General features: G+C 68.9%; 60 protein-coding genes (1 of these 60 cut by a window edge). 33 read left to right on the top strand and 27 right to left on the bottom strand.

The window, feature by feature from the left end:
• The 4 genes in view from pgl to tkt are tightly spaced (at most 3 nt apart) and all read right to left on the bottom strand, a layout consistent with a single transcriptional unit that may run on beyond the window.
• Positions 1 to 19, bottom strand: the 5' portion of a protein-coding gene (pgl, locus tag OG801_RS03050; RefSeq protein ID WP_378821273.1) for a 6-phosphogluconolactonase. 722 nt of this gene lie to the left of the window's left edge; only the first 19 of its 741 coding nucleotides appear in the window; it begins with the start codon at positions 17 to 19; the stop codon falls past the left edge of the window.
• Positions 16 to 1,695, bottom strand: coding sequence for a glucose-6-phosphate isomerase (pgi, locus tag OG801_RS03045; protein ID WP_406033556.1), 1,680 nt, complete (start codon positions 1,693 to 1,695; stop codon positions 16 to 18). Before pgi ends, pgl begins: the two co-directional genes overlap by 4 nt.
• Complete coding sequence (tal, locus tag OG801_RS03040) at positions 1,692 to 2,798, bottom strand: transaldolase (RefSeq protein WP_355020798.1); 1,107 nt, start codon at positions 2,796 to 2,798, stop codon at positions 1,692 to 1,694. Before tal ends, pgi begins: the two co-directional genes overlap by 4 nt.
• A 3-nt stretch (positions 2,799 to 2,801) precedes the next feature.
• Entirely contained in the window at positions 2,802 to 4,841 is a 2,040-nt protein-coding gene (gene tkt, locus OG801_RS03035; protein ID WP_406036331.1) for a transketolase, read from the bottom strand.
• A gap of 298 nt (positions 4,842 to 5,139) precedes the next feature.
• On the opposite strand from tkt, the gene OG801_RS03030 reads away from it, so the two are divergent.
• Complete coding sequence (locus OG801_RS03030) at positions 5,140 to 6,021, top strand: heme o synthase (RefSeq protein ID WP_406036330.1); 882 nt, start codon at positions 5,140 to 5,142, stop codon at positions 6,019 to 6,021.
• Positions 6,022 to 6,174: 153 nt separating this feature from the next.
• Here OG801_RS03030 and OG801_RS03025 read toward each other — a convergent pair whose 3' ends face one another.
• Genes OG801_RS03025 through OG801_RS03015 form a run of 3 tightly spaced genes read right to left on the bottom strand, consistent with a single transcriptional unit; the run spans position 6,175 to position 8,820 of the window.
• Positions 6,175 to 7,077 (bottom strand): COX15/CtaA family protein, encoded by a 903-nt coding sequence (locus tag OG801_RS03025; protein ID WP_406033553.1) that lies wholly within the window; start codon positions 7,075 to 7,077, stop codon positions 6,175 to 6,177.
• Positions 7,074 to 7,865, bottom strand: a complete 792-nt coding sequence (locus tag OG801_RS03020; protein ID WP_406033552.1) for an ABC transporter permease — start codon at positions 7,863 to 7,865, stop codon at positions 7,074 to 7,076. The genes OG801_RS03025 and OG801_RS03020 overlap by 4 nt, the downstream gene beginning before the upstream one ends.
• Positions 7,858 to 8,820, bottom strand: coding sequence for an ABC transporter ATP-binding protein (locus OG801_RS03015; RefSeq protein ID WP_406033550.1), 963 nt, complete (start codon positions 8,818 to 8,820; stop codon positions 7,858 to 7,860). Before OG801_RS03015 ends, OG801_RS03020 begins: the two co-directional genes overlap by 8 nt.
• Positions 8,821 to 9,067: 247 nt before the next feature.
• Here OG801_RS03015 and OG801_RS03010 point away from each other — a divergent pair, with 247 nt between their 5' ends.
• From OG801_RS03010 to OG801_RS02995, 4 genes are all read left to right on the top strand, one after another.
• Positions 9,068 to 9,709 carry a glyoxalase gene (locus OG801_RS03010; RefSeq protein WP_406033548.1) on the top strand — a complete coding sequence of 214 codons (642 nt, stop codon included), beginning with the start codon at positions 9,068 to 9,070 and terminating at the stop codon, positions 9,707 to 9,709.
• Positions 9,675 to 10,145, top strand: coding sequence for a PPOX class F420-dependent oxidoreductase (locus OG801_RS03005; protein ID WP_406033546.1), 471 nt, complete (start codon positions 9,675 to 9,677; stop codon positions 10,143 to 10,145). Before OG801_RS03010 ends, OG801_RS03005 begins: the two co-directional genes overlap by 35 nt.
• 281 nt (positions 10,146 to 10,426) lie before the next feature.
• Positions 10,427 to 11,626: an RtcB family protein gene (locus OG801_RS03000; RefSeq protein WP_406033544.1), complete on the top strand. Its 1,200-nt coding sequence runs from the start codon at positions 10,427 to 10,429 to the stop codon at positions 11,624 to 11,626.
• Positions 11,627 to 11,769: 143 nt separating this feature from the next.
• Positions 11,770 to 12,966: a PQQ-binding-like beta-propeller repeat protein gene (locus OG801_RS02995; RefSeq protein WP_406033542.1), complete on the top strand. Its 1,197-nt coding sequence runs from the start codon at positions 11,770 to 11,772 to the stop codon at positions 12,964 to 12,966.
• A gap of 98 nt (positions 12,967 to 13,064) precedes the next feature.
• Here the strand turns inward: OG801_RS02995 and OG801_RS02990 are convergent, their stop codons facing one another.
• Positions 13,065 to 13,709: a methyltransferase domain-containing protein gene (locus OG801_RS02990; protein WP_406033540.1), complete on the bottom strand. Its 645-nt coding sequence runs from the start codon at positions 13,707 to 13,709 to the stop codon at positions 13,065 to 13,067.
• An 81-nt stretch (positions 13,710 to 13,790) separates the two neighbouring features.
• Here OG801_RS02990 and OG801_RS02985 point away from each other — a divergent pair, with 81 nt between their 5' ends.
• The 8 genes from OG801_RS02985 to OG801_RS02950 all read left to right on the top strand — a co-directional run bounded on the left by OG801_RS02985 (position 13,791) and on the right by OG801_RS02950 (position 20,544).
• Positions 13,791 to 14,174, top strand: coding sequence for a hypothetical protein (locus tag OG801_RS02985; protein WP_406033538.1), 384 nt, complete (start codon positions 13,791 to 13,793; stop codon positions 14,172 to 14,174).
• Positions 14,175 to 14,293: 119 nt separating this feature from the next.
• Complete coding sequence (locus tag OG801_RS02980; protein ID WP_406033536.1) at positions 14,294 to 15,025, top strand: helix-turn-helix transcriptional regulator; 732 nt, start codon at positions 14,294 to 14,296, stop codon at positions 15,023 to 15,025.
• Positions 15,022 to 16,440: a Fe-S cluster assembly protein SufB gene (sufB, locus tag OG801_RS02975; protein WP_091041037.1), complete on the top strand. Its 1,419-nt coding sequence runs from the start codon at positions 15,022 to 15,024 to the stop codon at positions 16,438 to 16,440. Before OG801_RS02980 ends, sufB begins: the two co-directional genes overlap by 4 nt.
• The gene (gene sufD / locus OG801_RS02970) at positions 16,440 to 17,621 is read left to right on the top strand and encodes a Fe-S cluster assembly protein SufD (RefSeq protein ID WP_406033534.1); all 1,182 of its coding nucleotides are present in this window, start codon (positions 16,440 to 16,442) and stop codon (positions 17,619 to 17,621) included. Before sufB ends, sufD begins: the two co-directional genes overlap by 1 nt.
• Positions 17,618 to 18,376 (top strand): Fe-S cluster assembly ATPase SufC, encoded by a 759-nt coding sequence (gene sufC, locus OG801_RS02965; protein WP_355020787.1) that lies wholly within the window; start codon positions 17,618 to 17,620, stop codon positions 18,374 to 18,376. The genes sufD and sufC overlap by 4 nt, the downstream gene beginning before the upstream one ends.
• A 1-nt stretch (position 18,377) precedes the next feature.
• Positions 18,378 to 19,631: a cysteine desulfurase gene (locus tag OG801_RS02960; protein ID WP_406033532.1), complete on the top strand. Its 1,254-nt coding sequence runs from the start codon at positions 18,378 to 18,380 to the stop codon at positions 19,629 to 19,631.
• Positions 19,631 to 20,083, top strand: a complete 453-nt coding sequence (sufU, locus tag OG801_RS02955) for a Fe-S cluster assembly sulfur transfer protein SufU (RefSeq protein ID WP_160022635.1) — start codon at positions 19,631 to 19,633, stop codon at positions 20,081 to 20,083. Before OG801_RS02960 ends, sufU begins: the two co-directional genes overlap by 1 nt.
• Before the next feature lie 125 nt (positions 20,084 to 20,208).
• Positions 20,209 to 20,544, top strand: a complete 336-nt coding sequence (locus tag OG801_RS02950; RefSeq protein ID WP_160028798.1) for a metal-sulfur cluster assembly factor — start codon at positions 20,209 to 20,211, stop codon at positions 20,542 to 20,544.
• A 108-nt stretch (positions 20,545 to 20,652) separates the two neighbouring features.
• On the opposite strand, the gene OG801_RS02945 is transcribed toward OG801_RS02950, so the two are convergent.
• Positions 20,653 to 22,191, bottom strand: coding sequence for a hypothetical protein (locus tag OG801_RS02945; RefSeq protein WP_406033529.1), 1,539 nt, complete (start codon positions 22,189 to 22,191; stop codon positions 20,653 to 20,655).
• Between the two features lie 43 nt (positions 22,192 to 22,234).
• On the opposite strand from OG801_RS02945, the gene OG801_RS02940 reads away from it, so the two are divergent.
• Positions 22,235 to 22,795, top strand: a complete 561-nt coding sequence (locus tag OG801_RS02940) for a TetR/AcrR family transcriptional regulator (RefSeq protein WP_355022099.1) — start codon at positions 22,235 to 22,237, stop codon at positions 22,793 to 22,795.
• A gap of 55 nt (positions 22,796 to 22,850) precedes the next feature.
• Here the strand turns inward: OG801_RS02940 and OG801_RS02935 are convergent, their stop codons facing one another.
• Positions 22,851 to 23,192 carry a WhiB family transcriptional regulator gene (locus tag OG801_RS02935; protein ID WP_355022100.1) on the bottom strand — a complete coding sequence of 114 codons (342 nt, stop codon included), beginning with the start codon at positions 23,190 to 23,192 and terminating at the stop codon, positions 22,851 to 22,853.
• 312 nt (positions 23,193 to 23,504) lie between these two features.
• On the opposite strand from OG801_RS02935, the gene OG801_RS02930 reads away from it, so the two are divergent.
• Genes OG801_RS02930 through OG801_RS02900 form a run of 7 tightly spaced genes read left to right on the top strand, consistent with a single transcriptional unit; the run spans position 23,505 to position 28,125 of the window.
• Positions 23,505 to 24,770, top strand: a complete 1,266-nt coding sequence (locus tag OG801_RS02930; RefSeq protein WP_406033527.1) for a dicarboxylate/amino acid:cation symporter — start codon at positions 23,505 to 23,507, stop codon at positions 24,768 to 24,770.
• Positions 24,771 to 24,782: 12 nt separating this feature from the next.
• Positions 24,783 to 25,424 (top strand): maleylpyruvate isomerase family mycothiol-dependent enzyme, encoded by a 642-nt coding sequence (locus tag OG801_RS02925; protein ID WP_406033525.1) that lies wholly within the window; start codon positions 24,783 to 24,785, stop codon positions 25,422 to 25,424.
• Between the two features lie 20 nt (positions 25,425 to 25,444).
• Positions 25,445 to 26,293 (top strand): GNAT family N-acetyltransferase, encoded by an 849-nt coding sequence (locus OG801_RS02920; RefSeq protein ID WP_406033523.1) that lies wholly within the window; start codon positions 25,445 to 25,447, stop codon positions 26,291 to 26,293.
• 25 nt (positions 26,294 to 26,318) lie between these two features.
• Positions 26,319 to 26,867, top strand: a complete 549-nt coding sequence (locus OG801_RS02915) for an ASCH domain-containing protein (RefSeq protein ID WP_355022104.1) — start codon at positions 26,319 to 26,321, stop codon at positions 26,865 to 26,867.
• 6 nt (positions 26,868 to 26,873) lie between these two features.
• Positions 26,874 to 27,131, top strand: a complete 258-nt coding sequence (locus OG801_RS02910) for a hypothetical protein (protein ID WP_406033521.1) — start codon at positions 26,874 to 26,876, stop codon at positions 27,129 to 27,131.
• Between the two features lie 7 nt (positions 27,132 to 27,138).
• On the top strand, positions 27,139 to 27,501 hold the full coding sequence (locus tag OG801_RS02905; protein ID WP_406033519.1) for an MmcQ/YjbR family DNA-binding protein: 363 nt from the start codon (positions 27,139 to 27,141) through the stop codon (positions 27,499 to 27,501).
• Between the two features lie 9 nt (positions 27,502 to 27,510).
• Positions 27,511 to 28,125 carry an acVLRF1 family peptidyl-tRNA hydrolase gene (locus OG801_RS02900; protein ID WP_406033517.1) on the top strand — a complete coding sequence of 205 codons (615 nt, stop codon included), beginning with the start codon at positions 27,511 to 27,513 and terminating at the stop codon, positions 28,123 to 28,125.
• A 4-nt stretch (positions 28,126 to 28,129) separates the two neighbouring features.
• Here OG801_RS02900 and OG801_RS02895 read toward each other — a convergent pair whose 3' ends face one another.
• The gene (locus tag OG801_RS02895) at positions 28,130 to 28,558 is read right to left on the bottom strand and encodes a hypothetical protein (RefSeq protein WP_406033515.1); all 429 of its coding nucleotides are present in this window, start codon (positions 28,556 to 28,558) and stop codon (positions 28,130 to 28,132) included.
• Between the two features lie 102 nt (positions 28,559 to 28,660).
• On the opposite strand from OG801_RS02895, the gene OG801_RS02890 reads away from it, so the two are divergent.
• The gene (locus tag OG801_RS02890) at positions 28,661 to 29,578 is read left to right on the top strand and encodes a phosphotransferase (RefSeq protein WP_406033513.1); all 918 of its coding nucleotides are present in this window, start codon (positions 28,661 to 28,663) and stop codon (positions 29,576 to 29,578) included.
• Positions 29,579 to 29,698: 120 nt separating this feature from the next.
• On the opposite strand, the gene OG801_RS02885 is transcribed toward OG801_RS02890, so the two are convergent.
• Complete coding sequence (locus OG801_RS02885; RefSeq protein WP_406033512.1) at positions 29,699 to 30,652, bottom strand: neutral zinc metallopeptidase; 954 nt, start codon at positions 30,650 to 30,652, stop codon at positions 29,699 to 29,701.
• A gap of 63 nt (positions 30,653 to 30,715) precedes the next feature.
• Here OG801_RS02885 and OG801_RS02880 point away from each other — a divergent pair, with 63 nt between their 5' ends.
• A complete protein-coding gene (locus OG801_RS02880) occupies positions 30,716 to 32,314 on the top strand; it encodes an ABC-F family ATP-binding cassette domain-containing protein (RefSeq protein WP_355021346.1) in 1,599 nt (532 codons plus the stop codon).
• A gap of 3 nt (positions 32,315 to 32,317) precedes the next feature.
• On the opposite strand, the gene OG801_RS02875 is transcribed toward OG801_RS02880, so the two are convergent.
• Genes OG801_RS02875 through OG801_RS02855 form a run of 5 tightly spaced genes read right to left on the bottom strand, consistent with a single transcriptional unit; the run spans position 32,318 to position 36,443 of the window.
• Entirely contained in the window at positions 32,318 to 33,550 is a 1,233-nt protein-coding gene (locus tag OG801_RS02875; RefSeq protein ID WP_406033510.1) for a hypothetical protein, read from the bottom strand.
• Positions 33,551 to 33,583: 33 nt separating this feature from the next.
• A complete protein-coding gene (locus OG801_RS02870) occupies positions 33,584 to 34,105 on the bottom strand; it encodes a GTP-binding protein (protein ID WP_406036329.1) in 522 nt (173 codons plus the stop codon).
• Between the two features lie 46 nt (positions 34,106 to 34,151).
• Positions 34,152 to 34,511, bottom strand: coding sequence for a DUF742 domain-containing protein (locus OG801_RS02865; RefSeq protein ID WP_160022663.1), 360 nt, complete (start codon positions 34,509 to 34,511; stop codon positions 34,152 to 34,154).
• 14 nt (positions 34,512 to 34,525) lie between these two features.
• Positions 34,526 to 34,912, bottom strand: coding sequence for a roadblock/LC7 domain-containing protein (locus OG801_RS02860; RefSeq protein ID WP_160022665.1), 387 nt, complete (start codon positions 34,910 to 34,912; stop codon positions 34,526 to 34,528).
• Positions 34,902 to 36,443, bottom strand: coding sequence for an ATP-binding protein (locus OG801_RS02855; protein WP_406033508.1), 1,542 nt, complete (start codon positions 36,441 to 36,443; stop codon positions 34,902 to 34,904). The genes OG801_RS02860 and OG801_RS02855 overlap by 11 nt, the downstream gene beginning before the upstream one ends.
• 230 nt (positions 36,444 to 36,673) lie before the next feature.
• Between OG801_RS02855 and OG801_RS02850 the strand changes: the two genes are divergently transcribed.
• Positions 36,674 to 38,557 carry an ABC transporter ATP-binding protein gene (locus tag OG801_RS02850; protein WP_406033506.1) on the top strand — a complete coding sequence of 628 codons (1,884 nt, stop codon included), beginning with the start codon at positions 36,674 to 36,676 and terminating at the stop codon, positions 38,555 to 38,557.
• A 170-nt stretch (positions 38,558 to 38,727) separates the two neighbouring features.
• On the opposite strand, the gene OG801_RS02845 is transcribed toward OG801_RS02850, so the two are convergent.
• On the bottom strand, positions 38,728 to 39,615 hold the full coding sequence (locus OG801_RS02845; RefSeq protein ID WP_406033504.1) for an SURF1 family protein: 888 nt from the start codon (positions 39,613 to 39,615) through the stop codon (positions 38,728 to 38,730).
• A gap of 66 nt (positions 39,616 to 39,681) precedes the next feature.
• On the opposite strand from OG801_RS02845, the gene moaA reads away from it, so the two are divergent.
• Positions 39,682 to 40,701 carry a GTP 3',8-cyclase MoaA gene (gene moaA, locus OG801_RS02840; protein ID WP_406033502.1) on the top strand — a complete coding sequence of 340 codons (1,020 nt, stop codon included), beginning with the start codon at positions 39,682 to 39,684 and terminating at the stop codon, positions 40,699 to 40,701.
• A 102-nt stretch (positions 40,702 to 40,803) separates the two neighbouring features.
• On the opposite strand, the gene OG801_RS02835 is transcribed toward moaA, so the two are convergent.
• From OG801_RS02835 to OG801_RS02825, 3 genes are read right to left on the bottom strand one after another with little or no spacing between them, the layout of a single operon-like run.
• Positions 40,804 to 41,742, bottom strand: coding sequence for a nucleoside hydrolase (locus OG801_RS02835; protein WP_406033500.1), 939 nt, complete (start codon positions 41,740 to 41,742; stop codon positions 40,804 to 40,806).
• A 24-nt stretch (positions 41,743 to 41,766) separates the two neighbouring features.
• Positions 41,767 to 41,961 carry an acetone carboxylase gene (locus tag OG801_RS02830; RefSeq protein WP_355021354.1) on the bottom strand — a complete coding sequence of 65 codons (195 nt, stop codon included), beginning with the start codon at positions 41,959 to 41,961 and terminating at the stop codon, positions 41,767 to 41,769.
• A complete protein-coding gene (locus tag OG801_RS02825) occupies positions 41,961 to 42,284 on the bottom strand; it encodes a DUF3099 domain-containing protein (protein WP_355021355.1) in 324 nt (107 codons plus the stop codon). The genes OG801_RS02830 and OG801_RS02825 overlap by 1 nt, the downstream gene beginning before the upstream one ends.
• A gap of 140 nt (positions 42,285 to 42,424) precedes the next feature.
• On the opposite strand from OG801_RS02825, the gene fabG reads away from it, so the two are divergent.
• From fabG to OG801_RS02810, 3 genes are read left to right on the top strand one after another with little or no spacing between them, the layout of a single operon-like run.
• The gene (fabG, locus tag OG801_RS02820; RefSeq protein ID WP_355021356.1) at positions 42,425 to 43,153 is read left to right on the top strand and encodes a 3-oxoacyl-ACP reductase FabG; all 729 of its coding nucleotides are present in this window, start codon (positions 42,425 to 42,427) and stop codon (positions 43,151 to 43,153) included.
• Positions 43,154 to 43,155: 2 nt separating this feature from the next.
• A complete protein-coding gene (gene fabI / locus OG801_RS02815; protein WP_355021357.1) occupies positions 43,156 to 43,929 on the top strand; it encodes an enoyl-ACP reductase FabI in 774 nt (257 codons plus the stop codon).
• A gap of 17 nt (positions 43,930 to 43,946) precedes the next feature.
• Complete coding sequence (locus OG801_RS02810) at positions 43,947 to 44,453, top strand: histidine phosphatase family protein (RefSeq protein ID WP_355021358.1); 507 nt, start codon at positions 43,947 to 43,949, stop codon at positions 44,451 to 44,453.
• Positions 44,454 to 44,472: 19 nt separating this feature from the next.
• On the opposite strand, the gene serB is transcribed toward OG801_RS02810, so the two are convergent.
• Positions 44,473 to 45,717 (bottom strand): phosphoserine phosphatase SerB, encoded by a 1,245-nt coding sequence (serB, locus tag OG801_RS02805; RefSeq protein ID WP_406033499.1) that lies wholly within the window; start codon positions 45,715 to 45,717, stop codon positions 44,473 to 44,475.
• A gap of 34 nt (positions 45,718 to 45,751) precedes the next feature.
• Entirely contained in the window at positions 45,752 to 46,522 is a 771-nt protein-coding gene (locus tag OG801_RS02800) for a hypothetical protein (protein WP_406033497.1), read from the bottom strand.
• A gap of 53 nt (positions 46,523 to 46,575) precedes the next feature.
• On the opposite strand from OG801_RS02800, the gene OG801_RS02795 reads away from it, so the two are divergent.
• Entirely contained in the window at positions 46,576 to 47,373 is a 798-nt protein-coding gene (locus tag OG801_RS02795; RefSeq protein ID WP_406033495.1) for an ABC transporter ATP-binding protein, read from the top strand.
• Positions 47,374 to 47,406: 33 nt separating this feature from the next.
• Here OG801_RS02795 and OG801_RS02790 read toward each other — a convergent pair whose 3' ends face one another.
• From OG801_RS02790 to OG801_RS02780, 3 genes are read right to left on the bottom strand one after another with little or no spacing between them, the layout of a single operon-like run.
• On the bottom strand, positions 47,407 to 47,847 hold the full coding sequence (locus tag OG801_RS02790) for an SMI1/KNR4 family protein (RefSeq protein ID WP_355021362.1): 441 nt from the start codon (positions 47,845 to 47,847) through the stop codon (positions 47,407 to 47,409).
• Positions 47,847 to 48,431, bottom strand: coding sequence for an HNH endonuclease (locus tag OG801_RS02785; RefSeq protein ID WP_355021363.1), 585 nt, complete (start codon positions 48,429 to 48,431; stop codon positions 47,847 to 47,849). The genes OG801_RS02790 and OG801_RS02785 overlap by 1 nt, the downstream gene beginning before the upstream one ends.
• A 9-nt stretch (positions 48,432 to 48,440) precedes the next feature.
• Positions 48,441 to 49,154, bottom strand: coding sequence for a hypothetical protein (locus OG801_RS02780; RefSeq protein WP_355021364.1), 714 nt, complete (start codon positions 49,152 to 49,154; stop codon positions 48,441 to 48,443).
• Positions 49,155 to 49,321: 167 nt separating this feature from the next.
• On the opposite strand from OG801_RS02780, the gene OG801_RS02775 reads away from it, so the two are divergent.
• Genes OG801_RS02775 through OG801_RS02760 form a run of 4 tightly spaced genes read left to right on the top strand, consistent with a single transcriptional unit; the run spans position 49,322 to position 52,370 of the window.
• On the top strand, positions 49,322 to 49,783 hold the full coding sequence (locus OG801_RS02775) for an NfeD family protein (RefSeq protein ID WP_350658947.1): 462 nt from the start codon (positions 49,322 to 49,324) through the stop codon (positions 49,781 to 49,783).
• A gap of 47 nt (positions 49,784 to 49,830) precedes the next feature.
• Positions 49,831 to 50,910, top strand: a complete 1,080-nt coding sequence (locus OG801_RS02770; protein ID WP_355021366.1) for an SPFH domain-containing protein — start codon at positions 49,831 to 49,833, stop codon at positions 50,908 to 50,910.
• On the top strand, positions 50,911 to 51,672 hold the full coding sequence (locus OG801_RS02765) for a sulfite exporter TauE/SafE family protein (RefSeq protein ID WP_406033492.1): 762 nt from the start codon (positions 50,911 to 50,913) through the stop codon (positions 51,670 to 51,672).
• 29 nt (positions 51,673 to 51,701) lie between these two features.
• On the top strand, positions 51,702 to 52,370 hold the full coding sequence (locus tag OG801_RS02760; protein ID WP_406033490.1) for a nitroreductase family protein: 669 nt from the start codon (positions 51,702 to 51,704) through the stop codon (positions 52,368 to 52,370).
• Between the two features lie 43 nt (positions 52,371 to 52,413).
• On the opposite strand, the gene OG801_RS02755 is transcribed toward OG801_RS02760, so the two are convergent.
• The gene (locus OG801_RS02755) at positions 52,414 to 54,228 is read right to left on the bottom strand and encodes a BCCT family transporter (protein ID WP_355021369.1); all 1,815 of its coding nucleotides are present in this window, start codon (positions 54,226 to 54,228) and stop codon (positions 52,414 to 52,416) included.
• Positions 54,229 to 54,367 lie beyond the last annotated feature (139 nt).

Here is a 54,367-nt window from a genome sequence, read left to right as displayed (position 1 = left end):
GATGACCGTCGCTGGTCACTTGCGCTTCTCTCTGTAGTAGGCGATGAGGGATTGGGTGGAGGTGTCCTGCTGCTTGGCGGTGTCCGCGTCACCGGAGACCGCCGGGCTGATCTGGACGGCGAGCTGCTTGCCGAGCTCGACGCCCCATTGGTCGAAGGAGTCGATGCCCCACACCACGCCCTGGGTGAAGGTGATGTGCTCGTAGAGGGCGATCAGCTGGCCCAGTACGCCGGGGGTCAGCGACGGCGCCATGATCGAGGTGGTCGGCCGGTTGCCGGAGAAGACCCGGGCGTTGACGATGTTCTCCGCGGTGCCCTCGGCGCGCACCTGCTCGGCGGTCTTGCCGAAGGCGAGCGCCTGGGTCTGGGCGAAGAAGTTGGCCAGGAACAGCTCGTGCACGTCGATGCTCTGCCCATCGCTGGCGTCCACGAGCGGGTAGGCGGGGTTGGCGAACGCGATGAAGTCGGCCGGGATCACCCGGGTGCCCTGGTGGATCAGCTGGTAGAACGCGTGCTGTCCGTTGGTGCCGGGCTCGCCCCAGAACACCTCGCCGGTGTCGGTGGTGACCGCGGTGCCGTCCCAGCGCACCGACTTGCCGTTGGACTCCATCGTCAGCTGCTGGAGGTACGCAGGGAACCGGTGCAGCAGCTGGGAGTAGGGCAGCACGGCGTGGGTCTGAGCGTCGAGGAAGTTGACGTACCAGACGTTCAGGAGACCCATCAGCGCCGGCACGTTCTGCGCGAGCGGCGTCTTCGCGAAGTGCTCGTCGATCGCGTGGAACCCGCCGAGGAACTCGGCGAACCCCTCCGGCCCGATGGCGATCGCCAGGGAGGTGCCGATCGCGGAGTCGACGGAGTAGCGGCCGCCGACCCAGTCCCAGAAGCCGAAGGCGTTCTCCGGGTCGATCCCGAAGTCGGCGACCTTGTCCAGAGCGGTGGATACCGCGACGAAGTGCTTCTTCACGGCATCGGCGGAGTCGACCTCGCTGTGCCCGTTCTCGGCAAGCGCGTCGAGCAGCCAGGTGCGCGCGAGGCGGGCGTTGGTCAGCGTCTCCAGCGTCGAGAAGGTCTTCGAGGAGACGACGAACAGCGTGGTGGCGGGGTCGAGCCCCTTCAGCTTCTGGCCGGCGTCGGTGGGATCGATGTTGGAGATGAACCGGCACTCGATCTCCGGGTGACGGAACGGCTCGAGCGCTTCGTACGCCATCACCGGGCCCAGGTCGGAGCCGCCGATGCCGATGTTGACGACTGTGCGGATCCGTTCGCCGGTGACGCCCTTCCACTCACCGGAGCGGACTCGGTCGGCGAAGGCGTACATCTTCGCCAGGGTCTCGTGGACGGCGGGCACGACGTCGGTGCCGTCGACCTCGAGGGAGGCGTCGGCGGGAAGCCGCAGGGCGGTGTGGAGTACCGCGCGGTCCTCGGTGACGTTGATGTGCTCGCCGGCGAGCATCGCGTCCCGCCGCGCCTCCAGGCCGACCTGCTCGGCGAGAGCGAGCAGGCTGGCCAGGAGGTCGTCGGTGATGAGGTCCTTGGAGAGGTCGACGTGGAGGTCGGCCGCCTCGAAGGTGAAGCGTGAGGCCCGGCCGGGATCATCGGCGAACCACGAGCGCAGGTCGGGCTCGAAGCCGGCCCGCAGCTCGGTGAGTGCCTTCCAAGCGTCCGTCGTCGTTGCGTCGACCGGGCCTTGGCTCACTTCTTGACCGCCTCGATCTGGGCGACGACGGTGTCGACGAGCTCGGTCCAGGAGACCTTGAACTTGTCGACGCCCTCGGTCTCGAGCACCAGGAAGACGTCATCGAGGTCGACCCCGACCGAGCGGAGCGACTCGAAGACCGTTGCGGCCTCGGCGCCCTTGCCGGTGACGACGTCGCCCTTGACCTCACCGTGGTCGGCGAAGGCCTCCATCGTCTTCTCCGGCATGGTGTTGACCGTGTCGGCCACGACCAGGTCGGTGACGTAGAGGGTGTCGGGGTAGGCCGGGTTCTTGACCCCGGTCGAGGCCCACAGCGGCCGCTGGGCGTTGGCGCCGGCACCGGCCAGGGCGGTCCAGCGCTCGCCGGCGTGGACCTCCTCGAAGGCGGCGTAGGCGGCGATCGCGTTGGCCACCGCGGCCTTGCCGAGCAGCGCGCTGGCCTCGGGGGTGCCGATCGCCTCGAGCCGCTTGTCGATCTCGGAGTCGACGCGGGAGACGAAGAACGACGCCACGCTGCGGATCGTGGACAGGTCCTTGCCGGCCGCCTTGGCCTGCTCCAGACCGGTCAGGTAGGCGTCCATCACGGCCCGGTAGCGCTCGACCGAGAAGATCAGGGTCACGTTGACCGAGATGCCCTCGGCGATCGCGGCGGTGATGGCCGGGAGCCCCTCGAGGGTCGCCGGGATCTTGATCAGCGCGTTGGGGCGGTCGACCGCGGCCCACAGCGCCTTCGCGGAGGCGATGGTCGCCTCGGTGTCGTTGGCCAGGGTGGGCTCGACCTCGATCGAGACCCGGCCGTCGTCCTTGGTGGACTCGGCGACCGGCGCGAGGATATCGCAGGCGTTGCGTACGTCCTCGGTGGTGAGGCCGAAGATGACCTCGTCGACGGACTTGCCGTCGGCCACCAGCGAGCGCAGCTGCTCGTCGTAGCGCTCGCCGTTGGCGATCGCGGCGGCGAAGATGGTCGGGTTGGTGGTCACCCCGACGACGGACTTCTCCTTGACGAGATCGGCGAGGTTGCCGGTCTCGATCCGCTCGCGGGAGAGGTCATCGAGCCAGATGGATACGCCGGCCTCGGCCAGCGCCTTGAGACGGTCAGACATATTTCATGCTCCCTTGTTGATGGCGGCGAGGCTCTCCTTGGCGGCCGTGACGACCGCCTCGGGGGTGAAGCCGTACTCCTTGAACAGCAGCGCACCGGACGCCGAGGCGCCGAAGTGCTCGAGCGAGACGATCCGGCCGGCGTCGCCGACGTACTCCCGCCAGCCCTGCTTCACGCCGGCCTCGACGCTGACGCGCGCCTTGACGTTGGGCGGGATCACCGAGTCTCGGTAGTCCTGGCCCTGGGTCTCGAACCACTCCAGGCAGGGCAGCGAGACGACGCGGGCGCCGATGCCCTCCTTCGCCAGCTCCTCGCGGGCGGCGACTGCGTACTGCACCTCGGAGCCGGTGCCGAGCAGCACGACGTCGACGGTGCCGGTGGGGGAGTCGAGGAGTACGTAGCCACCCTTCGCCACGCCGCTGGTGTCGGCATAGCCATCCTTCCCGCGGGGGAAGGTCGGCAGCGCCTGACGGGTCAGGATGAGCGCCGAGGGGCGGTCGTGGTGCTTGAGCACCTCGAGCCACGCGGCGGCGGTCTCGTTGGCGTCGGCAGGACGAACCACGTCGAGGCCCGGGATGGCCCGGACCGCGGCGAGGTGCTCGACCGGCTGGTGGGTCGGGCCGTCCTCGCCCAGACCGACGGAGTCGTGGGTCCAGACGTGGATCACCGGCAGCTTGGACAGTGCCCCGACGCGTACGGCGCCGCGCATGTAGTCGGAGAACTGGAAGAACGTGCCGCCGAAGGCCTTGGTGGGCGAGTGGGCCACGATGCCGTTGAGGATCGCGCCCATGGCGTGCTCGCGGATGCCGAAGTGGAGCACGCGGCCGGCGTAGGGGTCGCCCTTCCACTCATCTGTGGAGCGGTCCTCCGGGACGAAGCTGGGCGCACCGGCGATCGTGGTGTTGTTGGAGCCGGCGAGGTCGGCCGAACCGCCCCACAGCTCGGGCAGCACCGGCGCCAGCGCGTTGATCACCTTGCCGGAGGCGGCACGCGTGGCGATGCCCTTGGCGTCGGCCTCGAAGAACGGCAGCGCGTCGGCGATGTCGGCGGGGAGTTCCCCGGCCTGCAGCCGCTCGAGCAGCTTGGCGCCCTCCGGGTTGGCCTTGGCCCAGGCGGCCTCCTCGGCGCGCCAGGCCTCCTCGGCCTTCTCGCCGCGCTCGATGAGCTGGCGGGTGTGGGCGAGCACCTCGGGGTCGACGTCGAAGGACTTCGCCGGGTCGAAGCCCAGGATCTCCTTCGTCGCGGCGACCTCCTCGGCGCCGAGCGCCGAACCGTGGGCGGCCTCGGTGTTCTGCGCGTTGGGTGCGGGCCAGGCGATGACGGTGCGCAGCACGATCAGCGACGGCTGGTCGGTGACCTCGCCGGCGGCGTTGATCGCGTCGAACAGCGCCGGGACGTCCTCGGAGTAGCCGGTGCCGTCGTGGGTCCAGTCGACCTCCTGGACGTGCCAGCCGTAGGCCCGGTAGCGAGCCGCGACGTCCTCGGTGAACGCGACGTTGGTGTCACCCTCGATCGAGATCCGGTTGGCGTCGTAGATCATCGTGAGGTTGCCGAGCTTCTGGGTGCCGGCGATCGAGCTCGCCTCGCTGCTGACGCCCTCCTGCAGGTCGCCGTCGCCAGCCAGGACGTACGTCTTGTGGTCGAACGGGCTCGGCTGGTCGACCGGGGTGTCCGGGTCGAGCAGGCCGCGCAACCGGCGCTGGGCCATCGCGATGCCGACGGCGTTGGCGACACCCTGGCCGAGCGGGCCGGTGGTCACCTCCACGCCGCGGGTGTGGCCGCGCTCGGGGTGACCCGGGGTCAGTGAGCCCCAGGTGCGCAGGCTCTCCAGGTCGCCGAGCTCGAGACCGAAGCCGCCGAGGTAGAGCTGGATGTAGAGGGTGACGCTCGAGTGGCCGACGGAGAGCACGAACCGGTCGCGACCGAGCCAGTCGGTGTCGGCCGGGTTGTGCTTCATCACCTTCTGGAAGAGCAGATAGGCGGCCGGGGCCAGGCTCATCGCGGTGCCAGGGTGGCCGTTGCCGACCTTCTGCACGGAGTCCATGGCGAGTACGCGGACGGTGTCCACGGCCTTGCTGTCCAGATCGGTCCACTCGAGTACAGGTTTGGTGCTCACGAGGTGCCTTTTCAAATCGTAGAGTCCACTTGGGAAGTTCTTGGGCTGGCCGTGGGGGCTGCCGAATCCGAGCCTACTCACGCCCCGGGTTAGACTGCGAGCCGCATGCTGTGAACTGCCTGTATGAGCCGCATGTGAAGCCTCAACCCGATCGAGAAGGATCTTCTCAGTGACGCACGTCGAACAGCCGGTCCCCGACCTCGACCAGCGTAGCGACCGCGCGTCAATGCGCGATGTCATCTCGGCGTACGTCTCTTTGACGAAGCCCCGCGTGATCGAGCTGCTGCTGCTCACGACCGTGCCGGTGATGTTCTTCGCCGCCCAGGGTGTCCCGGGCGTCGGCCTGGTCGCGGCCACGGTCGTCGGCGGGATCTTCTCGGCCGGTTCGGCCTCGGTCTTCAACTGCGTCTACGACCGCGACATCGACGAGCAGATGAGGCGTACGCGGCGCCGGGCGCTGCCGCGGCACGTGGTCACCCCGCGCGCGGCCCTGATCTTCGGGTCGGTGCTCGCCGTGCTGTCGGTGCTGGTGCTCGGGTTCTTCGTGAACTGGCTCTCCGCGGGCCTGTCGCTGGCCGCCAACGCCTTCTACGTCTTCGTCTACACGATGCTGCTCAAGCGGCGCACCACGCAGAACATCGTCTGGGGCGGCATCGCAGGCTGCTTCCCGACCCTGATCGGCTGGACCGCGGTCACCAACTCGGTGAACTGGGAGCCGCTGATCCTGTTCATGGTCGTCTTCTTCTGGACCCCGCCGCACACCTGGGCCCTGGCGCTGCGCTACCGCGAGGACTACGCGCAGGTCGACGTGCCGATGCTGCCGGTGGTCAAGTCCGCCCGTCACGTGGGCGCTCAGATCGTGGCGTACTCCTGGGTCATGGTCGCCACCTCGCTGCTGATGTGGCCCCTCGCCTCCACCGGCTGGCTCTACCCGGTCGCAGCCATCGGCCTCGGCGCCGTCTTCCTCGTCCAGGCCCACCAGCTGCACGCTCGTGCCAAGGGCACCGAGGACCTCACCAAGATCCGCCCGATGCAGCTCTTCCACTCGAGCAACCTCTACCTGAGCCTGCTCTTCGTCGCCCTCGCGGTCGACCCGCTCATCGGCTGACCCCCTCCCGCCGAGGCGTCAGCTACGTCGGCCCAAGCGTCAGTGGGGTCGGTCGAGTCGGCAGCACATTGCCCGCTCGACCGACGCACGTGACGCCTCGGCCAGCGGGAGCGACTTCTCGGCCGACCGGGGTGACGCCTCGGCGAGGGTGAGTCAGGCGGTGTGGGCGCGGGTGGAGACGAGGACGCGGGCGAGGCCGGCGGAGATCAGGGCGGCGCCGAGCATGTGGAAGCCGACGAGAAGGACGGGGAGGTCGGTGAGGTACTGGACCCAGCCGATCAGGCCCTGGGCGAGCTCGATGACCAGCAGGACGATGGTGACCCGGCGGACGTACGCGTTCTTGCGGCCGAGCCACAGCGTGACCAGGGTCGCGGCGATGAGCGCGTAGACGGCGTAGGCGTGGATGTGGGACATCAGGGCCGGATCGAGGCCGGTGCGGCGGGACTCGAGGTCGCCGGAGTGGGGGCCGGAGCCGGTCACGACCGTGCCGAGCCAGAGCGAGAGCCAGCCGACGACGAAGGTGACCACGGCGGCGACGCGTACGTTGCGCGGCGCGGCTTCGCGCGCGGGGGACCGGATCTCGTCGAGCAGCCAGACGCACAGACCGACCATCGCCATCGAGGCGAGCAGGTGGAGCGCGACGACGTAGGGGTTGAGCTGGCTGAGGACGGTGAATCCGCCGAGGACCGCCTGGAGCGGGACGCCGAAGGCGATGATGATCGCCAGGTTGCGGATGACACCTCGACGGTTCCAGGCAGCGACGACGACCGTGATGGCGATCGCGGCCACGACGTAGGTCAGCAGCCGGTTGCCGAACTCGATGACGCCATTGATCCCGAGCGCCTCGTGAGCCACGTAGGACTCCTCGGTGCACTTGGGCCAGGTCGGGCAGCCGAGTCCGGAGCCCGTCAACCGGACCACTCCGCCGGTGACCACGATCCCGATATTGGCGATCAGGTTGGCCACCGCCAGCCCGAACAGGTGCGCGTGGAGCCAGCCGAGAACCTTGTCCTTGGCCGAGGGAGTCGGGCCGGTTGCGGGTTCGGTGGACGTCATTCCCACTTGAAGGTCCTAGCTGTGAGGGTGGAGCCGAGAACGGCCCAGATCAGGAGTACGCCGAGGTCTCGCCAGGCCGGGACGCCGTCGAGGAACGCGGTGCGTACGGCCTCTCCGAGCGCTCCCGAGGGGAGCCAGCGGGCGACGTCGCCGTAGGCGCCGTAGGCCGTCAGCGGCAGCACCACGGCACCGCCGGCCAGGAGGAGCAGGTAGATGAGGTTGGCCGCGGCCAGGGTCGCCTCGGCGCGCAGCACGCCGGCGACGAAGAGCCCGAGGGAGGCGAAGGCCAGCGTGCCCGTCGCGATCGCGAGGAAGAAGGCGAGCACGGTGCCGAACCCTGCGGCGGGGGTCCAGCCGAGGATCTGGCCGACGGCGCCGATGACGAAGAGCTGTACGAGCTGTACGCAGCCGAGCGCGAGCACCTTGCCGGCGAGCAGGCCGATCCGGGGGAGCGGTGAGGCACCCAGGCGCTTGATCACGCCGTAGCGCCGCTCGAACCCAGTCGCGATCGCGAGGCTCGTGAATGAGGTCGACATGATCGCCAGGGCGAGGACGCCCGGGGTGAGGAGGTCGACCAGGGCCCGGTCGGTGCCGAGGTCGAGGTCGATCGCGTTGCCGGCGGTGACGCCGCCGACCAGCACCATCACCGGGATCACGACGGCGAGGAGGAGCTGCTCGCCGTTGCGGAGCATCAGCTTGGCCTCCATCAGCGCCTGGGCGACCACCTGCCGGGTGATCGGGGCGCCGCCGGGCTTGGGGGTGAAGGTCCCCGTGGCCACCTCAGACATGCTCGACCCCCTCGCTGAGATGGACCCCTCCGGTGAGATCGAGGAAGACGTCCTCGAGGCTCCTGCGACCCAGGGTCAGCGACTCCGGGAGGACGTCGTTCTCCTCGCACCAGCGGCTCACCTTGGAGAGCGTGGTCGGATCGGCCTTCCCGGTGACCCGCATCGAGCGCTCGTCGAGCAGGGTGACCTCGGTGTCCTCGCCGAGCGCCTTGCGCAGCGACTCGCGGGCACCGGGCGGGAACGGCTTGGTCACGACAAGTCTCACTGTGGCGGTCGCGCCACCTCTGGTGAGCTCGAGCGGACTGCCCGAGGCGATCATCCGGCCGCGGTCGATGATGTGCACCTGGTCGGCCAGCTCCTCGGCCTCCTCCAGATAGTGAGTCGTCAGCACGACGGTGACGCCGTCGGCGCGCAGCTCGCGCAGCAGCTCCCAGGTCGTACGCCGCCCCTGCGGGTCCATGCCTGCCGTCGGTTCGTCCACGAACACCAGCTCCGGACGGCCCACCAGCGCCATCGCCAGCCCGAGCCGCTGCTGCTGCCCGCCGGAGAGTCGTCGGTAGGGGGTGCGGCCGCACTCGCCCAGGCCGAGCCGCTCGGCCAGGTAGTCGACGTCGAGCGGGTGCGCGTGCAGCCGGGCGATGTGCTTGAGCATCTCCATGGCGCGTACGCCGCTCCAGGCGCCCTGCCCCTGCAGCATCACCCCGATCCGGGGGAGCAGCTGCTTGCGGTCGGCGATGGGGTCGAGCCCGAGGACGCGTACCGTCCCCTGCTGGGGCTTCCGGTAGCCCTCGCAGGTCTCCAGGGTCGTCGTCTTGCCGGCACCGTTGGGCCCGAGAACGGCCGTGATCGAGCCCTCCGCGACGCTCAGCGTGAGTCCGTCGACGGCCGCCTTGTCGCCATAGGTCATGCGGAGGTCGCGTACCTCGACAGCAGGCCTGGCGACGGAAGAGTCCACGGCGGCAGTCTAAGAAGGCGTACGCCACCGACCCAATCGCCTAGGTGCGATCCTGTGGATTCTTAGGTGCCTGTAAGGACGTTGGCCGCCCAACTCCCACCGAAGGACGGCCAACGCGGGGATGAGACGGGATGCCCCTAGGCCTATGACGCGGTGTCTCAGACACAATTTCTGCTCAGAAGATCAACAGGCAAGGCGGTCAGGAATCGAGAAGCCTCACAGGCCTCGGGATTCCTAAGGTCAAGACATGTTCACACTTGAGACCATCACCCTCGACGCAACCGACGCCACGGACGCCCGGGCGTTCTACGAGAAGGCCTTCGGGCTCACCGACCAGATCTCTGTACGCCAGGGCCCGGGCACCGGCACCGGCCGCCCGTTCACGATCTCCCTGGTCGTCAGCCAGCCCTCGACGGTCGACAGCCTCGTTGACTCCGCGCTCACAGCCGGCGCCACCTCGCTCAAGCCGGTCGAGAAGTCGTTCTGGGGCTACGGCGGCATCGTCCAGGCCCCCGACGGCTCGATCTGGAAGATCGCCACCTCGGCGAAGAAGGACAACGGCCCCGCCACCCGCGAGATCGACGACATCGTCCTGCTCCTCGGTGTCGCCGACGTCAAGGCGACCAAGCGGTTCTACGCCGAGCGCGGGCTCGGCGTGAAGCGGAGCTTCGGCGGCAAGTACGCCGAGTTCGAGGCAGCTCCCGGTGCCGTCCAGCTCGCGATCTACCCCCGGCGCGCCCTGGAGAAGGAGACCGGTGTCGCGGTCGACCCGGCCGCTGCGTACGGAATCGTGCTGGGCGGCGGCGGCGAGGCCTTCACCGACCCCGACGGGTTCACCTGGCAGGCTGGGGACCATGGCACGCACGATCGCGACGAACACGACCGTTGATCTCGAGGGGCTCCTGGAGTTCGTACGTCCCCGCCACCAGATGATCCTGGTGACCAGCCGAGCTGACGGGTCACCGCAGCTCTCGCCGGTCACCGGGGGCGTCGACGACGACGGGCGGATCGTGATCGCGACCTACCCCGAACGAGCCAAGACCCGCAACGCCCGCACTCGCCCGCAGGTGAGCGTGATGGTCCTCTCCGAGGAGTGGAACGGCGCCTGGGTGCAGGTCGACGGCGAGGCCGAGGTGCTCGACGCGACCGCGGGGGAGGAGGCCCTGGACGCTTTCGTCACCTACTTCCGCAACATCTCCGGCGAGCACTCCGACTGGGACGAGTACCGCCAGGCCATGGTCGACCAGGGCAAGTCCCTCCTCCGGATCACCCCGAAGCGCTGGGGCCCGGTCGCCACCGGCGGTTTCCCCGCCCGCCTCACGTAAACCAGTGGCACCAGACGTACGCCGCTGACTACCGTTTCCACCACAGCAACACACGACGAGGAGATGAGCATGCGCAGGTCGGTCGAGATCCGCTCCGCCGCCGGGAACCCCGGTCAGGCGAGCGAAGCCTGCCTGCCGTCCGACCTCCGCTCGGACCGCATCGGCCAGGAGCCGCCGACGCGCTGAGCCACAGCGCATCCCGTTGAAGGGCCGCTCCTGCCGAGACAAATCCCGGCCGGAGCGGCCCTTCCGCATGCCCGGCCACGATGTGAGGAAAGAAGATGACGAACGAGTTCCCTATCGCCCTGCCCGGCGTCACGGCAGAGACCCTGATGTGGGCGCGCCCGCATGAGATCGAGCACGCCGCCCAGGACCAGCTGCGCAACATCTCCAAGCTGCCCTGGGTGCACGGCGTACGTGTCATGCCGGACGTGCATCTCGGCAAGGGCGCCACGGTCGGCTCCGTGGTCGCGATGAAGGACGCGGTCTCGCCGAGTGCGGTCGGCGTCGACATCGGCTGCGGGATGATGGCGGTCAAGACCTCGGTCAGGACCAGCGACCTGCCCGACGACCTCGGCCCGTTGCGCTCGGCCATCGAGGAGGCGGTCCCGGTCGGGTTCCAGGCGAACGACGGCCAGGCCGGCGTCGTCCGCAAGGACCTGAAGCTGAAGGTCGCCTTCGACAAGCTCTTCGGCGGCTTCGAGGAGCTGCGGGCGCCGAAGCTCGACGACCGGCACAAGCGGGCGGTCGCGCAGTGCGGCTCGCTCGGCGGCGGCAATCACTTCATCGAGGTGACGTCGGACGACGACGGCATGATCTGGCTGATGCTGCACAGCGGGTCCCGCAACATCGGCAAGGAGATCGCCGAGCGGCACATCTACGCGGCCAAGGGGCTCGAGCACAACCTCGGCCTGCCCGACCGCGACCTGGCGGTCTTCCTGGCCGGCACCGCGGAGATGGACGCCTACCTGCACGATCTCTACTGGGCGCAGGACTACGCCAAGCTCAACCGGCGGATCATGATGGCCACCGTGAAGAGCGTCTTCGCTCGCTTGTTTCCGGAGGTCGTGTGGGGTCGGGAGGTCAACGCCCACCACAACTACGTCGCGCGGGAGACGTACGACGGCGTCGACCTGGTGGTCACCCGCAAGGGCGCGATCTCGGCCAAGTCCGACGAGTTCGGGCTGATCCCCGGGTCGATGGGCACCGGTTCGTACGTCGTGCGCGGGCTCGGCAACGAGGCGTCCTACTGCTCCGCCTCCCACGGCGCGGGGCGGAAGATGTCGCGTACGAAGGCGAAGAAGACCTTCAGCGTCGCCGACCTCGCTGCTCAGACCGAAGGCGTCGAGTGCCGCAAGGACGCCGGCGTTGTCGACGAGATCCCCGGTGCGTACAAGTCGCTGGAGAGCGTCATCGAGGCACAGACGGATCTGGTCTCCGTGGAGGCTCGGCTGCGCACGCTGCTCTGTGTGAAGGGCTGAGGCAGCAATAGGAAGTGGTCAATTTGGGCCCGAAGGCGACCCTGCCGAGGGCCCAAATTGACCACTTCTCCAGTGGAGTTGCGGCGTGGCTGGTTTCTGGAAAGCCGACACCGGGATCGTGAGGGGTCTTAACGTTGAGGCCCATGAAATCTCAGCAGAGATTGCTGGCGACGTTCGTGTTGGCCGGCACCTTGCTCGTCGGTTGCGGCGAGACGGACGGAGCGGGGTCAGCGCTGGTCGAGAAGTGGTCTCGAGCGGGCGGTCCGGAGAGCGAGTTCCTGTCCTCGGGCTCCTGGACGGCGACCGACGAGCTGTGGATCTACGCCAACATCGACTCCTCCCGGATCGAAGCTGTACGCCTTGCCGACGGCGAGGAAGCCTGGCATCTGCCTCTCGACGAGAACGTGTGCGAGATCTCGCCGGTGAACCAGGCCGGGCTCGTCGCGGTGCGTGACCACCCGCCCGGCTCTCATGGCTGCAACCGGGTCACGGTCGTGGACACCTCCGACGGCGACGTCGTGTGGTCAGCGACGTTCGAGTCGATCGGCGGACGCTCCGAGGGCGGTGGCATGGTCGGGTTGACCGAGACGACCGTGTCGGTCACGACCGACTGCGCGGTCGAGCGCTGGGAAGCGGCGTCCGGTGATCGCCTGGAGCCGCTGATGGCTCGCGACGGTGCCGCCGAGCTGGGCTCGTTCGGGTGCCGGGTCGCCACGGCCGGCAACACCGCGCTGGTTCCAGACAAGGACGCCCTCAGCGGCTTCGACGTCGATACCGGCAAGCGCCTGTGGACGGTCGCCGGCGACCGCCCACAGGTGGGCGCCGTCTACGCCACCGAACCGATCGTCGCCGACGTGTGGATCGAGGGGGTGCAGGGCGTTCGCGTGATCGACCCACGCACCGGTCAGCTGGGAAGGATCGTCGGCCGGTCCCTGGATGCCGGCGCTGCGGCGCCGACGCTCGGGCTGGCCGACGTCGTGGGAGACCGGATCGCCGGCGCCTACGACGAGGAGCTGTCCGGGTCCGACGCCGCCGCGGACGGCGCCGTTCGAACGTGGGATCTGACCTCGGGCACTGAGGCTTGGAGTCGGGCGAGCGAAGCCGGCGACATCTTCCTGGGGGCTGACGAGAAGGGCGTCTACATCGGTCGTGACACCCGGTCCGACGCTGGCTACAGCGTGCTCCGTCGCGACCTCGATGACGGCTCCGAGGACGTCGTCGGCTCCGTCGAGAACGCACCCGCCGTGGTGACAAAGGTCGGTGACCTGCTGCTGGTGGGCGGCGTCGACGCGGCGCGCGAGGACAGTGAGACGACGGCCTACCAGCTGCCCTCGAGCTGAGGGGCCGTGGCGTCAACCATGCTCCGCCTCCCATGGGTCGGGGCGGAGGATGTCGCGCACGAAGGCGAAGGAGATCTTCACCGTCGCCGACCTGCCGCTCAGACCGAGGGTGTCGAGTGCCGCAAGGACGCCGCTGCGTGAACGCTGAGGCGGCGCTGCCAGATCCCGAGGCGGTGGCTCCACGGCAGCCGCGGGTTCAGTTGGCGCGGCTCGGAGAGGTGGACCAGGTCGAAGTCGGGGCCGAGCGCGCGGGTCATGTCCTCGGGGACGTACGTCCATGGCGGGCCCGGCTCCTCGCTCGGCCGGTCGATCGGGAAGATCCCCGACGCGACCCGCCCGCCGGGGCGTACGACCGCGCGGGCCAGGTCACCGACGCGGCCGCGCCAGGCGGGCGGCAGCGCGCAGAAGAAGGTGTGGTCCCACATCAGGTCGACCGGTCCGCCGGTCGCGGCCAGGACGACGTCGACGTCGAATGCGTCGCCGACGACGTAGGTGAGGTCCGGGTAATGCTTCGCTGCGTGGGCGGCCGCCGTGGGCGAGACGTCGACAACCGTCGTACGCCATCCGGCAGCCGCCAACCCCGCCGCGTCGTGTCCCCGGCCGGCACCTGGAGCGAAGGCCGTGCCGGGCTCCCCGAACAGCGCCGCGTCCTCCTCGATGTACGCCAGGGGAGCGCCGAGGTCCCAGCCGGTCGTGCCGCGGACGTACGCGGTTTCCCAGTCCGTGGGGTCATTGACGGTCATGGGCCACAGTCTCTCGGACCGGCGCAGGGGTGGAAAGCAGGGCGGTTCCGTGCGCCGTCGTCGACAGGTACGCTTTCGAACATGAGATCGACTGGCGGCGCGTCCCCGCGCGACGTACCGCTGCCGTTCGACATCGCTCCCGACGCGTTGCCCGCGCCCGTCAAGCGATCATCGGCGCCTGCGCCGGAAGAGGGTACGCAGGTCTACCGTCTCGTCGGCGCCCACCTCACCTCTCGCGGCCTCCCGCCGGGCTCCGACCTGATGATCAACCCCCGCCGACCCAAGCGCGGCGAGGTGGCGGTCGTACGCTTCGGCGGCCGCACCAGGGTCGGTGTCTTCGACCTCGAACGCGGTCGCGCGGTCCTACGTTCAGACCGCGGCACCCGCTGGCTGCCGCCCGACGCCGTCTACATCGGCGTCGCCGCCCTTGCCTCCCCGACCCTTGACGGGATGCCGACAGGCTGACCAGTGATCCGCTGCTGAGCGGGATGCGGTGGTGACGTACGACACGTTGTCGCGGCCCAACGAGCAAGTAAGGGTTGCCTTCGTTGAATCGCCTGGGGGAATAACGTCACAATGGTGTTGTGAAATTCGACGAGAGCACTCTGCAGCCCGCAGAGACCAGCGAGGAGAGCACCCGCCAGCGGGTCGCTCGGTCGCTGCTTGTCGACGGTCCGCAGACCGCTGCGTCGCTGGCCAAGCGGCTCGATCTCACCCCGGCCGCGGTCAGGCGCCACCTGGACGCCCTGGCCGAGGAGGAGGCGGTGGAGCAGCGCGAGCCGCGCACCGCGTCCACGCGTGGGCGAGGCCGCCCGGCGAAGCTCTTCGCGCTCACCGACCAGGGTAGGGACGGCTTCGAGAAGAAGTACGACGACCTGGCGGTCGAGGCGCTGCGGTTCCTCTCCGAGGTGGCCGGCGAGGAGGCCGTGCGGGAATTCGCGGAGCGCCGCGCGGCGTTCATCAAACAGGGACTGGACCGGATCGCCGCCAGCGAGACGGACCTCAGCCCCGCTCAGGTGCTCGCAAATGTGTTCACGGCCAACGGCTATGCGGCCTCCGTCAGGGAGCTGCCGCTGATCAACGGCCACGACGCAGGTGAGCAGCTGTGCCAGCAGCACTGCCCGGTCGCCCACGTCGCCCAGGAGTTCCCCGAGCTCTGCGAGGCGGAGACAGAGGCGATCGCGAAGCTGCTCGGCACCCACGTACAACGCTTGGCCACCATCGCCCACGGCGACGGAGTCTGCACGACGCACATCCCTCCTGGATCCTCCGGTCCCGGCGAAGTTTCGAAGAAGAAGGAGCAGGTCACGACATGACCTCCATCGAGGAGCTCAACCCCGAGCTGAAGGGCATCGGCAAGTACGAGTTCGGCTGGTCCGACTCGGACGTCGCCGGTGCCGCGGCACAGCGCGGTCTCAACGACGCCATCGTCCGCGACATCTCCGGCAAGAAGTCTGAGCCGCAGTGGATGCTCGACCTGCGCCTGAAGGGCCTCAAGCTCTTCGGCCGCAAGCCGATGCCCACCTGGGGCTCCGACCTCTCGGACATCGACTTCGACAACATCAAGTACTTCGTGCGCTCGTCGGAGAAGCAGGCCACCTCGTGGGAGGACCTGCCCGAGGACATCAAGAACACCTACGACCGGCTCGGCATCCCGGAGGCGGAGAAGCAGCGCCTGGTCGCCGGTGTCGCCGCGCAGTACGAGTCGGAGGTCGTCTACCACTCGATCCGCGAGGACCTCGAGGCCCAGGGCGTGCTCTTCCTTGACACCGACACCGCGCTCAAGGAGCACCCGGAGATCTTCCAGGAGTACTTCGGCACGGTGATCCCGGTCGGGGACAACAAGTTCGCCGCACTGAACACCGCGGTGTGGTCGGGTGGCTCCTTCATCTACGTGCCCAAGGGTGTCCACGTCGACATCCCGCTGCAGGCCTACTTCCGGATCAACACCGAGAACATGGGCCAGTTCGAGCGCACCCTGATCATCGCCGACGAGGGCTCCTACGTTCACTACGTCGAGGGCTGCACCGCGCCGATCTACCAGTCCGACTCGCTGCACTCCGCGGTCGTCGAGATCATCGTGAAGAAGAACGCCCGCGTTCGCTACACGACCATCCAGAACTGGTCGAACAACGTCTACAACCTGGTCACCAAGCGCGCCGTCTGCGAAGAGGGCGCGACCATGGAGTGGGTCGACGGCAACATCGGCTCCAAGGTGACCATGAAGTACCCGGCCGTCTACCTGATGGGTGAGCACGCCAAGGGCGAGACGCTCTCCATCGCCTTCGCGGGCGAGGGCCAGCACCAGGACGCGGGCGCCAAGATGGTGCACGCCGCCCCGAACACCTCCTCGTCCATCCTGTCGAAGAGCGTTGCGCGTGGCGGTGGCCGCACGTCCTACCGTGGCCTGATCCAGATCAACGAGGGCGCGCACGGCTCGAAGTCCAACGTGCTCTGCGACGCGCTCCTGGTCGACCAGATCTCCCGCTCGGACACCTACCCCTACGTCGACATCCGCGAGGACGACGTCTCGATGGGTCACGAGGCCTCGGTCTCGAAGGTCTCCGACGACCAGCTGTTCTACCTGATGTCTCGCGGCATGGCCGAGGACGAGGCGATGGCGATGATCGTGCGCGGCTTCGTCGAGCCGATCGCCAAGGAGCTCCCGATGGAGTACGCCCTCGAGCTCAACCGCCTGATCGAACTGCAGATGGAAGGAGCGGTCGGCTGATGACCGCAGCTGTTCAGGAGGCCCTGGAGCTCGACAAGGTCGAGTCCCACCTCCACCCGGAAGGCTCTTTCGACGTCGAGGCGCACGAGGTGCCGAAGGGTCGCGAGGAGATCTGGCGGTTCACCCCGCTCAAGCGCCTCAAGGGCATCCACAACGACGCCCCGTTCGCGGACGGTGCGACCAAGGTGGAGGTCGAGGCGGCCGCGGGCGTGACCGTCGAGACCGTGGCGGCCGACGATGACGTACGTGGCAGCTCGGGTCTGGTTCCGACCGACCGCGTCTCGGCGCGGGCCTGGGCGGCCAGCACCGGTGCGACCGTCGTGCGGATCCCGACCGACACCGTCGTCGAGGGCGCGACCGTGATCCGCCACCACGGCACCGGCTCGGAGACCGCCGGCGCCGGTCACGCGGTGATCGTGGCGGAGAAGTTCGCCAAGGCGACCGTCGTGCTGGTCTTCGAAGGCTCTGCCGTCGTCGCCGACAACATCGAGATCGTCGTCGAGGACGGCGCCGACCTCACCGTCGTCTCCGTCCAGGACTGGGCCGACGACGCCGTCCACCTCTCCACCCAGCACGCCAAGGTCGGCCGCGACGCCAACCTCAAGCACGTCTCGGTGAGCTTCGGCGGCGACGTGGTGCGCCACGACTTCTCGGCGGAGTACTCCGGCCCCGGCGGCTCCGTGGAGTCGCTCGGCCTCTACTTCGCCGACGCCGGCCAGCACATCGAGCACCGTCTCTTCGTCGACCACACCGCCCCGAAGACCAAGTCCCACGTGGTCTACAAGGGCGCGCTGCAGGGCGAGAAGGCCCACGCGGTCTGGATCGGCAACGTGCTGATCCGCAAGGAGGCCGAGGGCATCGAGACGTACGAGGAGAACCGCAACCTCATCCTCACCGACGGTGCCTGGGCCGACTCCGTGCCCAACCTGGAGATCGAGACCGGCGAGATCGAGGGCGCGGGTCACGCGTCGGCGATCGGCCGTTTCGACGACGAGCAGCTCTTCTACCTGCAGAGCCGCGGCATCTCCGAGACCGAGGCCAAGCGCCTGGTCGTGCACGGCTTCTTCAACGACCTGATCCGTCAGATCGGTGTCCCCGAGCTCGAGGAGAAGCTGACCAGCACGGTCGAGGCCGAGCTCGCCAAGAACATCAACACTCTGATCACGAAGGACAACGCATGAGCACGCTTGAGATCAAGGACCTCACGGTCTCGGTGGAGACCGAGGACGGCCCGAAGGAGATCCTCAAGGGCGTCACGCTGACCATCAACTCCGGCGAGACCCACGCGATCATGGGCCCCAACGGCTCGGGCAAGTCGACGCTTGCCTACTCGATCGCCGGCCACCCGAAGTACACCATCACCGGCGGCACCGTCACCCTCGACGGTGAGGACGTCCTGGAGATGTCGGTCGACGAGCGCGCCAAGGCCGGACTGTTCCTGGCGATGCAGTACCCCGTCGAGGTTCCCGGCGTGAGCGTGGCCAACTTCCTCCGCACCGCGAAGACGGCGCTGGACGGCGAGGCCCCCAAGCTGCGTACGTGGGTCAAGGACGTCAACGGTGCGATGAACAAGATGCACCTGGACCCGACCTTCTCGCAGCGCTCGGTCAACGAGGGCTTCTCCGGTGGCGAGAAGAAGCGCCACGAGATCGCTCAGCTCGACATCCTCGACCCGGCCTTCGCGCTGCTCGACGAGATCGACTCCGGCCTCGACATCGACGCGCTCAAGGTCGTCTCCGAGGGGATCAACGACTTCCGCGCCCGCGATGGCAAGTCGGTCCTGCTGATCACCCACTACACCCGCATCCTGCGCTACATCAAGCCTGACCACGTGCACGTCTTCGTGGCCGGCCGGATCGCGGAGTCGGGTGGCCCGGACCTGGCCGAGGAGCTGGAGGCCAACGGCTACGAGAAGTACGTCGCGGCAGGGGTCTGACATGAAGGGTCTGCTGCCCGACCTGGATCTGGTCCGCAAGGACTTCCCGATCCTGGAGCGCACCTTCGACGGCGGCGAGACCCCGCTGGTCTACCTCGACAGCGCCAACACCTCGCAGAAGCCGCAGATCGTGATCGACACCATGGTCGACCACCTGGAGCGGCACAACGCCAACATCGCCCGGGCGATGCACCACCTGGGTGCCGAGGCGACCGAGGCGTTCGAGGGAGCGCGCGACACCGTCGCGCGCTTCCTCGGCGCGCCCGAACGCGACGAGGTGATCTTCACCAAGAACGCCTCCGAGGCGCTCAACCTGGTCGCCAACACTGTGCCCCTGGCCGCGGGCGACGTGGTCGTGACCACCGAGATGGAGCACCACTCCAACATCGTTCCGTGGCAGCTCGCCACGCAGCGCGCGGGTGCGACGTTGAAGTGGTTCGGGCTCACCGACTCCGGTGACCTCGACCTGTCGAACATCGACGAGCTGATCACGCCGGCGACCAAGATCGTCGCGCTGACCTGGGTCTCCAACATGCTCGGCACGATCAACCCGATCGCCGAGATCGCCCGCAAGGCTCACGAGGTCGGTGCGCTGGTCGTCGTCGACGCCGCGCAGGCCGCCCCGGTGCTGCCGATCGACCTGGCAGGCATGGCCGAGGAGGAGCGTCCCGACTTCCTCGCCTTCACCGGCCACAAGGTCGTCGGCCCGACCGGCATCGGCGTCCTGTGGGGCCGGCGTGCCGCGCTCGAGGCGCTGCCGCCGTTCCTCGGTGGTGGCGAGATGATCGCCACGGTCACGATGGAGAAGTCGACCTACGCGCCGATCCCTCACAAGTTCGAGGCCGGCACCCCGCCGATCGCCGAGGCAGTGGGTCTCGGTGCGGCGCTGGAATACCTCATGCACGTGGGTATGGAGAACGTCCACGCCCACGAGCAGGCGATCACGGCCTACGCGCTGGAGCGCCTCGCGACCGTCCCGGGCGTGACCGTGCTCGGCCCGGCCGACGCCGCCAAGCGCGGCGGAGCGATCTCCTTCGAGCTCGACGGCGTGCACCCGCACGACGTGGCCCAGGTCCTCGACTCCAAGGGCGTCGCCATCCGTGCCGGGCACCACTGCGCCAAGCCCGCCCACCAGCGGTTCGGCGTACAGGCCTCCAACCGGATGTCGTCCTACCTCTACACCACGCCCGCCGAGATCGACGCGCTGGTCGAGGGGTTGGAATACGTACGTAGCTTCTTCAAGTTGGACAAGTGATGACTGCCGCGAACCTCGAGAGCATGTACCAGGAGATCATCCTGGACCATTACAAGAACCCGCACGGGAAGGGTCTTCGCGACCCCTTCGAGGCGGAGGTTCACCACGTCAACCCGACCTGCGGTGACGAGATCACGCTGCGGCTCCACGTCGACGGCGGCAAGATCGAGGACATCTCCTACGACGCCCTCGGCTGCTCCATCTCGCAGGCCTCGGCCTCCGTGCTCAACGACCTGGTCGTGGGCAAGACGGTGGACGAGGCGATGGTGATCCACGAGGAGTTCCTGCGGCTGATGCAGGGCAAGGGCCAGGTGGAGCCCGACGAGGACATTCTGGAGGACGGCATCGCCTTCGCCGGCGTCGCCAAGTTCCCCGCCCGGATCAAGTGCGCGCTGCTGTCGTGGATGGCCTGGAAAGACGCCGCCGCGAAGACTGTCGCCGAGGAGAACTGATGACTGAGACCGACCACGCTGAGCACAATCACGCGGGACACGACCACACGGGTCACGACCACTCCGGTCATGACCACTCGGGCCACGGCCATGGCCACGGTCACGAGGCGCCTGAGTGGCAGGGGATGCGTACGTCCACGGTCGAGGGCGCGAGCCTGAAGATCGAGGACGTCGAGGAGGCGATGAAGGACGTCGTCGACCCCGAGCTCGGCATCAACGTCGTCGACCTGGGCCTGATCTACGGTCTGCACATCGAGGACCACTCCAACGTGGTCATCGACATGACGCTGACTTCGGCGGCCTGCCCGCTGACCGACGTCATCCAGGACCAGACCTCGCAGGCCTTGGAGGGCATGGTCAACGACGTACACATCAACTGGGTCTGGATGCCGCCGTGGGGCCCGGACAAGATCACCCCCGACGGCCGCGAGATGCTGCGCGCTCTCGGGTTCAACGTCTGACGGGTATCGCCCGAAAGGGGAGTCCGGAGGTCACCCAGTGACCTCCGGACTCCCCTGTCATTTCAGGCGACGCGGCTTGGCGGAACGTCCGGCCTTTGTCTGTTGTGGTCAGTTGTCGAGCGTCAGGACGGCGGTCGCGTGCGGCCTCAGATGCAGCGTTCCTCCGGCGAACCTTTCGTTCGCGCTGCCAGCGGTGGTGGTGTGGATCTGTTCCAGTACTCCGGCGCCGACGCTGGTGAGATCGAGGTGCACTGGCTCGTCCCATTTGCTGATCATGAGTAGCTTGCGGCTGCCGTCGTGAGTGCGCATGGCCTGCACGTGCACGCGCGCGTCCGGGAAGCCGGGGTAGCCGGCGGAAGTCTCCAGTAGGCGGTCGCCTGGACCGAAGTGGTCGAGCAGCAGCTTGGTGACGTCGTAGCGCGCGTTGGGCTCGCCGCTCTCCCAGTCGATGAGGGAGGTGCCTGGGATCATTCCTGGGTAGTCCATGAACTCCGCGACGCCAAGCAGGTCGATCCCGAGGGGCAGGACCCGCGCCCAGAGATAGGCGTGCACGGAGCCGCTGAGCGCCCAGTAGTGTTCTGGGATCTTCGGGGCGGCGTTCATGACGTCGGCGGGGTAGGTGCCGATCTCGTTGAGGAAGGTCTTGGCATCGGGTGCCAGACGGTTCGCGATCGAGCGGATGTACGCGACGTGCTCGACGAAGGCATCCGCCTGCGCGAAGAAGGTGCTCCGCCACGTGCTGTGGTCCGCGTTGCCCTCGGCGCCGAACGGATTGACGATCTCGGGCGAGGCGTAGAAGTGGTACGAGAACGCGTCGACGCTGATGTCGGGTGCGTGGTTCGCCGGGTTCAGGAAGTGCCAGAAGTACTCCGGGTCGTGGTGCACGTGACTGAGGGACAGGCCGACGAACCTCATGTCGGGGTCGAGCGTGCGCAAGCGTTGCACGACGGCGTCATACAGGCGGGTGTAGACCTCGGGGGGCATGCGGCGGTTGAGGTCGGGTTCGCACAGAACCTCCCAGTACGCGAACCGGTAGTGATGCCCAGATTCGTGCCGTACGCCGAGCTCGTCGGTGAAGCCGCCGGCGATGTACCAACTGGCGATTCGGAAGAAGTAGTCGGCGACTTCGGCGAGCGTGTCGTCGCGGAAGTCCGTGCCCTGCTCATAATCCCAGTGGATCGTGTCAACGTCGCGTGAGACCTCGACGTGGTCGGCGTTCGTGAACATCCAGTGCGGGATGGTCGCGAAGTTGGCCACGACCGGCCGGCCTTCGGCAGCAGCCATGAAGTCCTCGACAAAGGGGTCGAGCTGCGCGAAGTCCCATGATGTCGTCGCCTTGGTCGGCGCCTCGAGAGCAGGCACCGACAGCACGGGGTGCGAGAACCAGGGCAGGAAGCGGGCGTAGTCGGCCTTGAGGTCACGCAGCGCCGCGAAGGCCCGGTCGTGGATCGGTGACTCGCGGCGTAGCGGTGGCGCGGCCCACAAGTGGGTGGTCAGCACGGTGTTCGACGTCGCGATGATCTCGTCCCAGGCGATGTCCACCGGGACGGCTGGGGCGTGTGTCGGGGGAGCGAGTAGGGACTGGTCCTGGGCCATGAGTGGCTCCTTCGATCGGCGTTCCTCGATATGTACGCTTGTATAATACATCCGTACAAGACGTGCGTACATATCGACTGTTAGGCTTGGGGGTGTGGGACAACGCGAAGACCTCCTGGCTGGTGCGAAGCAGTGCTTGGCCGAGCGCGGGTACGCGCACACCACCGCCCGCGACATCGTCGCGGTGACCGGAGCGAATCTCGCGTCGATCGGCTACCACTTCGGGTCGAAGGATGCCCTGCTCAATGCGGCGATCCTCGAGACCTTCGAGGAATGGGGTGACACGATCGCCGGCGCGGTGTCGGCTGAGCCCGCAGAGACACCTGGCCGACGCCTCGAGCTGTTCCTCGACCGACTCCTTGCCGCGGCACCGCGGCATCGTGCAGTGCTCGTCGCGAGCGTTCAGGCCTACGCACAGGCGGAGTTCGCGCCCGACATACGCGACCAGCTGCTGCGCATCTACGCCCAGAGCCGCCGCGACCTCGCCGCGCTGGTGCTCGACACGGCGCCGGATGCGGTGTCGGCGCGCGAAGCCGCCTCGGTGGGCTCCCTCGCGCTCGCCCTCATCAACGGCGTGATGCTGCAGTGGATGCTGGAGCCGACGACGGCCCCAACGGCCGCGGAGCTAGCGGAAGCCCTCGACAGACTCCGCTAGCCCCACGGCCGCATCCTGAGGTCACACGGGGTGGCCTCAGGACTCCCACGTCACCTCAGGCGACGCGGCCGACCCGTGCGATCGCCTCCTGGCTTCGCTTGTAGGGCTTTCGTCCGGGAGTTCTGGGCTCGGTGCGGGGCTTTCCGCTCTCCAGGAGCACACCGCCCCAGACTCCCCACTCCCGCCGGGCGGTGCCGAGCTCGAGGCACGTCTGCCGCATCGGGCAGTCGGCGCAGACCTGCTGCGCCTCGGCGAGCTGGGTGAGGTCCTCGGGGTGAAAGAGCTCCGGGTCCTCGCCCACGCAGGCCCACTCGTCGGTCCGGGGAGTCGGGTGCTTCAGCGTCAGCTCGTACGTCTTGGTGCTGAAGCCCTCTCCGAAAAGGGTGATGATCTCCATCTCGTTCACCTCCTGGTGATGCTGCTGGACATGAGAAAGGGCCGCTTCCGATTCGATCGGAGCGGCCCTGGTGGATGCGGTGAGCACCTACGTCGGTTGCGGCTCCGAGCGCGCAAACTCCACGTCCTGGACCGGTCGGCCCAGGTGGTTGCAGATCGTGGTCTCGCGCATGACATCAATGGTATTCACCCCGCCCCAGCCGGGACCACTGGTTTGTCGCGGGAAACGTGCCGGTGACGACGGCTTAACCGGCGGCGTACGCGGCCTCGTTAGCGTCCGGGGATCCACCGTCCCCGACGCTTAGGAGACCCGATGAAGGTCTTGAAGTCCCCAGCCGTCCTGATCCTGGTCGGCGCGGTCGCCGGCATCGTCTTCGGCCTGGTGGTGGGGGAGTGGGCGGCGAACCTCAAGTTCGTCGGTGACATCTTCATCCGGCTGATCCAGATGTCGATCGTCCCGTTGGTCGCCTCGTCGGTGATCGTCGCGACGGGCGCGATGACCGGGGCGGGAGCCGGGAGGCTGGCCGGGGCGACCTTCGGCTGGATGCTGGGGTTCGCGGTGGTCGCAGCCTTCGTCGGCTGGGGGCTCGCCGAGCTGTTCCAGCCGGGCTCGGGGATGCGCTACGACGGCGAGCTAGACGCGACTCTGACCGACTCGGCCGCGGCGACCGCGGTCGGCTGGCAGCAGACCGTGACCGGCTTCGTCTCCACCAACGTGGTCGAGGCGATGGCCACCGGCGCGATGGTGCCGATCATCGTCTTCGCCCTGATCTTCGGGCTCGCGCTCAACCGCTACACCGCGATGAACGGCCCGACCGTCGTGCTCACCTTCTTCGAGCAGATCCAGGCGATCGTCCTGCTGATGATCAGGTACGTCATGTTCCTGGCGCCCATCGGCGTCTTCTGCCTCCTCGCCGACCTCGCCGGCCGCGTCGGCTTCGGGGTGGTCACCACCGCGCTCGCCTACCTGGGCACGACCTTGGCCGGCGTGGTGATCATCTCGGCCCTCTACGTCGTCGTGGTCGTCGCCGTCACCCGGCTCAACCCGCTGCGCCTGCCCGCGAAGCTCGCCGAGCAGACCGTCGTGGCCGTCACCACGACGTCGTCGGCGGTCACCTTCCCGACGGTGCTGAAGAACGCGGTCGAGAAGTTCGGGATCTCGAAGCGGGTCGCTGACTTCACGCTCTGCCTGGGGATGACGATGGGGTCGTGCGGCGCGGTGCTCAACTACACGATCGTGGTGCTCTTCCTCGCCCAGGCCTCCGGCGTCTCGCTCTCCCCGGGTGACATCGCGCTCGGGATGGCGCTCGCGGTGCTGCTCAACATCGGCACGATCACGGTGCCCGGCGGGTTCCCGGTCGTCGCGATCTTCCTGGCCACGTCCCTGGACCTGCCCATCGAGGCCGCCGGGCTGCTCATCGCGGTGGACTGGTTCACCGGCATCCTGCGTACGTTCCTCAACGTGAACGGAGACACCATGGTCGCTCTGCTGGTCGCGCACGGCGCGGATGAGATCGACCGGGACGTGTACGACGGGACGAAGCCGGTGGTGGAGGCCGTCGAGGAGGCGGCGGCCTGACACGATGGAGGCATGGACGTAGCCGCCCGCACCGCAGCCAACCGCCGCCTGCTCGCCGACTTCTTCGACGGCCTCGAGGAGTCCCAGCTGGAGACGCAGAGCCTCTGCTCGGCCTGGACGGTGAGGGAGGTGCTGGGGCACAGTGCGATGCCGTTCTCGGTCGGGATCGGGCGGCTGCTGTGGCGCACGCTGCTGGCCCGAGGCTCCATCGACCGGGCCTCGGCCGCGATCGCCGAGGAGCAGGCGCGTCGGCCGGTCGCCGAGCTGACCGGGATGCTGAGGACGTACGCCACCAAGCGGGTGCCGGCACCCGGTGTCGGTCCGATGGGGCAGTTCACCGACCACTGCGTCCACCTGCGCGACTGCGCCCGGCCGCTCGGTCTCGACACCGACGTCCCGCTCGAGGACTGGCGCGCGGTGCTCGACTGGCTGCCGACCAAGCAGGCCTCGCTCGGGGTGGTCCCGGCGGGACGGCTCGACGGGCTCGCGCTGCGCGCGACCGACCAGGACTGGTCCTGGACTGCGGCCGACGGCTCGGGCGAAGAGGTCGTCGGTCCCAGCGAGGCCCTGGCCATGGCGCTCTCCGGCCGGTCGGTCGCGCTGGCGGATCTCGACGGACCAGGGGTGGCGACGTTGCGAGAGCGTCTCGTCTGACCCGGGTAGGCTCCGCGGACGTGGAGGCTCCTGGTCGGATCTGGTTCGGGTACATCGCCGCGGTGGGACTCGCGGTGATCGGCCTGTTCACCCTGGATCCCCTGGCGTTCGGATTGGCCGTCGCCGTGCTGGTCGCGACGGTGCTGGGGGAGTGGTACCGCGGTCGCCAGGCCGCGCTTTCCGCTGCTGTCCTGGGGGCCGTCGATCTTGCGGACCTGGTCTCCCGGTGGGCCCGCGGCTGGGCGTACGCGCGGGGCTTCCCGCGTCCCGCGGCGATGCCAGGAGGCGTACGCGTCGAGGTGGGGGAGCCCGGGCGCCGGGTCGAGTGGGTGGCGACCGACGACGCGGACACGCTCGCCGGGCTCGTCGACACTGCCCGGGCCACGCCGGAGGCGTGGTTGTCGGTGGTGACCGAGTCGCCCGCGGGCGTACATCCCTGGTTCGTCGAGGCCGGGCTGGTCGCCGACGATGGCGAGGAGGCGCTGATGACGATCGACCTCGCCGACCACGCGTCCCGGGCTGTCCCGGAGGGTTACCGCGCCGAGGTGGAGCGTGACGGCGGCGTCTTCACCGTGACAATCAGCGCGGGCGAGGCTGTCGCGGCGGGCGGGACTATCGCCGTCATCGGCGTCGACGCCGTCGCCGACCGGATCCAGACTGAGCCCGACCACCGACGCCGCGGTCTCGGCGGCGCGGTGATGAGCCTGCTCGTCGCGGCCGCCCGGGAGGCCGGTGCCGTCCATGGCCTTCTGGTCGCCAGCGAGATGGGCGAGCCCCTCTACGCCGGCCTCGGTTGGCGTGCCCAGGCACGCCTGGTGACCGCGCGATCAGCCACGCCGCGTACCTCCGTCGAGTCCCGGCGCGGCTAGCGCCAACTGTGGTTGAGTGTCGCCTATGAGCGACGACGCCACGATCCCTGAGCCTGAGGCCCCCGTGTCCGACTCCCAGCAGGAGGCTGACATCGCCGCGTTCTGGGACGACGTGAAGCACCACGCCCACCTCAGCGCCGCGCCCGGCTACTTCGGGGCATCGCCGCTGGAGGCGCTGCAGCCGCCGGCCTGGGCCTTCGGTGGTACGCCGGAGGAGGCCGACGGTCTGCTCGAGCTCGTTCTCGAAGGGGTGAAGACCGCGACGGCCACTGCGCAGTGGGACTTCGAGAACGGAGACGAGCCGCTCCCAACCGTGGGTGGCATGAGCATCATCCTCGACGGGTCCGGTCACCCGCGGGCCCTGATCGCCACCACCCAGGTCGACATCGCCCCGTTCCGGGACGTCCCTGAGGAGTTCGCGCGGCTGGAGGGCGAGGGCGACCTGTCGCTCGAGTACTGGCGCGAGGTTCACGAGCGCTTCTTCACCGAGTTCGCCGGTCCCGACCACGAGTTCAGCGAGGACATGCCGGTCGTGATGGAGCAGTTCGAGCTCGTCTGGCCGAAGCCCGACTGAGCCTGCGTGGGCGAGCAGCGGGCCCGGCTCGAGGCGGGCGATGACGACGTACGCCACAAGGTGCTGCACGAGCTGCTCGGCGAGGTCGGTTCGAACGCCTGGCTGGGCACGGGCGTCACCGTCGGTGCGGGCGTGAGGATCGGTGCCGACTCCGTGATCGGTGCCGACTCCGTGATCGGTGCCGGAAGTGTCGTACTGAGTGATGTGCCCGATCGGGTCGTCGCGGCGGGAACACCGGCGAGAGTGATCCGAGAAGTCGGATGATGGGCACATGACACCGACCGAGCTGACCGAGCGTGTCCGGGAGATCTGCCTCGGGTTCCCGGAGAGCACCGAGCGGGTCAGTCATGGCGCGCCCGGGTTCTTCGTGAAGAAGCAGTTCGTGATGCTGTGGCCGCAGGGACATCACGGGCGCGACGAGCCGCATCTGTGGGCGGCCGCTGCGGCGGGGGTGCAGGCCGAGGTCGTCGGTGACGATCCCGAGCGGTTCTTCGTACCTCCGTACGTCGGTGGCCGCGGCTGGCTCGGCATGCGGCTCGACGGTGACGTCGACTGGGCCGAGGTCGCCGAGATCTGCGAGGACGCCTATCGCCACATCGCGCCGCCTCGACTGCGGCGTGGCCTGGACCGGTAGCGTACGGACATGCCCAACGTCGCCGTCCCGGTCGCTCGGATCCAGCGCTGGCTCGACAACTTCGCAGGGCGCCACGGCGACACCCGGCTCGCGGTCGACTCCGGTGCGCTGACCGGTGCCGCGGCCGACGGGTCCTCGTTCATCGCGGCGCTGCCGTTCGAGAAGACGTACGCCGGGCCGGCCGATGTCGAGGCGTTCATCGCCGCCTCGGCGGCGCCGCAGGACTGGGGCCTGCTGCTGGTGCGCAAGGGCGGCTTCGCGATCGCCCGGATGAGCGGCGGCGAGATCGCTGACCACAAGATCGGGCGGCGGCACGTCCAGGGGAAGACCAAGGCGGGCGGCTGGAGCCAGCAGCGCTTCGCCCGGCGCCGGGCCAACCAGGCGAGCGCTGCGTACGAGGCGGCGGCCGAGCACGCGGCCCGGATCCTGAACGGGCTCCGGGGCCCGCTGGTCACCGGCGGCGACCACGGCGGCGTCGACGACGTGCTCGGGGACCGGCGGCTGGCTTCGCTTACGGTGACCGGACCGTGGCTGGCGGTTCAGGACCCCAACCGCGCGGTGCTCGATCAGGCCATCGAGGAAGCCCAGAAGGTACGTATCGAGGTCCTCAACGCCGACAGCTGACGCGTCAGGGGAGCTGCCAGACTCCGGGCGAACCCTTGACCATCAGGCCGTCGGTCAGCAGCGTCTGACGGGCGCGTCGCGCCGCGTAGCGCCAGCGGAGCTCGCCTTCCGGGGTGGTCTCGAAGTCGCCCGGGAGGAGGCTGTCGCCCAGCTGGCTCTCGAGCTCGTCGAGGACGTCGTCGGCAGACATCGAGCCGCCCGCGGTCTCGAGGATCTCGAGGATGAGCGGCGCGAAGGCGGCCGGCGGGGTCCACTTGCGGGGAGCGGACTTGGTGACGACCTTCGGCGCGGCGGCCGTCGAGCTCGTCGTGGTCTTGCGCACCCGGGTTGTCGGCTTCTTCACTGGAGCCGGAGCGGGCGGGGCCGGGGGCCGCCCATGGATGCACTGTGACTTCGGCAGGTCGCACAGCTCGCAGTAGTCAGTCTCGGACATCGGCTCAACCATATCGGCCCCGGGATCAAACTCAGCATCCCGTCGTTGCCTCCCGGCGGTGAGTGCCGTTGCGACCTGCGAGGATGCGCTACTTTGGCAAGCATGTGGCAGCCCGACCCAGGGTGGCTCGTCCTTCCCGGCGGCACCGGACCCTCCACGCTGGGGGTCTGGCGCACAGCTGTGGGCGAGGAGCAGGAGCCGGTCGTGGTCAAGCGGCTCGGGCAGCCGGGGGCGTACGATCCGGCCGAGCTGAGCCGCCGGCGCCACTTCGCCTACTGGCGGCGGGCCGCGGACGTCGCCATCTCGGGGCTCGTCGACGACACCCCGGGCATGGTCGGCGCGCGTACGAGCGTCGCCGAGGACGACGAGGGCATCACCCTGACCAGCGACTGGGTCGAGGACGCCGCCAACTCCGGACTCTTCGCCGCGCTCTCGATGGGCCGCTTCGCCGGCGCGGACCTGGGTGAGGCGCGCTGGCTGGCGCGCGACCAGTTCCGCGACCGGATCGCGCGGGTGGAGTACAACGGCGGCTGGCCGACGATGATGCGTACGACCGCCGCGGACATCGCCCACACCCTCTGGGAGCGGCGCGGGCGCTTCACCAACCTCCTCGACGAGCTACCCCAGGTCGCCCAGCACGGCGACCCGGCACCGCAGAACCTCCTCGGCCGAACCGACGACGGCGAGCGGCTGATCGCGATCGACTGGTCGAGCCTCGGCCACGGCCCCGTCGGTGGTGACCTCGGGCTCTATCTGCTGCACGCCCGGGAGTCGTTCGATCCGCTGCTGGAGGCGTACCTCCTGGGGCTGCCCTCCGGCGTCGCGACCCGTGAGGAGGTGACGCTCGGCGCGCAGATCAGCGCCGTCTACACCGCGCTGAGCCGCGCCGAGTGGGCGCTGAGCCGGATCAAGCCGGGGGAGGGGCCGCTGCTCGCGAAGTTCCGCCATCCCGCCGTCGCGCCTCATCTGCGGACGCTGCAGAAGCAGGCGCCGTTGGTGGAGGCGCTGCTCGAGATGTGAGCAGCGCCGGTCCCAGACGTCACATCTGCAACACGGCTCAGGCAATGCCTGCACTTCTCAGGTGTTGCAATGCCCGAGAAGTGCAGGGATACCCGGTTAACCGGGTATCCCTGCACGAGCCTACGGATTGTCGAGATCCCGCGCCCTGAACGTGTCACAGCCGGCGATCGAGTCGGGGGTGGTCAGGCCCTTCCTGAACCACGCGATCCGCTGCTCGGAGGAGCCGTGGGTGAACGACGAGGTGTCGACGCGGCCGGTGGTGCGGGACTGGATGTGGTCGTCGCCGACGGTCTTGGCGGCATCGATGCCCTCGGTGATGTCCTGGTCGGTGATGTCGTCGACGAACCCGTCGTCCTCGGCGGCGGCGGTCCACATGCCGGCGTAGCAGTCGGCCTGCAGTTCGAGGCGTACGGCGTCGGACTCGGGGCCCTGCTGGGTGCGCACCTGACCCATGGTGCCGAGCAGGTTCTGGATGTGGTGGCCGTACTCGTGGGCGAGCACGTAGGCGCGTACGAAGGTGGTGTCCTGCCCGCCGAGCTGCTCGAAGATGGAGTCGAAGAACGTCGGGTCGAGGTAGATCGTCTGGTCGGCCGGGCAGTAGAACGGGCCGACGGAGCTCGACGCCGAGCCGCAGCCGCCGGTCTGGACCTGGTCGGAGAAGATCACGACCGCCTGCTCGGGCTGGAACCGGCCGGCGAGGTCGCGCTGGGAGTCCCAGTAGCCGGTCATCGAGTTCTCGAGGGCGACGAAGGCGCAGTTCTCGTCGTTGTTGGCGTCCTCGCCGGTCTGGCACGACCCGAAGTCGCCGGTCTCGCCGCCGTCGGCCGCCTGCATGCCGCCGAAGGTGCCGGTGCCGACGGATGTGGAGCCTCCGCTGTCGCCGAGGACCTGCGGGCCGACGCCGGTGCACTGGGTGATGAGGAAGAAGAGGAGCAGCACGATGACGGTGCCGATGCCGCCGCTCGCCTTGCCGCCGGGGATCGGGATCCGGCCGCCACCACCACCGAACCCGCCACCGCCACCGCCGCCGGAGGTCCGGCTGGTGTCGAGTCTGGCCTTCGGGTTGAACCGCATCTTGTCCCCCTGGAGGTGGTGATGTGTGGGACCGAGTGCCCCGCCCATACACTAGTGACGGAGATGATCACTGCCCATGACCTAGAAGTCCGCGTCGGCGCCAGACTTTTGATGGAGAACGTCACATTCCGAGTCGGACCCGGCGACAAGGTCGGGCTCGTAGGCCGCAACGGCGCTGGGAAGACGACCCTGACGAAGGTGCTCGCCGGCGACCACTTGCCTGCCTCCGGAACGGTGTCCAACACCGGTGAGATCGGCTATCTGCCCCAGGACCCGCGGGTCGGTGATCCCGAGGTGATCGCCAAGGACCGCATCCTCTCCGCAAGAGGTCTCGACGATGCCGTACGCCGCATGCGGATCGCCGAGGAGGAGATGGGATCCGAGGATCCCAACGTCCGTGAGAAGGCGATGAAGCGCTACCAGCGCGCCCATGACGAGCTCGACGCGGGCGGTGGCTACGCGGCCGAGACCGAGGCCCTGCAGATCGCCCAGTCGCTCGGCATCCCCGACCGGATCATGACCCAGCCGCTGAAGACGCTCTCCGGTGGTCAACGACGCCGGGTCGAGCTGGCGCGCATTCTCTTCTCGTCGGCCGAGGTGCTGATCCTCGACGAGCCGACCAACCACCTCGATGCCGACTCGATCATCTGGCTGCGCGACTGGATGAAGTCCTACAAGGGCGGCTTCATCGTGATCTCCCACGACAACGACCTGCTCGCCCAGACGGTCAACAAGGTCTTCCACCTCGACGGCAACCGCGAGGTGATCGACATCTACAACATGCCGTGGAAGCAGTATCTGACCCAGCGTGAGACCGACGAGGCCCGGCGCAAGCGCGAGCTGATGAACGCGCAGAACAAGGCCAAGACGCTCACCGACCAGGCCAACAAGATGCGCGCCAAGGCCACCAAGGCGACCGCCGCGCAGAGCATGCTCAAGCGCGCCGAGAAGATCATGGCGGGCGTCGAGGGGGAGCGGCAGCAGGAGAAGGTCGCCTCGATCAAGTTCCCCTCACCCGCGCCGTCCGGCAAGACCCCGCTCACTGCCAACGACCTCTCGAAGTCCTACGGCGCGCTCGAGGTCTTCACCGCCGTCGACCTGGCCATCGACCGCGGCACCCGCGTGGTCATCCTCGGGCTCAACGGCGCCGGCAAGACGACGATGCTGCGCATCCTGGCCGGCGTCGACCAGCCCGACACCGGGCAGGTCGTGCCCGGTCACGGGCTCAAGGTCGGCTACTACGCCCAGGAGCACGAGACCCTCGACACCAAGCGGTCGGTGCTGCAGAACATGCAGTCATCGGCACCGCAGCTCACCGATACCGAGGCGCGCACCGTGCTGGGTGCCTTCCTCTTCAGCGGCGACGACGTGCACAAGCCGGCCGGGGTGCTCTCCGGCGGTGAGAAGACCCGGTTGGCGCTTGCATCCCTGGTCGTCTCCGCGGCCAACGTCCTCCTGCTCGACGAGCCCACGAACAACCTCGACCCGGCTTCCCGCGAGGAGGTGCTCAACGCGATCCGCCGCTACGAGGGCGCGATCGTGCTGGTCACCCACGACGAGGGCGCCGTGCACGCGCTGGAGCCCGACAAGGTGCTCATCCTCCCCGACGGCGTCGAGGACCTGTGGAACGAGGAGTACGCCGACCTGGTCTCGCTCGCCTGACCCTCAGGTCAGCGTGCGGACGAACGTCACCGGCATCGAGGTCGGGTAGCGGTAGGAGAGCGAGTCGGTGTTGCGCTCGACCTGGTCGGCCGGCACCGCGAGGGAGACCTCGGGGAGGCGCTCCAGGACGGTGCGTACGGCCGCCTGGACGATGATCGTGCCCGGCCGCTGGGCGGGGCAGGAGTGGGGGCCGGCGCTCCACGACATGTGGGCGCGGTTGCCGATCTCCAGCCACGGGTCACCGCCGGTCATCAGCGGGTCGACGTTGGCGGCCGCGATGCACGGCACCACGGCGTCGCCCCTACGGATCAGCTGACCGCCGAGCTCGACGTCGCGCAGCGCGAACCTCGGGGTGATGTTGTAGCAGGGTGGGTCGCGCCACATGACCTCCTCGATCGCCTGGTCGACGTCGAGGCGGCCGCCGCGCAGCCGACCGGCGAAACGCTCGTCGGAGAGCATCAGCAGCAGGGTCTGGGTGATGGTCGCGATGGTCAGCTCGTTGCCGGCGATGATCATCACGATCATCGCCTCCATGACCTCGTTGTCGTCCCACAGGCCCGGGTCGTCGATCAGGTGTGACGTCACGTCGTCCTGGGGCTCCCTGCGGCGCTTGGCGATGTGGTCGACGATCTCCACGGCCAGCTCGATGACCCCCTCCTGGGCGAGCTGGCCGCCACCGAGGACCTTGTGGGCGGCCTTGCGCATCGAGTCGCCGACCTCGTGGCCCATGCCGAACATCGCGGCGACCGACAGCAGCGGGATCAGGACGGCGTAGTCCTGGACCAGATCGGCCTCGCCGCGCTCGAGCATGTCGTCGACGAGGTCGTTGCAGATGCTGCGTACCTTCGCGGCGTAGCCGTGCTCGTCGACCCGCGAGAGCGCCCGGTCGACCGGCGAGCGCAGCCGCCGGCGGAGCTCGCCGTCGTTGTGGAAGGAGTTCTGCCGAGTGGTCACGAAGGGATAGATCGGCATGTCCGGCAGGATCTTGCCCTCCTGCACCGCGCTCCAGTTGTCGCCGTTGCGGGAGAAGACCTCTTCGTTGCGGATGACCTCGCTGAACTCGGCATAGCCCATCGCGAACCAGAGGCGTACGCCGGGGGAGAGCTCGCCGGGGGCGACCGGGCCCCATTCGGCCCGGAGCCGTTGGTGCACCTCTCTCGCCCGAGGCCCGACGGTCTCGGGCGCCTGGACGAGGTCGGTGAGGTCGGCGAGCCGTACGGTGCGGGTGGGAGTCATCGCGAGGAGTGCCTGTCGGTCGTGGATCGGGGGTCAGTGCGTCTTCAGGGCGTGGCGCACGAGCGCGGCGAGCGCTCGGACGCAGGCGTTGCGGTTCTTGGCGTTGCACACCACGATCGGGGTCTCGTCATCGAGGTCGAGCGCCGTGCGGATCTGGTCGGGCTCGTAGTTCGGCGCGCCTGGGAACTGGTTGATCGCGACCACGAACGGCAGGGACGTACGCGTCTCGAGCTGGTCCAGCACCTCGAAGGAGTCGGCCAGCCGGCGGGTGTCGACCAGGACCAGAGCGCCGGCGGCACCCTCGGCGAGGCCGGACCACAGGTCCCAGAAGCGGCGCTGCCCGGGGGTGCCGAACAGGTAGAGCGCGATCTCGTCGGTCAGGGTGATCCGGCCGAAGTCCATCGCGACCGTGGTCGTCGTCTTCTCCGGGGTCGCCGCGACCTCGTCGATCCCCTCGCTGGCCTGGGTGATCGTCTCCTCGGTGCGCAGCGGCTCGATCTCGCTCACCGAGCCGATCAGCGTGGTCTTGCCGACTCCGAAGGAGCCGACCACCAGGATCTTGACCGACTCGACGACCGTCGGCGCCAGATAGTGGTTGCCGTCAGAGGTGGTTGAGAGCATGCAGGACCTTCTGGAGGGTTTCGCGGGAGGGGCCGGCGGCGGCGTCGCTGTCGGGACGTACGCCGATCAGGCCGGCGTCGATCATGTCCGAGGCGATCACCGCCAAGACGCTGACCGGCTGGCCGAGATGGACGGCCATCTCGGCCATGGAGATCACGCCGAGGCACTGGGAGAGGACCTCGCGCTCCTGACGACCCACCGACGAGTCCGTGGCCGCCGGGCTGGTGTGGCCGATCAGCAGCGTCGCAGGTGTCAGCCGATGGGTCGGACGGGCACGACCACCCGTCCGGACGTAGGACCGGATCGGGTGGTCGACGTAGTCGTCAGAAGCGTCGGGCATCGGCTCGGATCGGCTCAGATCGAACGTCTCGGGGTGCTCATCGCGCGCTCCCCGAGCATCAGGACGGTCGCCTGCATCTGCTGGGCGACCAGCGCCGGATCGATGCTCATCTCGGTGACCACCGCGAGGCGGGAGCCGTCGCCGGCGCCACGGATGAACAGGAAGCCGCCGTTGAACTCGACCATCACCTGACGGGGGTGGGCGTCGGCGCCGAACTGACGGCTGATCCCATGACCGAGCGAGGTCAGTCCGGCACACGCCGCGGCCAGCTTGTCGGCCTCCTCACGCGGGGTGTGGCTCGTGCGGACCCGGACGAGCCCGTCGGCGGAGAGGACCACGACATGACGTACGCCGCGTACTCCCGCGACCAGCTCCAGCATCCAGCTGTTCTCATCGGTCATGGTTCCTCCAGTGGTTCTCGGGTGCGGAATCGGTCTCCGCGGCGGTGCTGTCGTCCTTGGGCTCGACGGCCTGGTGCGGGATGGTCGTGCCGGCCGGGGGCGTGGCCGGGGTGCTGAGGAAACTGCTCATCCAGGCGCCCGCCTGCTCGGCTGTCGGCTCGGGGCGCGCCGGGACGGGTTGGCTCGCCGCGAGCTGCTGTCCGGTCGCGAAGCGCTGGCCGCGCTTCGAGCGGCGCTGCGGTAAGCCGTCGGAGGTGAACAGCGACGGCTCGCGGGGTTCGTGGTCCGGCACGGGATCGGGTGCGTTCGGGGTGCTGTGGACGGGCCAGGCCGGCGGCGGGGCCGTTGACGGGGGTGGTGCCTTGGGAGCCTTCGTCAGGAGCGCTGCGGGGATGGGGGTCGATGTCGGCGTACGCGGCGCGACCGGCTCGAGCGCGGCCGGGCTCAGCGGGGTGGTCATCGCCTCGGGGACCAGCACCGCGACCCGCAGGCCGCCGTGGACGGACTCGGTCAGGTCGACGCGGAACCCGTGACGGCGTACGTAGGTGCCGACCACCGCCAGGCCGGTCTGCGGGATCTCGCCGAGGTCGTGCAGGCGAACCTGCCGGGTGCCGGAGGCGATCTCGCGCATCCAGGCCAGGTTGGTCTCGTCCATGCCGACGCCCGCGTCGTCGATCTCGAGGGCAGCGCCGCGGCGTACGGAACGGATCGTGACCAGCACCGCCGTCGCCGGCGGCGAGGACTGGGTCGCATTGGCGAGGAGCTCGGCGACGAGGTGGATCAGCGGCTCGACGTACGCACCCTGGACCGCGACCGGCGGGTCGCCCTCCACCCGGACCCGGCGATAGGCCGTGATCCGGCCCGCCGCGCCACGTACGACGTCGGCGATCGCGAGCGGGTCACGCCAGTGCTGCCCGGGCTGCTCACCACACAGCGTGGCGATGCTCTGCGCCAGCCGCGCCTGCTGTGCCGCCGCATGGTCGACCCGCATCCCCGCCTCGAGCACGTCCGGCTCCGCCGGGAACTTGGCCACCATCCGCGTCGACTCCTCCTGGATCCGGTGCGCCGACGCCTGCACCTTGCGAGACAGCGACAGCACCGCCACCCGCATCCCGGCATCCCCGCCCCGCGTTGCCGAGACGTCAGGTACGCCGGCCGAGACGTCACCCGCGTCGGTCGAAAGGTCAGGTACGTCGGCCGAGACGTCACTCGCGTCGGCCGAGGTGTCATCCGGTGCCCACTCGGCCGACGCAAGTGACGCTTCGGCCTGCGCGTCCGACTCTTCGGCCGACGGGACTGACGCCTCGGTCGACCGGGCTGACGCCTCGGCAGGGGTGGTGTCGTAGGCCATCGCGGTGAGCCACAGGGTGAGCGCGACGACGGGTACGCCGGCGAGGATCCACGGCCAGAACCACTGGTCACCGGAGGCGGTGACGAAGATGACGGGGGAGAGCGCGACGAAGAGGAGGATCGCGGTACTGCAGAACCATGGACCGGCTCGGTGGAGTCGGGCCGGGAGTGGTCGGGTCATGTCAGGGCACCTGGTGTGGGGGTGAACAGTCAGGGCATGAACCCGCGGGTTCAGGGCGGTCTGGACGAATCCTGATCCAGCCCCCGGAGACCGGCGCACACACGCGCTCCACTTCATACCACCAACAGAGCGCTTGGTCACCTACCCGAGGTGATTTTGACCATATTTCGACGAACCATCCCGAAGCGGCCGAACATCGCCGGGCGAACTAAGGTGACGGGGTGTCACAAATGGGTCCAGGCTTCGGTGCCGGCGGCGGGGCGATGGGCGGCGGCGGAATCATGCGCAACCTGCGTGCCGACCGGACGGTTCTCCAGCGTGGGTTGCCGAAGGGCACGCTGAAGCGCGTCATCTCCTACGCCGGGCCTCACCGCGCCCTGATCAGCGCGTTCCTGGTGTTCACCGTCTTCGACGCCGCGCTCGTGGTGGTGACCCCGCTGCTGACCCAGCGCCTCATCGACGACGGTGTGCTCGAGCAGAACGTCTCGCTCGTGGTCTGGCTCGCCGCGGCGATGGCGTTGGTGGCCGTGGTCGACATGGGCTTCGGGATCGTCTCGGGCTGGCTCTCGACCCGCATCGGCGAGGGACTCATCTTCGATCTGCGCACCCAGGTCTTCGGCCACGTCCAACGCCAGTCGCTGGCCTTCTTCACCCGGGCGCAGACCGGCGCGCTGGTCAGCCGCCTGAACACCGACGTGCTCGGCGCGCAACGGGCCTTCACCTCGACCCTGTCCAACAGCGTCTCCAACCTGATCTCGCTGGTCGTGGTCGGCGCGGCGATGCTGGTGCTGTCGTGGCAGGTGACGCTGATGTGCCTCGCGCTGTTCCCGATCCTGTTCCTGACCTCGCGCTGGGTCGGCCGCCAGCTGGCCGGCCTGACCCGCGAGCAGATGGACGGCAACGCGGCGCTGGCGACGACGATGACCGAGCGGTTCAACGTCGGCGGCGCCCTGCTGCTCAAGCTCTTCGGCCGTCGCGAGGAGGAGGACGCCGCCTTCGCTGAGCGAGCCGATGTCGTACGCCGCCTGGGGATCCGGATCGCGTTGCTGACCCGCCTGTTCGGGGCGACCATGCAGGTGGTGCCGGCGCTGGCGACCGCGCTGGTCTACGGCGTCGGCGGCTGGATGGTGATCCAGGGCGACGTCACGCTCGGCACCCTGACCGCGCTCGGTCTGCTGCTGGTGAGGCTGCTGGGGCCGCTGCAGGCGCTCTCCAACGTACGCATCGACGTGATGACCGCGCTGGTCAGCTTCGACCGCGTCTTCGAGGTCCTCGACCTGCCCTCGCTGATCAAGGAGAAGCCGGACGCGGTCGAGGTGCCGGCGGACGCCGCGTCCGTGCGGTTCCGCCATGTCGCCTTCACCTACCCGCGTGCCGACGAGGTCTCGCTCGCCTCCCTCGAGACGATCGCGCGCCCGGAGAGCCGGGAGGTGCGCGAGGTACTGACCGACATCGACTTCGTGGCCGAACCGGGGCAGATGGTCGCCCTGGTCGGACCCTCCGGTGCCGGGAAGTCGACGATCACCCACCTGATCGCACGGCTCTACGACGTACGCTCCGGGTCGGTCGAGGTCGGCGGCCTCGACGTACGCGAGGTGACCCTCGAGTCGCTCGAGGCCGCGGTCGGCTACGTGACCCAGGACGCCCACATGTTCCACGACACCGTGCGCGGCAACCTGCTCTACGCCCGCCCCGGCGCCCCCGACGGCGACATCTGGGCCGCCCTGGAGGCAGCCCAGGTCGCCAACGTCATCAAGGGCCTCCCGGACGGCCTCGACACCGTCGTCGGCGACCGCGGCTACCGACTCTCCGGCGGCGAGCGCCAGCGGCTCGCGATCGCCCGGCTGCTGCTGAAGGCGCCCCACATCGTCGTGCTCGACGAGGCCACCGCCCACCTCGACTCCGAGTCCGAGGCCGCGGTTCAGACCGCTCTGGACGCCGCGCTGGAGGGACGTACGTCCATCGTCATAGCCCACCGGCTCTCCACCATCCGCGCCGCCGACCGCATCCTGGTCGTCGAGGACGGACGGGTCGTGGAGTCCGGTACCCACGAGTCGCTGCTCGCCGACGGTGGGCTCTACGCGGAGCTCTACGAGACGCAGTTCCGCCGCTAGGGCCTGTTTGAGAACTCGGCGCCGAGCCAGACGTCGTCCAGCGTGCGGCCTGGCAAGGCGCCGCCTCGATGGCATACCGGGCGTCTGTTGAGAGGCGGCAACGCCGCCAGGGCGTGCGCTGGGCGGCGTCTGGCCGGCGCCTTCCGAGTTCTCAAACAGGCCCTGGGCGGTCAGGTCTTTCCGCTGCGTTCCTTCTCGTACGCCGCCTGGTAGGCCGCCTTCACGGCCTGCTTCTGGGCGAGCTTGGCGGCCTTCTTGCGGGCGCGCTCATCGGCCGGCTCGTCGCCGTCGGCGGTGTCATCGTCTTGTGCAGGGTGGTCCTGGCGCTGGGTGCGCCGCTCGTCGTACATCAGGTAGAAGAAGCCGGCGATGGCGAGGACGCCGAAGAACCACCACTGCAGCCCGTAGAAGAAGTGGGGGCCGTTGTCGAGCTCGGGCAGGTCGGCCTGGCGCAGTTGGGTGGCGGGCTCGGGGGACTCGGTGTCGAGGTGGAGCCAGCCGGTCAGGAGCGGCTCGTCGACCACCTGCGCGACCTGGGTCGAGGAGAGCGCGCGGGTGGCGTGGTAACCGTCGACCTGGGCGACGTCGGTGGAGTCGCCGGTGCCGTCGGCGCGGACCCAGCCGGTGATCGTGACCTCACCCGACGGCGGCGCCGGGAGGTCCTCGAACTCGTCCTGCGACTCCGTCTGTAGCCAGCCGCGGTCGACGAGCACCGCGCTCCCGTCGGCGAGCACCAATGGCACGACGATGTCGACACCCTTCGCGTCGTCGGGGGTGCGGTAGCGCCAGATGATCGTGTCGTCGACCGCGTAGGTCCCGGTCGCCGTCACCCGCCGCCACTCGTCCTTCTCGGCGACCTTCTGGCCCGGGGCCAGTACGTCGGAGACGGGCGCGGGCTCGGCGTCCTCGTTGACGCGGACGATCTGGTTGCTGGCCTTGCGGTCCTCGAGACGGTCGAACTGCCACTGGCCCAGCCACCAGGTTCCGTAGGCCAGGATCAGCACGAACACCGTGAAACCGGCCCAGCGTCGGCTGAGCAGGAAACGGAACGAACTCACCGTATGAGACTAACTGGCATGCGGTCCTCACTCACGATCCGGGTCGAGCCTGCCTAGACTGGTGTGATGACGACCTCCCCGACAGATCAGACCCAGCAGAGGCTCGTCGACCGGTTCGGCCGGGTGGCGACGGATCTGCGGGTCTCTCTGACCGACCGCTGCAACCTGCGGTGCACCTACTGCATGCCGGCGGAAGGGCTCGACTGGCTGCCCGGCGACGAGGTGCTCACCGACGACGAGGTGGTGCGGCTGATCGGCGTGGCCACCGGCCAGCTCGGCGTACGCGAGGTGCGGTTCACCGGTGGCGAGCCGCTGGTGCGGCGCGGGCTGGTCTCGATCGTCGCACGCACCCGCGAGGTCGCTCCCGAGGCGGAGCTCTCGATCACCACGAACGCGCTGGGGCTGGCCAAGATGGCCGGGTCCCTCGCCGAGGCCGGGCTCGACCGGGTCAACGTGTCGCTGGACTCGATCCGGCCGGAGATCTTCGCTGAGATCACCCGTCGCGACCGGCTGGCCGACGTGGTCGCCGGGCTGGAGGCCGCGGCCGACGCCGGCCTGGGACCGATCAAGATCAACGCGGTCCTGCTGCGGGGCGTCAACGACGACCATGCGGCCGAGCTGCTGGGCTGGTCGGTCGAGCGTGGCTACGAGCTGCGGTTCATCGAGCAGATGCCTCTCGACGCGCAGCACGGTTGGTCGCGCGACAAGATGGTGACCGCCGACGAGACCCTGGCGGCGCTGTCGGCGGCCTTCGAGCTGACGCCCGCCGAGGAGCCCCGGGGCAGTGCTCCCGCCGAGCTCTTCCACGTCGACGGTGGCCCGGCCAAGGTCGGCATCATCGCCTCCGTCACCCGCCCCTTCTGCGGCGACTGCGACCGGGTGCGCCTCACCGCCGACGGGCAGGTGCGCGACTGCCTGTTCGCGCGCTCCGAGTCGGACCTGCGTACGCCGCTTCGTGCCGGCGCCTCCGACGCCGACCTCGCCGCCCGGTGGGTCACCGCCATGGCCGGCAAGCGCGCCGGCCACGGCATCGACGACCTCGGCTTCCTCCAGCCCGACCGCCCGATGAGCGCCATCGGCGGCTAGCCACCAGCCGAGACGTCACTCGCGTCGGCCGAGACGTCATTGCGGTGACGCCTCGGCCAGCGGGAGCGACGCCTCGGCCGACGTACCTGACCTCTCGGCAGGTCAGCTGCCGACGCGGTCGACGGCGTCCAGGACGAGGTCCCAGTACCCCTCGACGTCGAGGGTGATCGCGACCTGGGCGTTGGGCGGCTCGTCGAGGCGTCCGTGCAGGTCGACGACGGTGGCGCCGCGGGTCCAGCGGCCCGCGGTCTCGGCAGCTACGAACGACTTGTGCCAGGTGATCAGGCCGGGGTCGATGAGGGCCGCGATGGTGCAGGGGTCGTGGACCGGGGGAGAGGCGAAGTCGAAGACGTCGGAGTAGGTGCCGCCGAAGAAGCCCATCAGGTCGGCGCACGCCCGGCCGACCGGATGATCCATGGCCCGCATCCGCGCGACGACCTCCGGAGTGGCGAGCGCCTGGTGGGACAGGTTGAGCCCGACCATCCGGGTCGGCAGGCCGCTGGTGAGGACGAGGTCGAGCGCCTCGGGGTCGGCGTAGGCGTTGAACTCGGCGGCCGGCGTGGTGTTGCCGCGCTCGGTCGAGCCGCCCATGAAGGCGATCTCGGCGATCTTCGGACCGACCTCGGGATGGTCGCGCAGCAGCACCGCGACGTTGGTGATCGGTCCGGTGGCGACGACGGTGACGGGGTCCGGGGCGGCCAGGAGGGACGTACGCAGGAACTCGACCGCCCCGACTGCGGCAGGGGGAGCGAGCGGTTCGGGAAGGTCGGGCCCGTCGATCCCGGTCGCGCCGTGGATGAAGTCGCCGATGTGGGTCTCGCCGGCCAGCGGCCCGGCGGCACCGGCGGCGACCGGGACATCGGGCCGGCGGGCCAGCGCCAAGATCCGCTGGGCGTTGTAGGTCGCCTTCTCCACCCGGCAGTTGCCGAACGTGGTGGTGATGCCGAGCAGGTCGATGTGCGGGCTGCCCAGCGCCAGCAGGATCGCGATGGCGTCGTCGTGGCCGGGGTCGCAATCGAGGAGCACAGGGATCGGGTTCATCGCACGACCTCTCCGGGGGAACAGCTAGTGAGGGACGACGTCCTTGAGGAATCCGCGCGCGCCCAGGAAGTCGCTGAGCGACTCCTTGTGCGTCTCGCACGCAAGCCAGATCTTACGCCGGTCGGCCGTGTGGATCTTGGGATTGTTCCACTGCAGCTCCCACGAACCGGAGTCCTGGCAGCCCTTGGCCGAGCACAGGTCGGAGTCGAGCGCGCCCATCAGTCCTCGTCCTTCTCGCGCAGCTGCTGCTCGCGTCCGCTGGTGAGCTGGCGCGGGCCGTAGGGCGAGTCCATCAGGTTCATCTCGTCGCTCTTGGTGTTGGTCGCGTTGGCCATGACGACCGCGACGTAGGGCAGGATCAGAGCCGCCGCGATCAGGATCGGCCACAGCCAGCCGATACCGGCCAGACCGGCGATCACGGCACCGATGAAGCACAGCGAACGGATCGACATCGAGATGGCGTAGCGCTTCTGGCGAATCGCGATGTCCTCGGCGCGGCTACGGCCGGCTGTGGTGATCCTGATCGGTTGCGCCTTGGACATACCGCCAGTCTAGGTCGTGGCCGATGGCACCCGGTCAATGGTGTGGTCCCAACAGGGGCGCTCCGATGGACTTTGGATGGTTCTCACAAGCAAATCCAAGACATTGGTCGTACGCCGAAGTAATCGCTACCGTCGCGCCTGTGACTGACAGTGAAAACCCCACAACCAAGGCACCGCGCTCGGTGCTGGTGACCGGCGGCAGCCGCGGCATCGGCCGGGCGATCGCCGAGGCCTTCGTCGCCAACGGCGACAACGTTGCCGTGACCTCCCGCAAGGGCGGGGCTCCGGAAGGGGCCCTGGACCTGGTGTGTGACATCACCGACCCGGCCGCCGTCGAGGAGGCGTACGCCGCCGCCGAGGCCGCCCACGGACCCGTCGAGGTCCTCGTCGCCAATGCCGGGATCACGAAGGACACCCTCGTGCTCCGGATGTCGGAGGAAGACTTCACCTCCGTGATCGACACCAACCTGACCGCGTCCTTCCGGCTTGCCAAGCGTGCCTCGAAGGGCATGCTGCGGCTGCGCCGCGGGCGGATCATCTTCATCTCCTCGGTCGTCGGGCTGATGGGCAACCCGGGCCAGGTCAACTACGCGGCGTCGAAGGCCGGGCTGGTCGGCATGGCCCGATCGCTCGCTCGCGAGCTCGGCTCGCGGGGGATCACCGCCAACGTGGTCGCCCCGGGGTTCGTGGAGACCGAGATGACTGCGGTCCTCACCGATGAGCAGCAGAAGGCGATCACGGAGCGGGTGCCGTTGGGGCGCTACGCGTCACCGGACGAGGTGGCCACGGCCGTGACGTGGTTGGCTGATGCGGGTTATGTGACCGGGGCCGTGATCCCGGTCGACGGCGGACTTGGAATGGGGCACTGATCATGGGTTTGTTGGACGGCAAGACTGTTCTCGTCGCAGGGGTCACGATGGACTCCTCGATCGGCTTCGCGGTCGCCAAGGTGGCCCAGGAGCAGGGCGCCCGCGTCCTGATCTCCAACTTCGGCCGCGCGCTGTCGATCACCAAGCGGATCGCGAAGCGGCTCCCCGAGGAGCCGCCGGTCCTCGATCTCGACGTGACCAACCAGGAGCACCTCGACGGCCTCGCCGACGCGCTCCGGGCCGAGGGCGTCGAGCGGCTCGACGGGGTCGTCCACTCGATCGCGTACGGCAACCCGCAGACGCTCCTCGGCGGCAAGTTCCTCGACGGTCCCTGGGAAGACGTCTCCCAGGCGGTCCAGGTCAGCGCCTACTCGCTGAAGTCCCTCGCGATGGCGACCCGGCCGCTCCTGTCTCCGGGCTCGTCGATCGTGGGGCTGACCTTCGACGCGACGATCGCCTGGCCGGCGTACGACTGGATGGGTGTCGCCAAGGCCGCGCTCGAGTCGACCTCGCGATACCTCGCCCGCGACCTCGGTCCCGACGGGATCCGCTGCAACCTCGTCTCCGCGGGTCCGCTCAAGACCCTCGCCGCCAAGGCGATCCCGGGCTTCGAGGAGCTCGACGAGGGCTGGGGCAGCCGGGCGCCGCTGGGCTGGGACAACACCGACCAGGCCCCGACCGCGAAGGCCGTCTGCGCGCTGATCTCGGACTTCTTCCCGGCGACCACCGGCGAGATCATCCACGTCGACGGGGGCTATCACTCGCTGGGTGCGTGAGGCCATAGGGTTGCCGCATGCGGACCCTCGTCATCATGCGGCACGCCAAGGCGGAGTCGTCGGCACCCACCGACTACGAGCGCCAGCTGACCGAGCGCGGCCATGCCGACGCGGTCGCAGCGGGGGCGTGGTTGGCCGAGCAGGGCGTGGTCCCGGACTACGTGCTGGTCTCGGCGGCCGACCGCGCCACCCAGACCTGGGAGGACGTCGCGGTCGGGGCGTCGTGGGACCTGACGCTGGCGGAGTACGACCAGGGTCTGTACGCCGCTGGCACCTCCACCGCCCTCGACCTCGTCCGCGGGGTCGATGAAGGCATCTCGACGGTCGTGGTGATCGGTCACAACCCGACCGTGTTCTCGCTCGTGCAGCTCCTCGACGACGGCGAGGGCGACGACGAGGCCGGCAACGAGCTCGCCCTCGGCTTCCCGACCGCCGCCGTCGCCGTACTCACCTACGACGGTGACTGGTCCGAGCTGGACGAGGCCGGGGCCTCCGTCACCGCCTTCCACGTCGCGCGCGCCTGAGGGCCGAGTCGACGGGCTCTCAGATGAGGGGCGGGGCGGGGGTGACGATGCCGGCTTCGGCGTCGGCGGCCTCGATCTCCTCGCGGGAGATGCCGAGGAGATACATGATCGTGTCGAGGTAGGGGACGTTGATGGCGGTCCCGGCGGCCGAACGTACTGCGGGCTTGGCGTTGTAGGCGATGCCGAGGCCGGCGGCGGCGAGCATGTCGAGGTCGTTGGCGCCGTCGCCGATGGCGACGGTGGCGGCCTCGGGAATGCCGATCTCGGCTGCGAACTCTCGAAGCGCGCGGGCCTTGCCGGCCCGGTCGACGACCTCGCCGACGACCTCGCCGGTGAGTACGCCGTCGACGATCTCGAGCTCGTTGGCGCGGGCGTAGTGGATGCCGAGGTCGGCGGCCAACCGGTCGGTGATCTGTGAGAACCCGCCCGAGACGATGGCGAAGCGGTAGCCGAGGCGGCGCAGGGTGCGGACCATCGTCCGCGCTCCCGGGTTGAGCTGCAGCCCGGCGTATACCTCGTCCAACGCGGTCGCGGGAACACCCTTGAGGTACTTCACCCGCCCCCGAAGCGAGTCCTCGAAGTCGAGCTCGCCGCGCATGGCCGCCTCGGTGACGGAGGCGACCTCCTTCTCGTAGCCCGCGTGGGCGGCGATCATCTCGATCACCTCGCCGTCGATCAGCGTCGAGTCGACGTCCATGACGATCAGGCGCATGCCGCGGCGGACGAGGTTGGCGGGCTGCACCGCGATGTCGACGCCCTGGGCGGCGGCCTCGGCCGCCAGCGTGACGCGCAGCTCGTCGGGAGAGGCGCCGGAGACGTGCAGGTCGAAGGCGGTGACCGGGTAGCGGGCCAGCCGGATGATCCGGTCGATGTTGCCGCCGGCAGAGGCGATCGTCCGCGTCACCGACGCGAGCGCGGCCGCCTTCAGCGGGAGGCCCAGCACCGTCACCCGGGCGCGGTCGGCAGGCTCCCGCGGGGTGTCGCCGACGCCCTCCTCGATCTCGACGGTCATGTCGAGAGCGTGGGCGGTCTCCTCGATCGCGTGCTTGAGCGCGTCGGTGCTCGCCGCGTCGGCCGGCGCGGTCACCAGGAGCCCGAGCACGAGCCGCGCCCGCAGCACGATCTGCTCCAGGTCGACCACGTCGACCCCTGCCAACGCGAGCGTCGCCAGAGTGGCCGAGGTCAGCCCGGGACGGTCGTTTCCGGCGAGGGTGATCAGCAGGGTGTCGGGACGGCGCTCGAGCGCGTCGAATTCCTCGGTCATCGCTGCAAAGGATAGTGGAGCCGGCGCCCGCGTCTCAGTTCGGCGGCCACACCTCGGGCGATCCGGCCGCGGTGAGCGCCCTCCGCGCGGCGCGGTCGAGGCCGACCAGCGCCTCTCGACGCAGGAGCATCTCCGCGGCGGACACGGCACCGCCCTCGTCCTCGAGCGCCACCGCGACGATCTCCCGGGCCTGTACGCCACGGGCGGCGAGCTCCACGCACCGCGGCGGCACCCCGGGAGCACCGGCCAGCGAGGGCCGGTGGCGGAGGTTCATCAGCCGGTCGGCGACCTCGGGCCGCCACCGGGCGACGTCGAGCTCGGCGAGCGCCGTCGCGGACTCGGTCAGTGCGAGCCGGAGGGCCCGGTCGGCCTCGCCGACGTCGGGGAGCTGACGGCGCTCGGCCGGGTACGCCTGCCACTCGACGACCGCGCCGACCCGGACCGGCACGAGCCCGATCCCGGCGTCGCTCACCACCGCCTCGCCGGCCTCCATCGCGGCCGTGTTGAAGGCCCGGGGTCCGCCCAGCCCGACCGGGTCGCCCTCGGCAGGGAAAGCGACCCCGACACAGGTCGCCCCCTCCGTACGCAGCCGTCCCATCCCGCTGACGAAGGTGTCCGCGACCCCTTCGGTGCCACCGAGCCCGAGCATGGCCAGCCCGCTGACGGTGTGGGTCGCGTCGGGCCCGATCACCGCATCGAGCACCAGGTCGGTGACTGCCTCGCCGCGCAGCCATGCCGTCACCCACCAGGCCACGCGCAGGGCCTCGGGGGTGGTCTCCAGCGACTCGGGTTCGTCGACACTCACAGCGGCCTACCCTAACCCCGAGCCAGCCGACCCCTGCCGATAGATTTGCCGCCATGGCAGCCGTGCTGGAGTTCAACGACGTCACCGTACGCCGCGGGGGCAACGCCCTTCTCGACTCTGTGAGCTGGGTGGTCGAGGAGGATGAACGCTGGGTCATCCTCGGCCACAACGGCGCAGGCAAGACCACGCTGCTCCAGGCCGCCGCGGCCCAGCTCCACCCGACGTCGGGCGTCGTGAAGATCCTCGGCGAGCAGATCGGCCGGATCGACGTCTTCGAGCTGCGTCCGCGCATCGGCCTCACCTCCGCCGCGCTGGCCGACCGGATCCCGCGCCACGAGCTCGTCCGCGATGTCGTGGTGAGCGCCTCGTACGGCGTGGTGGGGCGCTGGCGTGAGCAATACGACGACCTCGACCACGACCGCGCCCAGGCGCTGCTGATCGAGGTCGGCATCAAGCACCTCGGTGAGCGAATGTTCGGCACCCTGTCCGAGGGCGAGCGCAAGCGCGTCCAGCTGGCCCGGGCGCTGATGGTCGACCCCGAGATGCTGCTCCTGGACGAGCCCGCCGCCGGGCTCGACCTGGGCGGCCGCGAGGACCTCGTCTCCACGCTGTCGACGCTCGCCTACGACCCCGACAGCCCGGCGACCGTGCTCGTCTCCCACCACGTCGAGGAGATCCCGCCCGGCTTCAGCCATGTCCTGATGATGCGCTCCGGCCGGATCACGGCCCAGGGGCTCATCGACGACACGCTGACCTCGGCCAACCTCTCCAAGACCTTCGGCATGCCGCTCGAGCTCGAGGCGAGCGATGGCCGTTACTGGGCCAAACGCCGCGCGCGCCACACCCGCTGAGTCGGCGTACGCGAAGGGCTGGCAGGCCGCCGACTACTGCTCGAGCGGCTCGATCGAGGACAGGAAGTCGTCCCACGAGTCGGCCAGCCGTTCCCGCGAAACCGGGCTGATCGCACCTGTTGCGTCGACGTCGGTCTCGCTGCTCTGATGCCAGACCGAGCCGCGGTCGACCCCTGCTACGGCCAACAGGAACAGACCGCCGCCGGCGTCGCTGCCGACCGGGATGAAACCGGCCGGAAGCACGTCGCTCTCCTTGTCGAGGAGATGCCACAGACTCGACCACCTGGGGACCTCGCCGATCCCAAGGATGATCTCGATGCCGTGGTTGTTGTAGCCCTCCAGTGCGCCACCGTCCTGCGTGCCCAGGTAGGCGCGGTACGGCTCGGGGAGCCGGGCACCCAGCCGCTGCTCGAGCTCCTCCAACCTGCTGGCCGGAGCGGCCGGGAACGTTTCCTCATAGGTCAGTGACGTCACTAGGAGCGTCCTTTCGCGATGGCGACGCCGCCGGCGTGCCGAACAGCGTCATGGATCTCTCTGGGTACGAGGAGCAACGTAGTGCCGTCCTGGTGATGGTGCCAGGTGAGCTCGTTCTCCCGCCGGTGGCGCGCGGTGACCCCGGCCGCGCGATCGGCAGTGGAGAAGTCGGTCGTGTGGTTTCCGTCGAAGTGCGGAGTGATCTTCGTCGTCTTCTCCGCGTAGGGCGAGAAGTCGGGATAGCCGTCGTCGGTGAAGCGGACTCCGTTCGGGTACTTCCTCTTCAGCTCCGCGGTCCAGCGGTCACCGTCATAGACCTTTCCGGCGTGGTGCCAGTTCGAGGGCAGCTTCCCGCTGGGCAGCCGCTGGACGCCTTCGGGGATCACGCGTCCACGGGAGTCCACCGATCGTTGGGGGACGGTGTTCGCGAGATCGTCGTCCTGGTCACGTCGCTGGTTCGCGTTGTCGCGGAGGTTGTCGGCCTCTTTGCGCTTGCGCTCGGCCAGCCTCACCATGACATCACGCAGCGTGCGTACCGCGGTCTCGCGGACGTCTTCGACGACGTCGTTCAGCTTGTCGGACACTTGAGCTCCTCAGGAGGCGAACAGCGGAAGCGCTGAGAGGCGGGCGGCGAAGGTGTAGCCGATCTCGAGCTGGTCTTGGCCACAGTCGTCGATGGCCTCGGCGATCTGGTCCATGAGGTCGAAGCTGAGCTCGATGCCGGCGACCTCGTCACCGCTGGTCACCAGCGGTGCTTCCATGGCCATGGTCGCGAAGTCGGTGATCGTGCCGGTGAGTGGTTCGATCACCATCGATGTGACCTGGCCGATCAGCTCGTCCATCGCGATGTCGGTGGCGATGTCGATTGCCTTCTTCCGCGCGGCGATGATCGCCGCGTTGGCCACCAGGCTGGCGCCAGCGGTGACCACCGCGGTGGCCGCGGCGGCGGCGATCTGCGCCGCTGTGATGGTCAGCTCGGCTATGACCTTGGCCTTCAGCGCAACGACTGCATCCGCCATGATGTCGATGCCGGACGCGACCTCGGGCAGCGCATCCAGCAACTGGTCGAGATTCGAGGTGCGGTTGTCGGCGTACGCCTGGATCAGTGCGTTGACCGACTTCGACTTGGCTCCCTCCTGAAGCTCGATCATCCGAGATTCGAGCCGATCCAGCGTGTCTCGCACATCAGCCTCGAGCTCCCGAACCAGATGTGCGGCGTCGCGGACCGCATCCTCATCGACGTTCGGCCACTCGTAGCCGAGCAGATCGAGGACATAGTCCAGCTCGGCCGGGATCGTCATCCCCATGCATGCACCTTCCCGAAAGATTCGCCCGGATCGAAGCCCAGGAACTCGGCTCCTGGGGGATGCGGAACGCTACCGGTAATCGTCGGAACGACGCGACTGAATTCCAGTGCGCACGCCGGTGCGAAAACATCCCCACGTGACGAACACTGTGCCGCTAGGGTGGCGCCATGGACTGGCAGGACTGGGACTGGGCGATCTGGACGGCACTCGGAGCGCTGCTCGTCGTCGGAGAGCTCTTCAGCCTCGACCTGATCCTGCTGATGCTCGCCACCGGCGCCTTCGCGGGCGCGTTGACCGGCGCGTTCACCGACAGCTTCGTGATCCAGGCGATCGTCGCGCTGGCGGTCTCGGTCTCCATGCTCGCGGTCGTACGCCCGGGGCTGGCCAGGCGGCTCCACAACGGCCCGGAGATCCAGATCGGCGCGCAGAAGCTGATCGGCGTCCAGGCCATCTCGCCCGTCGAGATCAGCGCCCACAAGCCTGGGCAGCTCAAGCTCGACGGCGAGCTCTGGACCGCTCAGCCGTATGACGAGACGCTCGTGATCGCGGCCGGCACGCCGGTCGAGGTGCTCGAGATCAGAGGAGCGACGGCGTACGTCCATCCTCTTCCGGAGCTCGGGACTCCGTAGTTTCCGGGCAACCTGACGCACAACGAATAGACAAGGACTGATTGGCAATGGGTGGCATCATCCTGGCCCTTCTGGTCATCTTGGCGGTGCTGGTGATCACCACGCTGGCCAAGACGATCAAGATCATCCCGCAGGCGCGGGTCGGCATCGTGGAGCGCTTCGGCAAGTTCCAGTCGAAGCGTGACCCCGGCCTGAACGCGGTGATCCCGTTCGTCGACAAGGTGCGCTACATGATCGACATGCGCGAGCAGGTCGTAGCGTTCGCACCGCAGCCGGTGATCACGGAGGACAACCTGACCGTCTCGATCGACACGGTCATCTACTTCCAGGTCAACGACCCGGTGGCGGCGACGTACGAGATCGCCAACTACATCCAGGCCGTCGAGCAGCTCACCATGACCACCCTGCGCAACATCGTCGGTGGCATGACCCTGGAGGAGACGCTGACCAGCCGCGAGCAGATCAACTCCGGTCTCTCGATCGTCCTGGACGAGGCCACCGGCCGCTGGGGCATCAAGGTCAAGCGCGTCGAGATCAAGTCGATCGACCCGCCCATGTCCATCAAGGACGCGATGGAGAAGCAGATGCGCGCCGACCGCGACAAGCGCGCCGCGATCCTCACCGCCGAGGGTCAGCGCCAGTCCGCGATCCTTTCCGCCGAGGGAAACAAGCAGTCCGCCATCCTCAACGCCGAGGGTCAGCGCGAGTCGCAGATCCTCGCGGCGCAGGCCGACCGTGAGGCCGCGATCCTTCGCGCCCAGGGTGAGGGCCAGGCCATCCAGACCGTCTTCCAGGCGATCCACGACGGTCGTCCCGACCAGTCGCTGCTGGCCTACCAGTACCTCCAGATGATGCCGAAGATCGCCGAGGGCGACGCCAACAAGGTGTGGATCGTCCCGAGCGAGATCGGCAAGGCCCTCGAGGGCCTCGGCTCGACGATGAACAGCCTCCAGGGCATCCCGGACGAGGTCGAGGGCCCCGTCAAGCGCGTCGACATGGGTTCGGCCGAGCCGACGGTCGACCTCGAGCAGTCCTCCGCGGCCGCGGCCGTCCAGGAGGCGCTCGCCGAGGCCAAGCAGGCCGAGGCCCCCAACCGGCCGAAGCCTCCTGCCGAGCCGACCGCCTAGGTGGATCCACTTCAGTCCGCCCTCATCCTGATCGCCGGGGTGGGGGCGGGCACCATCAATGCTGCCGTCGGTTCGGGGACGCTGATCACGTTCCCGACGCTGCTGGCCTTCGGCGTACCTCCGGTCGTCGCCAACGTGTCCAACACGATCGGCCTGGTGCCGGGCTCGCTGGCCGGTGCCTGGGGCTACCGTCGCGAGCTCTCCGGGCAGCGCGGACGGATCCTGCGGTTCGGGGTCGCGGCGCTCATCGGTGGCGCGGTCGGCGGGATCCTGCTGCTGGTGCTGCCGCCGGGTGCCTTCGAGGCGATCGTCCCGGTGCTGATCGGGCTCGGTGTGGTCCTGGTGATCACCGGTCCGCGCATCTCCCGCTGGGTCGCCAAACGGCACGGCGACCTGCCCGACGACGGTAGCGAGCGCTGGTGGGTCTGGCCGGCGATCGCGATGCTCGGCGTCTACGGCGGTTACTTCGGTGCCGCTCAGGGCGTGCTGATGATCGCGATCATCGGCATCGGGGTCGCCGAGACGCTGCAGCGTCTCAACGGGCTCAAGAACGTCCTGGTCGCCATCACCAACGGCATCTCCGGGCTCATCTTCGCCCTCGTTGCCGACGTCGACTGGAAGATCGCCGCCCTGATCGCTGTCGGCGCCACGATCGGTGGTCTGCTGGGTGCCAGGATCGGCCGCCGGCTGCCGCCCAACGTGCTCCGTGGTGTGATCGTCGTGGTCGGTATCACCGCGCTGGTCGCCTTCCTGGTGGGCTGAGTCCGCGCTGAGTCTGCTGGGATGGAGCCATGGAGCTCTACGAGGCGATGCGGACCACCCATGCCGTACGCGACTTCACCGACGACCCGCTGCCCGACGAGATCCTCGCCAGGATCCTCGACAACGCCCGGTTCGCGCCCTCCGGCGGCAACCGGCAGGGCGGCCACGTCGTGGTCGTGCGCAGCCAGGAGACCCGCGAGCGTCTGGTCGAGCTGACCGCGACGGGCGCCCGCAGGTACATGGCGCAGCAGAATGCGGGGGAGATGCCGTGGAACACGGTGCACCCGACAGCGGTGACCGACGAGCAGATCGCCGCGACCCGGGTCCCGCACGCGATGACCGAGCCGCTGCGTACGGCCCCGGTGGTTCTCGTCTTCCTGGTCGACCTCGGCGCGGTCGCCTCCATCGACTCCCAGCTGGGCCGGGTGGGTGTCGTCTCCGGCGCCTCGGTCTATCCGCTGGTGTGGAACACGCTCCTCGCGGCGCGCAACGAGGGCTTCGGTGGGGTGATCACCACGATGGTGGCCGCCGAGGAGCCGGCGCTCCTCGAGCTGCTCGGCGCCCCTGAGGGCTACGCCGTCGCCGCGGTCGTCCCACTGGGCAAGCCGGTCAAGCAGCTCACCAGGCTGCGCAGGCAGCCGGTCGAGGAGTTCGTCACCCTGGAGACCTACGCCGGGACCCCGCTGACAGACGACTGATGGCGGGGTCCCGGAGGACCCCGCCATCAGCTGCAGTGTCTCATCAGGCCTTGTCGGCAGGAACCGCGGTGGCGGTGCCGTCGGCCGAGGCCGGCTCGCCGCCGTTGCTGTGGTCGTCCTCGACGACCGCGAGCGCGAAGTCGTCACCATGCTCGGTGACGCCGGTGATGACGGCCTGCTCGACCGCCTCCGCGGCGTACTGACCACGCACGATCAGCGGGTCATGGGCCAGGTCGCGCTGCAGCGAGACCGCCAGCCCGACCATGATCACCACGAACGGAAGTGCCGCCACGATCGTGATCGTCTGCAGACCTGACAACGCATCCGCACCACCGGCGATCAGACCCAGGATGGCCACGACACCGGTCGCGACACCCCAGAAGACCACCGTCGGCCGGCTCGGCTCCTCGGCGCCACGCTCGGAGAGGGTGCCCATCACGATCGAGGCCGCGTCGGCTCCGGAGACGAAGAAGATCGCCACCAGGACCATGACCAGGATGCTCATCACGGTGGCCAGCGGGAACTGGTCGAGCGTGGTGAACAGCTGCGACTCGACCCCGCCGAGACCGGCGATGTCGACGGTGCCGTCACGCTGCAGGTCGATGGCGGTGCCGCCCATGATGCAGAACCAGATCACGCTGACGGCGCTCGGGACGAGGAGCACGCCGGCGACGAACTGCCGGATGGTGCGCCCACGCGAGATCCGCGCGATGAACATGCCGACGAACGGCGTCCAGGAGATCCACCAGGCCCAGTAGAAGACGGTCCAGGAACCGAGCCACGCGGAGGTCTCCTCGCCGCCGACACCGGTGCGGGCCGACATCTGGGCGAGGTCGCCGATGTAGGTGCCGAGCGAGGTCGGGATCAGGTCGAGGATGAAGACCGTCGGGCCGACCACGAAGAGGAACAGCGCCAGGAGCAGGGCCAGCACCATGTTGATGTTGGAGAGCCACTGGATGCCCTTGGCCACACCCGAGACCGCGGAGATCACGAAGCAGACGGTCAGGACCGCGATGATCCCGATGAGGACGTTGTTGCCGACCTCGCCGAGCCCGGCCACGATCTGCAGGCCGCTCTCGATCTGGATCGCGCCCGTGCCGAGCGAGGTGGCGGAGCCGAACAGGGTCGCGAAGATCGCGAAGATGTCGATCGCCTTGCCTGCCGGACCCTCGACTGTCTTCTTGCCGAGCAGCGGCGTGAAGGCCGAGGAGATCAGGCTGACGCGGCCCTTGCGGTAGGCGCCGTAGCCGATCGCCAGACCCACGACCGCGTAGATCGCCCACGGGTGCAGGGTCCAGTGGAACATCGTGGTCGCCATCGCGTGCTGGATGGCCTCGGGGTTGCCCGCCTCGCCGGTGCCCGGCGGCGGGGTGACGAAGTGCGAGATCGGCTCGCTGACGCCGTAGAACATCAGACCGATGCCCATTCCGGCGCTGAACATCATCGCGATCCAGGAAGCCGTCTTGAACTCCGGCTTCTCGTCGTCACGGCCCAAGGGGATGTTGCCGTACTTACTGACGGCGAGCCAGATGATGTAGATGACGAAGCCGCTGGCGGTCAGGACGAAGACCCAGCCGGCCTTGTCCAGCACCCAGGTGAGGGCGTCGCCGGCGACCTTGCCCATGCCGTCGGTGTTGATGAAGCCCCAGGCCATGAACGCGATGGCGATGGCCGCCGCGATGCCGAAGACCACCCAGTCGATTCCCTTGCGTTGGTCCTGTTCGCTCGAGATCGGCAGGTCCAGCGCGGGGTGCGGGACGACTTCGCCCGTGGGAGACTTGATGAGGCCAGAGGGGTTGTGCCCAGAGGGATTCTGGTTGGCGGATTTCGGACTGTCTGTCTTCTTCTCAGAAGTCACACTGTTGTCCTTCCGGTTGGGTTCGGGACCACAGCACCCTAACGCGCACTGTCTTTGCCTTCCGTTCACCGGGGTGGCGCGGCTGCCGATTGAAAACGAGTTCTGGATTGGTTGTGTCGGCTCGGTTCGAGAGTTGTTC

Source organism: Nocardioides sp. NBC_00163, assembly GCF_045206295.1.
In the GTDB taxonomy this organism is placed as follows: domain Bacteria; phylum Actinomycetota; class Actinomycetes; order Propionibacteriales; family Nocardioidaceae; genus Nocardioides.
This window is presented reverse-complemented; position numbering and strand designations above follow the sequence as displayed.

Coding starts and splice junctions, on each gene's coding strand:
- tal (WP_355020798.1), bottom strand. CDS start 2,798: ATGTCTGACCGTCTCAAGGCGCTGGCCGAGGCCGGCGTATCCATCTGG.
- tkt (WP_406036331.1), bottom strand. CDS start 4,841: ATGGACTCCGTGCAGAAGGTCGGCAACGGCCACCCTGGCACCGCGATG.
- OG801_RS03030 (WP_406036330.1), top strand. CDS start 5,140: ATGCGCGATGTCATCTCGGCGTACGTCTCTTTGACGAAGCCCCGCGTG.
- OG801_RS03025 (WP_406033553.1), bottom strand. CDS start 7,077: ATGACGTCCACCGAACCCGCAACCGGCCCGACTCCCTCGGCCAAGGAC.
- OG801_RS03020 (WP_406033552.1), bottom strand. CDS start 7,865: ATGTCTGAGGTGGCCACGGGGACCTTCACCCCCAAGCCCGGCGGCGCC.
- OG801_RS03010 (WP_406033548.1), top strand. CDS start 9,068: ATGTTCACACTTGAGACCATCACCCTCGACGCAACCGACGCCACGGAC.
- OG801_RS03005 (WP_406033546.1), top strand. CDS start 9,675: ATGGCACGCACGATCGCGACGAACACGACCGTTGATCTCGAGGGGCTC.
- OG801_RS03000 (WP_406033544.1), top strand. CDS start 10,427: ATGACGAACGAGTTCCCTATCGCCCTGCCCGGCGTCACGGCAGAGACC.
- OG801_RS02995 (WP_406033542.1), top strand. CDS start 11,770: ATGAAATCTCAGCAGAGATTGCTGGCGACGTTCGTGTTGGCCGGCACC.
- OG801_RS02990 (WP_406033540.1), bottom strand. CDS start 13,709: ATGACCGTCAATGACCCCACGGACTGGGAAACCGCGTACGTCCGCGGC.
- OG801_RS02985 (WP_406033538.1), top strand. CDS start 13,791: ATGAGATCGACTGGCGGCGCGTCCCCGCGCGACGTACCGCTGCCGTTC.
- sufB (WP_091041037.1), top strand. CDS start 15,022: ATGACCTCCATCGAGGAGCTCAACCCCGAGCTGAAGGGCATCGGCAAG.
- sufD (WP_406033534.1), top strand. CDS start 16,440: ATGACCGCAGCTGTTCAGGAGGCCCTGGAGCTCGACAAGGTCGAGTCC.
- sufC (WP_355020787.1), top strand. CDS start 17,618: ATGAGCACGCTTGAGATCAAGGACCTCACGGTCTCGGTGGAGACCGAG.
- OG801_RS02960 (WP_406033532.1), top strand. CDS start 18,378: ATGAAGGGTCTGCTGCCCGACCTGGATCTGGTCCGCAAGGACTTCCCG.
- sufU (WP_160022635.1), top strand. CDS start 19,631: ATGACTGCCGCGAACCTCGAGAGCATGTACCAGGAGATCATCCTGGAC.
- OG801_RS02950 (WP_160028798.1), top strand. CDS start 20,209: ATGCGTACGTCCACGGTCGAGGGCGCGAGCCTGAAGATCGAGGACGTC.
- OG801_RS02945 (WP_406033529.1), bottom strand. CDS start 22,191: ATGTATTATACAAGCGTACATATCGAGGAACGCCGATCGAAGGAGCCA.
- OG801_RS02935 (WP_355022100.1), bottom strand. CDS start 23,192: ATGGAGATCATCACCCTTTTCGGAGAGGGCTTCAGCACCAAGACGTAC.
- OG801_RS02930 (WP_406033527.1), top strand. CDS start 23,505: ATGAAGGTCTTGAAGTCCCCAGCCGTCCTGATCCTGGTCGGCGCGGTC.
- OG801_RS02925 (WP_406033525.1), top strand. CDS start 24,783: ATGGACGTAGCCGCCCGCACCGCAGCCAACCGCCGCCTGCTCGCCGAC.
- OG801_RS02915 (WP_355022104.1), top strand. CDS start 26,319: ATGAGCGACGACGCCACGATCCCTGAGCCTGAGGCCCCCGTGTCCGAC.
- OG801_RS02905 (WP_406033519.1), top strand. CDS start 27,139: ATGACACCGACCGAGCTGACCGAGCGTGTCCGGGAGATCTGCCTCGGG.
- OG801_RS02900 (WP_406033517.1), top strand. CDS start 27,511: ATGCCCAACGTCGCCGTCCCGGTCGCTCGGATCCAGCGCTGGCTCGAC.
- OG801_RS02895 (WP_406033515.1), bottom strand. CDS start 28,558: ATGTCCGAGACTGACTACTGCGAGCTGTGCGACCTGCCGAAGTCACAG.
- OG801_RS02890 (WP_406033513.1), top strand. CDS start 28,661: ATGTGGCAGCCCGACCCAGGGTGGCTCGTCCTTCCCGGCGGCACCGGA.
- OG801_RS02885 (WP_406033512.1), bottom strand. CDS start 30,652: ATGCGGTTCAACCCGAAGGCCAGACTCGACACCAGCCGGACCTCCGGC.
- OG801_RS02880 (WP_355021346.1), top strand. CDS start 30,716: ATGATCACTGCCCATGACCTAGAAGTCCGCGTCGGCGCCAGACTTTTG.
- OG801_RS02875 (WP_406033510.1), bottom strand. CDS start 33,550: ATGACTCCCACCCGCACCGTACGGCTCGCCGACCTCACCGACCTCGTC.
- OG801_RS02865 (WP_160022663.1), bottom strand. CDS start 34,511: ATGCCCGACGCTTCTGACGACTACGTCGACCACCCGATCCGGTCCTAC.
- OG801_RS02860 (WP_160022665.1), bottom strand. CDS start 34,912: ATGACCGATGAGAACAGCTGGATGCTGGAGCTGGTCGCGGGAGTACGC.
- OG801_RS02855 (WP_406033508.1), bottom strand. CDS start 36,443: ATGACCCGACCACTCCCGGCCCGACTCCACCGAGCCGGTCCATGGTTC.
- OG801_RS02850 (WP_406033506.1), top strand. CDS start 36,674: ATGGGTCCAGGCTTCGGTGCCGGCGGCGGGGCGATGGGCGGCGGCGGA.
- moaA (WP_406033502.1), top strand. CDS start 39,682: ATGACGACCTCCCCGACAGATCAGACCCAGCAGAGGCTCGTCGACCGG.
- OG801_RS02835 (WP_406033500.1), bottom strand. CDS start 41,742: ATGAACCCGATCCCTGTGCTCCTCGATTGCGACCCCGGCCACGACGAC.
- OG801_RS02830 (WP_355021354.1), bottom strand. CDS start 41,961: ATGGGCGCGCTCGACTCCGACCTGTGCTCGGCCAAGGGCTGCCAGGAC.
- OG801_RS02825 (WP_355021355.1), bottom strand. CDS start 42,284: ATGTCCAAGGCGCAACCGATCAGGATCACCACAGCCGGCCGTAGCCGC.
- fabI (WP_355021357.1), top strand. CDS start 43,156: ATGGGTTTGTTGGACGGCAAGACTGTTCTCGTCGCAGGGGTCACGATG.
- OG801_RS02810 (WP_355021358.1), top strand. CDS start 43,947: ATGCGGACCCTCGTCATCATGCGGCACGCCAAGGCGGAGTCGTCGGCA.
- serB (WP_406033499.1), bottom strand. CDS start 45,717: ATGACCGAGGAATTCGACGCGCTCGAGCGCCGTCCCGACACCCTGCTG.
- OG801_RS02795 (WP_406033495.1), top strand. CDS start 46,576: ATGGCAGCCGTGCTGGAGTTCAACGACGTCACCGTACGCCGCGGGGGC.
- OG801_RS02780 (WP_355021364.1), bottom strand. CDS start 49,154: ATGGGGATGACGATCCCGGCCGAGCTGGACTATGTCCTCGATCTGCTC.
- OG801_RS02775 (WP_350658947.1), top strand. CDS start 49,322: ATGGACTGGCAGGACTGGGACTGGGCGATCTGGACGGCACTCGGAGCG.
- OG801_RS02770 (WP_355021366.1), top strand. CDS start 49,831: ATGGGTGGCATCATCCTGGCCCTTCTGGTCATCTTGGCGGTGCTGGTG.
- OG801_RS02760 (WP_406033490.1), top strand. CDS start 51,702: ATGGAGCTCTACGAGGCGATGCGGACCACCCATGCCGTACGCGACTTC.